The organism is Novosphingobium profundi (genome assembly GCF_018491765.1).
Lineage (GTDB): Bacteria > Pseudomonadota > Alphaproteobacteria > Sphingomonadales > Sphingomonadaceae > Novosphingobium > Novosphingobium profundi.
The window spans coordinates 57,008-113,295 of record NZ_JABWCU010000004.1 but is presented as its reverse complement, the minus strand read 5'-3'; the positions used below and the strand labels follow the sequence as shown (position 1 = coordinate 113,295).

The 56,288-nt window shown below is 67.0% G+C and carries 52 protein-coding genes and 1 tRNA gene (1 of these 53 cut by a window edge); 21 read left to right on the top strand and 32 right to left on the bottom strand.

Annotation, left to right across the window (positions count from 1 at the left end):
* Nucleotides 1–7: 7 nt before the first annotated feature.
* From HT136_RS05170 to hisN, 13 genes are all read right to left on the bottom strand, one after another.
* Entirely contained in the window at nt 8–346 is a 339-nt protein-coding gene (locus HT136_RS05170; RefSeq protein WP_214198503.1) for a P-II family nitrogen regulator, read from the bottom strand.
* Between the two features lie 148 nt (nt 347–494).
* Nucleotides 495–1,214, bottom strand: a complete 720-nt coding sequence (locus HT136_RS05165; RefSeq protein WP_214198502.1) for an endonuclease/exonuclease/phosphatase family protein — start codon at nt 1,212–1,214, stop codon at nt 495–497.
* Nucleotides 1,215–1,321: 107 nt separating this feature from the next.
* A complete protein-coding gene (locus HT136_RS05160) occupies nt 1,322–2,860 on the bottom strand; it encodes a peptide chain release factor 3 (RefSeq protein ID WP_214198501.1) in 1,539 nt (512 codons plus the stop codon).
* A gap of 186 nt (nt 2,861–3,046) precedes the next feature.
* Entirely contained in the window at nt 3,047–3,796 is a 750-nt protein-coding gene (locus HT136_RS05155) for an SDR family NAD(P)-dependent oxidoreductase (RefSeq protein WP_214198500.1), read from the bottom strand.
* A 47-nt stretch (nt 3,797–3,843) separates the two neighbouring features.
* Entirely contained in the window at nt 3,844–4,734 is an 891-nt protein-coding gene (locus HT136_RS05150) for an aldose 1-epimerase family protein (RefSeq protein WP_214198499.1), read from the bottom strand.
* A 36-nt stretch (nt 4,735–4,770) separates the two neighbouring features.
* Nucleotides 4,771–7,182 carry a phenylalanine--tRNA ligase subunit beta gene (pheT, locus tag HT136_RS05145; protein ID WP_214198498.1) on the bottom strand — a complete coding sequence of 804 codons (2,412 nt, stop codon included), beginning with the start codon at nt 7,180–7,182 and terminating at the stop codon, nt 4,771–4,773.
* 23 nt (nt 7,183–7,205) lie between these two features.
* Nucleotides 7,206–8,303, bottom strand: a complete 1,098-nt coding sequence (gene pheS, locus HT136_RS05140; protein ID WP_214198497.1) for a phenylalanine--tRNA ligase subunit alpha — start codon at nt 8,301–8,303, stop codon at nt 7,206–7,208.
* A 102-nt stretch (nt 8,304–8,405) separates the two neighbouring features.
* Nucleotides 8,406–9,170, bottom strand: coding sequence for a helix-turn-helix domain-containing protein (locus HT136_RS05135; RefSeq protein ID WP_246543379.1), 765 nt, complete (start codon nt 9,168–9,170; stop codon nt 8,406–8,408).
* Between the two features lie 266 nt (nt 9,171–9,436).
* Nucleotides 9,437–9,796: a 50S ribosomal protein L20 gene (gene rplT, locus HT136_RS05130; protein WP_214198495.1), complete on the bottom strand. Its 360-nt coding sequence runs from the start codon at nt 9,794–9,796 to the stop codon at nt 9,437–9,439.
* Nucleotides 9,797–9,809: 13 nt separating this feature from the next.
* The gene (rpmI, locus tag HT136_RS05125) at nt 9,810–10,013 is read right to left on the bottom strand and encodes a 50S ribosomal protein L35 (RefSeq protein WP_007012839.1); all 204 of its coding nucleotides are present in this window, start codon (nt 10,011–10,013) and stop codon (nt 9,810–9,812) included.
* 196 nt (nt 10,014–10,209) lie between these two features.
* Nucleotides 10,210–13,170 (bottom strand): CHAT domain-containing tetratricopeptide repeat protein, encoded by a 2,961-nt coding sequence (locus tag HT136_RS05120; protein WP_214198494.1) that lies wholly within the window; start codon nt 13,168–13,170, stop codon nt 10,210–10,212.
* 22 nt (nt 13,171–13,192) lie between these two features.
* Nucleotides 13,193–13,627, bottom strand: a complete 435-nt coding sequence (locus HT136_RS05115; RefSeq protein WP_214198493.1) for a gamma-glutamylcyclotransferase family protein — start codon at nt 13,625–13,627, stop codon at nt 13,193–13,195.
* Nucleotides 13,628–13,649: 22 nt separating this feature from the next.
* The gene (hisN, locus tag HT136_RS05110; protein WP_214198492.1) at nt 13,650–14,435 is read right to left on the bottom strand and encodes a histidinol-phosphatase; all 786 of its coding nucleotides are present in this window, start codon (nt 14,433–14,435) and stop codon (nt 13,650–13,652) included.
* A 130-nt stretch (nt 14,436–14,565) separates the two neighbouring features.
* Between hisN and HT136_RS05105 the strand changes: the two genes are divergently transcribed.
* Nucleotides 14,566–15,522 (top strand): helix-turn-helix domain-containing protein, encoded by a 957-nt coding sequence (locus HT136_RS05105; RefSeq protein WP_214198491.1) that lies wholly within the window; start codon nt 14,566–14,568, stop codon nt 15,520–15,522.
* Nucleotides 15,523–15,589: 67 nt separating this feature from the next.
* On the opposite strand, the gene HT136_RS05100 is transcribed toward HT136_RS05105, so the two are convergent.
* Together HT136_RS05100 and glpX are read right to left on the bottom strand one after the other, a co-directional pair.
* A complete protein-coding gene (locus HT136_RS05100; RefSeq protein ID WP_214198490.1) occupies nt 15,590–16,525 on the bottom strand; it encodes a ribose-phosphate pyrophosphokinase in 936 nt (311 codons plus the stop codon).
* A gap of 193 nt (nt 16,526–16,718) precedes the next feature.
* Nucleotides 16,719–17,696 carry a class II fructose-bisphosphatase gene (gene glpX, locus HT136_RS05095; RefSeq protein WP_214198489.1) on the bottom strand — a complete coding sequence of 326 codons (978 nt, stop codon included), beginning with the start codon at nt 17,694–17,696 and terminating at the stop codon, nt 16,719–16,721.
* A gap of 78 nt (nt 17,697–17,774) precedes the next feature.
* On the opposite strand from glpX, the gene HT136_RS05090 reads away from it, so the two are divergent.
* Nucleotides 17,775–18,233, top strand: coding sequence for a hypothetical protein (locus tag HT136_RS05090; RefSeq protein ID WP_246543378.1), 459 nt, complete (start codon nt 17,775–17,777; stop codon nt 18,231–18,233).
* A 99-nt stretch (nt 18,234–18,332) separates the two neighbouring features.
* On the opposite strand, the gene HT136_RS05085 is transcribed toward HT136_RS05090, so the two are convergent.
* Nucleotides 18,333–19,640 carry a homoserine dehydrogenase gene (locus HT136_RS05085; protein WP_214198488.1) on the bottom strand — a complete coding sequence of 436 codons (1,308 nt, stop codon included), beginning with the start codon at nt 19,638–19,640 and terminating at the stop codon, nt 18,333–18,335.
* Between the two features lie 104 nt (nt 19,641–19,744).
* Nucleotides 19,745–20,590 carry a hypothetical protein gene (locus tag HT136_RS05080; protein ID WP_214198487.1) on the bottom strand — a complete coding sequence of 282 codons (846 nt, stop codon included), beginning with the start codon at nt 20,588–20,590 and terminating at the stop codon, nt 19,745–19,747.
* A gap of 360 nt (nt 20,591–20,950) precedes the next feature.
* Between HT136_RS05080 and HT136_RS05075 the strand changes: the two genes are divergently transcribed.
* The 4 genes from HT136_RS05075 (at nt 20,951) to HT136_RS05060 (ending at nt 23,584) form a co-directional block, all read left to right on the top strand.
* Nucleotides 20,951–21,622 (top strand): energy transducer TonB, encoded by a 672-nt coding sequence (locus tag HT136_RS05075; RefSeq protein ID WP_214198486.1) that lies wholly within the window; start codon nt 20,951–20,953, stop codon nt 21,620–21,622.
* Between the two features lie 75 nt (nt 21,623–21,697).
* Complete coding sequence (locus tag HT136_RS05070; protein WP_214198485.1) at nt 21,698–22,462, top strand: MotA/TolQ/ExbB proton channel family protein; 765 nt, start codon at nt 21,698–21,700, stop codon at nt 22,460–22,462.
* 123 nt (nt 22,463–22,585) lie between these two features.
* A complete protein-coding gene (locus tag HT136_RS05065; RefSeq protein WP_214198484.1) occupies nt 22,586–23,119 on the top strand; it encodes an ExbD/TolR family protein in 534 nt (177 codons plus the stop codon).
* A 30-nt stretch (nt 23,120–23,149) separates the two neighbouring features.
* Nucleotides 23,150–23,584 (top strand): ExbD/TolR family protein, encoded by a 435-nt coding sequence (locus HT136_RS05060; RefSeq protein WP_214198483.1) that lies wholly within the window; start codon nt 23,150–23,152, stop codon nt 23,582–23,584.
* A gap of 108 nt (nt 23,585–23,692) precedes the next feature.
* On the opposite strand, the gene HT136_RS05055 is transcribed toward HT136_RS05060, so the two are convergent.
* From HT136_RS05055 to HT136_RS05040, 4 genes are all read right to left on the bottom strand, one after another.
* Nucleotides 23,693–26,152, bottom strand: coding sequence for a ligase-associated DNA damage response DEXH box helicase (locus tag HT136_RS05055; RefSeq protein ID WP_214198482.1), 2,460 nt, complete (start codon nt 26,150–26,152; stop codon nt 23,693–23,695).
* 115 nt (nt 26,153–26,267) lie between these two features.
* Nucleotides 26,268–27,860: a phosphomannomutase/phosphoglucomutase gene (locus HT136_RS05050; protein ID WP_246543377.1), complete on the bottom strand. Its 1,593-nt coding sequence runs from the start codon at nt 27,858–27,860 to the stop codon at nt 26,268–26,270.
* A 2-nt stretch (nt 27,861–27,862) separates the two neighbouring features.
* Nucleotides 27,863–28,183 (bottom strand): J domain-containing protein, encoded by a 321-nt coding sequence (locus HT136_RS05045; RefSeq protein ID WP_214198481.1) that lies wholly within the window; start codon nt 28,181–28,183, stop codon nt 27,863–27,865.
* Nucleotides 28,180–28,992, bottom strand: coding sequence for a division plane positioning ATPase MipZ (locus tag HT136_RS05040; RefSeq protein WP_214198480.1), 813 nt, complete (start codon nt 28,990–28,992; stop codon nt 28,180–28,182). The genes HT136_RS05045 and HT136_RS05040 overlap by 4 nt, the downstream gene beginning before the upstream one ends.
* Before the next feature lie 162 nt (nt 28,993–29,154).
* Here HT136_RS05040 and panC point away from each other — a divergent pair, with 162 nt between their 5' ends.
* The 5 genes from panC to HT136_RS05015 all read left to right on the top strand — a co-directional run bounded on the left by panC (nt 29,155) and on the right by HT136_RS05015 (nt 33,577).
* Nucleotides 29,155–30,009 carry a pantoate--beta-alanine ligase gene (gene panC, locus HT136_RS05035; RefSeq protein ID WP_214198479.1) on the top strand — a complete coding sequence of 285 codons (855 nt, stop codon included), beginning with the start codon at nt 29,155–29,157 and terminating at the stop codon, nt 30,007–30,009.
* 200 nt (nt 30,010–30,209) lie between these two features.
* A complete protein-coding gene (locus tag HT136_RS05030) occupies nt 30,210–30,896 on the top strand; it encodes a response regulator transcription factor (protein WP_214198478.1) in 687 nt (228 codons plus the stop codon).
* Nucleotides 30,893–32,254 carry a sensor histidine kinase gene (locus HT136_RS05025; protein WP_214198477.1) on the top strand — a complete coding sequence of 454 codons (1,362 nt, stop codon included), beginning with the start codon at nt 30,893–30,895 and terminating at the stop codon, nt 32,252–32,254. The genes HT136_RS05030 and HT136_RS05025 overlap by 4 nt, the downstream gene beginning before the upstream one ends.
* Nucleotides 32,251–32,880 (top strand): hypothetical protein, encoded by a 630-nt coding sequence (locus tag HT136_RS05020; RefSeq protein ID WP_214198476.1) that lies wholly within the window; start codon nt 32,251–32,253, stop codon nt 32,878–32,880. The genes HT136_RS05025 and HT136_RS05020 overlap by 4 nt, the downstream gene beginning before the upstream one ends.
* Nucleotides 32,881–33,049: 169 nt before the next feature.
* Nucleotides 33,050–33,577 (top strand): TetR/AcrR family transcriptional regulator, encoded by a 528-nt coding sequence (locus HT136_RS05015; RefSeq protein WP_425516879.1) that lies wholly within the window; start codon nt 33,050–33,052, stop codon nt 33,575–33,577.
* A gap of 50 nt (nt 33,578–33,627) precedes the next feature.
* On the opposite strand, the gene HT136_RS05010 is transcribed toward HT136_RS05015, so the two are convergent.
* The 7 genes from HT136_RS05010 to pepN form a co-directional block, all read right to left on the bottom strand.
* Nucleotides 33,628–33,701 (bottom strand) — tRNA-Gly (locus HT136_RS05010).
* 109 nt (nt 33,702–33,810) lie between these two features.
* Complete coding sequence (locus HT136_RS05005) at nt 33,811–34,347, bottom strand: adenine phosphoribosyltransferase (RefSeq protein WP_214198474.1); 537 nt, start codon at nt 34,345–34,347, stop codon at nt 33,811–33,813.
* 110 nt (nt 34,348–34,457) lie between these two features.
* Nucleotides 34,458–35,267 carry a cytochrome c1 gene (locus HT136_RS05000; RefSeq protein WP_214198473.1) on the bottom strand — a complete coding sequence of 270 codons (810 nt, stop codon included), beginning with the start codon at nt 35,265–35,267 and terminating at the stop codon, nt 34,458–34,460.
* A 30-nt stretch (nt 35,268–35,297) separates the two neighbouring features.
* Complete coding sequence (locus HT136_RS04995) at nt 35,298–36,578, bottom strand: cytochrome b (RefSeq protein WP_214198472.1); 1,281 nt, start codon at nt 36,576–36,578, stop codon at nt 35,298–35,300.
* Between the two features lie 23 nt (nt 36,579–36,601).
* Complete coding sequence (gene petA, locus HT136_RS04990) at nt 36,602–37,135, bottom strand: ubiquinol-cytochrome c reductase iron-sulfur subunit (protein ID WP_214198471.1); 534 nt, start codon at nt 37,133–37,135, stop codon at nt 36,602–36,604.
* A gap of 261 nt (nt 37,136–37,396) precedes the next feature.
* Complete coding sequence (pgeF, locus tag HT136_RS04985) at nt 37,397–38,185, bottom strand: peptidoglycan editing factor PgeF (protein ID WP_214198470.1); 789 nt, start codon at nt 38,183–38,185, stop codon at nt 37,397–37,399.
* Between the two features lie 10 nt (nt 38,186–38,195).
* Nucleotides 38,196–40,850 (bottom strand): aminopeptidase N, encoded by a 2,655-nt coding sequence (pepN, locus tag HT136_RS04980; RefSeq protein ID WP_214198469.1) that lies wholly within the window; start codon nt 40,848–40,850, stop codon nt 38,196–38,198.
* Between the two features lie 107 nt (nt 40,851–40,957).
* Here pepN and HT136_RS04975 point away from each other — a divergent pair, with 107 nt between their 5' ends.
* Complete coding sequence (locus HT136_RS04975) at nt 40,958–41,803, top strand: Rossmann-fold NAD(P)-binding domain-containing protein (RefSeq protein ID WP_214198468.1); 846 nt, start codon at nt 40,958–40,960, stop codon at nt 41,801–41,803.
* On the opposite strand, the gene HT136_RS04970 is transcribed toward HT136_RS04975, so the two are convergent.
* A complete protein-coding gene (locus tag HT136_RS04970; protein ID WP_214198467.1) occupies nt 41,713–42,618 on the bottom strand; it encodes a DMT family transporter in 906 nt (301 codons plus the stop codon). The genes HT136_RS04975 and HT136_RS04970 overlap by 91 nt on opposite strands.
* A gap of 11 nt (nt 42,619–42,629) precedes the next feature.
* Nucleotides 42,630–43,625: a threonine aldolase family protein gene (locus HT136_RS04965; protein ID WP_214198466.1), complete on the bottom strand. Its 996-nt coding sequence runs from the start codon at nt 43,623–43,625 to the stop codon at nt 42,630–42,632.
* A 63-nt stretch (nt 43,626–43,688) separates the two neighbouring features.
* Here HT136_RS04965 and HT136_RS04960 point away from each other — a divergent pair, with 63 nt between their 5' ends.
* From HT136_RS04960 to HT136_RS04950, 3 genes are all read left to right on the top strand, one after another.
* A complete protein-coding gene (locus HT136_RS04960) occupies nt 43,689–43,979 on the top strand; it encodes a GNAT family N-acetyltransferase (RefSeq protein WP_214198465.1) in 291 nt (96 codons plus the stop codon).
* A gap of 187 nt (nt 43,980–44,166) precedes the next feature.
* Nucleotides 44,167–45,618 carry an NAD-dependent succinate-semialdehyde dehydrogenase gene (locus tag HT136_RS04955; protein ID WP_214198464.1) on the top strand — a complete coding sequence of 484 codons (1,452 nt, stop codon included), beginning with the start codon at nt 44,167–44,169 and terminating at the stop codon, nt 45,616–45,618.
* Nucleotides 45,619–45,769: 151 nt separating this feature from the next.
* Nucleotides 45,770–46,096 carry a WYL domain-containing protein gene (locus HT136_RS04950; protein WP_214198463.1) on the top strand — a complete coding sequence of 109 codons (327 nt, stop codon included), beginning with the start codon at nt 45,770–45,772 and terminating at the stop codon, nt 46,094–46,096.
* A gap of 178 nt (nt 46,097–46,274) precedes the next feature.
* Here the strand turns inward: HT136_RS04950 and ppa are convergent, their stop codons facing one another.
* Entirely contained in the window at nt 46,275–46,814 is a 540-nt protein-coding gene (gene ppa / locus HT136_RS04945; protein ID WP_214198462.1) for an inorganic diphosphatase, read from the bottom strand.
* A gap of 197 nt (nt 46,815–47,011) precedes the next feature.
* A complete protein-coding gene (locus HT136_RS04940; protein ID WP_214198461.1) occupies nt 47,012–48,964 on the bottom strand; it encodes a M61 family metallopeptidase in 1,953 nt (650 codons plus the stop codon).
* A 100-nt stretch (nt 48,965–49,064) separates the two neighbouring features.
* Here HT136_RS04940 and hisS point away from each other — a divergent pair, with 100 nt between their 5' ends.
* From hisS to metK, 6 genes are all read left to right on the top strand, one after another.
* A complete protein-coding gene (gene hisS / locus HT136_RS04935; RefSeq protein ID WP_214198460.1) occupies nt 49,065–50,309 on the top strand; it encodes a histidine--tRNA ligase in 1,245 nt (414 codons plus the stop codon).
* A 22-nt stretch (nt 50,310–50,331) separates the two neighbouring features.
* Nucleotides 50,332–51,402, top strand: a complete 1,071-nt coding sequence (gene prfA / locus HT136_RS04930; RefSeq protein ID WP_214198459.1) for a peptide chain release factor 1 — start codon at nt 50,332–50,334, stop codon at nt 51,400–51,402.
* The gene (prmC, locus tag HT136_RS04925; RefSeq protein ID WP_214198458.1) at nt 51,399–52,259 is read left to right on the top strand and encodes a peptide chain release factor N(5)-glutamine methyltransferase; all 861 of its coding nucleotides are present in this window, start codon (nt 51,399–51,401) and stop codon (nt 52,257–52,259) included. Before prfA ends, prmC begins: the two co-directional genes overlap by 4 nt.
* Nucleotides 52,260–52,504: 245 nt before the next feature.
* Complete coding sequence (locus HT136_RS04920) at nt 52,505–53,359, top strand: DUF4167 domain-containing protein (protein ID WP_214198457.1); 855 nt, start codon at nt 52,505–52,507, stop codon at nt 53,357–53,359.
* A gap of 96 nt (nt 53,360–53,455) precedes the next feature.
* Nucleotides 53,456–55,138 carry an apolipoprotein N-acyltransferase gene (gene lnt, locus HT136_RS04915; protein WP_214198456.1) on the top strand — a complete coding sequence of 561 codons (1,683 nt, stop codon included), beginning with the start codon at nt 53,456–53,458 and terminating at the stop codon, nt 55,136–55,138.
* 44 nt (nt 55,139–55,182) lie between these two features.
* Nucleotides 55,183–56,288, top strand: partial view of a methionine adenosyltransferase gene (metK, locus tag HT136_RS04910; RefSeq protein WP_214198455.1) — the 5' portion only. Its footprint extends 127 nt past the window's final position; only the first 1,106 of its 1,233 coding nucleotides appear in the window; its start codon is at nt 55,183–55,185; the stop codon falls past the right edge of the window.

The window sequence follows — 56,288 nt, the reverse complement described above, 5'->3', positions numbered from 1 at the left end:
AGCCTCCTCAAAGCGCCGTATCGCCGGACTCGCCGGTGCGGATGCGCACGGCGGACGCGAGGTCGAGAACGAAGATCTTGCCGTCACCGATCGCCTCGGTGCTGGCGACCTGCTGAATGGTTTCCACGATCTTGGGCGCCAACTCGTCGGGCGCCGCTACCTCGATCTTCACCTTCGGCAGCATGTTGGTGGAATATTCGGCACCACGGTAGATTTCCGTCTGCCCCTTCTGGCGCCCGAAACCCTTCACTTCGGAAACGGTCATGCCCGCGACCCCGATCGCGCCAAGCGCCTCTCGAACTTCGTCGAGTTTGAAGGGCTTGATGATGGCTATGATGAACTTCATGCCTGTCCCCTGTTTGTTACCGGCCCCACGCCGGCTGCACAGGAGCTAGCACGAACTATGCCAGATTACCTAATCGGGGATTTGGGCGGCTTAACGGTTCAGAAAGGTTGCTCTCCCCTCCAAAACCGCTCGTTTTCTGAGCAGTCGCCTAATTTTTAGGCAGCTGCAGCGCAGCAAAAACGGGCAGATGATCGGATCCTATCGCAGAAAGCGCACTTCGATGGACATTTGTTCCAAGAACTTTCCATTCTTCGGATATAATGATGCGATCGAGCTTCGCCATCGGCCGGCGCGAGGGGAAACTCTTGCCCGGCGATAACACCCGCCACCGTGCATTAAATTCTCGAAAGCACCCTTGCGCGGACCACTCGTTGAAATCGCCCATCAGAACGGTCGGGACCCGCGCTCCGCAATCGTCGAGGTGATCGAGCACGCGGCGCACCTGCTGGCGGCGGCGCAGACCCGAGAGATCGAGGTGCATGCCCACCACCCGCAGTCGGCGCCCTCCCGCCTCGAGATCGGCGCGCACCGCGCCGCGCGGCTCGAGCACGGGCAAGTCGACGGGCTCGGCCGCAATCAGGTCGATCCCCTTGCGCACCAGCAGCGCATTGCCGTGCCAGCCCAGGCTATCGGGCTTCATCGAGAGCGGCACGGGGGTGTAGTCGGTCGCGGCATGGATCGCATCGAGCGGCAACGCGGCCATACGTCGCCCGAAACGGCGATCGACTTCCTGCAGCGCGACGACGTCTGCATCGACTTCCAGCAGCACGCGCAGGATCCGCTCGTGATCGCGCCGCCGGTCGAGCCCGACGGCCTTGTGGATGTTGTAGCTGGCGAACGTGAGCGACGAGGACGACGTAGGCGACAAGGAACTAACTCTCCGAAGCAGGCGGACCCAATCCAGGCTAGGCCGCGAAGGGCCCGCTTGCCAAGTCCGCCTTCGAGCAAGCCCCGAAAGCCCTCGCGGTTCCGCCCTCAGCGTTCCTTGGTGGCGCTGAAGGTCAGCTCGGGATTGCGTTCCTGCTGGTAACCCACGTCCCAGGCCGAGCGCGCCATGAACACCGGATCGCCGTCCCGGTCGCGCGCGAGGTTCATCTTGTTGAACTCGGCGAAGTCGTCGATCGCCTTGTCGGTACCCTTGAGCCAGCGCGCGGTGTCGAAGGGCGAGCTCTCGAGTACCGCCTCGACCTTGTACTCGGCCTCGAGGCGCGAAATCAGCACCTCGAGCTGGAGCTGGCCGACCACGCCCACGATCCACTGCGCGCCGATCTCGGGGTAGAAGACCTGGATCACGCCTTCCTCGGAAAGGTCGTCGAGCGCCTTTCGCAGCTGCTTGGTCTTGGTCGGGTCCTTGAGCGCGACGCGGCGCAGGATTTCCGGCGCGAAGTTGGGCAGGCCGGTGAAGCGGATCTTGTTCTTCTCCGACAGCGTGTCACCCACCCGAAGCGTGCCGTGGTTGGGAATGCCAATGATGTCGCCGGGCTCGGCGGTGTCGGCGATCTCGCGGTCCTGCGCGAAGAACATGATCGGCGAGTGGATCGCGATCGGCTTGCCGAGGCCCGAAGGTGTCAGCTTCATGCCGCGCTTGAAAGTGCCCGAGGCCAGCCGCATGAAGGCGATCCGGTCGCGGTGCATCGGGTCCATGTTGGCCTGGACCTTGAAGATGAAACCCGAGACTTCCTTGTCCTCGGGCGCCACCGGACCATCATCGGTCGGCTGCGGGCGCGGCGGGGGGGCGTACTGCGAGATCGCCTCGATCAGCTCGGCAACGCCGAAGTTCTTGAGCGCGGAGCCGAAGTAGACCGGGGTCAGGTCGCCCGCGCGGTAGGCCTCGATGTCGAAGTCGGGATAGCCGGCCTGCGCCAGCTCCATTTCTTCGGCGACCTCTTCGGGCAAGGTCACGTTCTCCTCGATCGTGCCGAGGAATTCCTTGCTCGGCCCTTCGGGGCGGCTGACCTTGCCGGTCTCGATGTCATAGATGCCCTGGAACAGGCCGCCCATACCGACCGGCCAGGACATCGGGCACACGTCGAGCGCAAGCATGTCCGCCACTTCGTCGAGCAAGTCGAAGCAGGCCCGGCCCTCGCGGTCGACCTTGTTGATGAAGGTGATGATCGGCACCGAACGCAGGCGGCAGACCTCGAAGAGCTTGCGCGTCTGCGGCTCGATGCCCTTGGCCGCGTCGATCACCATGATCGCCGAATCGACCGCCGTCAGCGTACGGTAGGTGTCTTCCGAAAAGTCCTCGTGGCCCGGCGTGTCGAGCAGGTTGAAGGTCACCGTCTCGCCATTGGCGTCGGTGCGCTCGAAGGTCATGACCGAACTGGTCACCGAGATGCCGCGCTGCTGCTCGATCTTCATCCAGTCCGAGCGCGCACGCCGAGCTTGCCCGCGCGCCTTGACCTCGCCCGCGAGGTGGATGGCGCCGCCCTGCAGCAGCAGCTTTTCGGTCAGCGTGGTCTTACCGGCGTCGGGGTGCGAGATGATCGCGAATGTGCGGCGTGAATTGCTCATGAGGGCGCCTTTACGGGCGCGAGGGCGTTATCGCAATGGCAGTAAGGGGGAAGGAGGATTCAAGGGGCCATTGCCCCTTGGACCCCAAAATCGGCCACATCGTGCCGAGCACGAACCCGTCGCTCTGTAACGGCCCTCGACGGTATTGGGAGCTCGAGGGGCCATGCCCCTCGGAACATTCCCTTTTCAGTCTTCGCGCGCAACCTTGAAGCCCGCGAAGGACTGGCTCACCGGCATCAGTTCGAGCGTGTTGATGTTGAGGTGCGGCGGCAGTTCAGCGACCCAGGCGATCGTGTTCGCGATGTCCTCGCCGGTCATCGGGTTGGCGCCCTTGTAAAGATCGTCGGAGGCCTGCTGGTTGCCACCCGTGCGCACGACGGTGAATTCGGTCTCGACCATGCCCGGCTCGATCGAGGTGACGCGCACGCCCGTGCCCGAAAGGTCCGAGCGCAGGCCCAGCGAGAACTGGCGCACGAAGGCCTTGGTCCCGCCGTAGACGTTGCCCCCGGTATAGGGATAGCTGGCCGCGACCGAGGCGAGGTTGACGATCAACCCCTTTCGCTCGATCAGCTGGGGCAGCAGCTTGTGGGTGAGCGAGACCAGCGCGGTGACGTTGGTGTCGATCATCGTCTTCCACTGGGCAAGATCGCTCTCCTGCGCAGGGCTGGTGCCGAGCGCGAGCCCGGCGTTGTTCACGAGGCAGTCGATTTGGGCGAACTCATGCGGCAGCGCGCCCAGCGCCGCATCGCGCGCAGCCTCGTCGCAGACATCGAAGACGCACGGGTGGACGTTGTCCGCGCCCAGTTCGCGCACGAGATCGGCCAGGCGCTCGGCGCGACGGCCGGTCGCGATCACCCGCCAGCCCCGGGCGACGAGCGCGCGGGCGGCCGCGGCGCCGATCCCCGAGGTGGCTCCGGTTACGAGGGCTGTCTTCATGGGAAATCTCCTGGAATTCTACGTGGGGTGAACGCGCCAGGCGCCCATCAGTTCGCGGGGAGGACCGCGATGTGCAGTTCGAAGAACTGAGTCTGGCCCGCAGGAACCGAGATCACGCCGGGCTTTTCCCGAAAATCGCCCTCGAAGCCGACCGGGTCGGCGATCCCCTGCCAGGGCTCGATGCACAGGAAGTCCGCGCCCGGCTTCTGCCAGATGCCGAGCATGGGCAGGACCGAGCTCTTGACCGCGATGCGCGTGCCGTTGGGCGGGCCGAAAGTGACCACCTTGCTATGCACCTTGTCCCAGATCAGCGCGTCGGCCTCGAACAGTTCGGCGCGCGGGGTGAAGGTGTTGCCCTTGACCGGGCCGTGCTTGCGATCAGGGAGGAGCAGGCCGGTCTTCGGATCGACCCGGCGCACCTGCTGCGGCTCGTTCTCGGAAAAGACGATCCGGTGGTCCTCCTTGGCCGCCCCCCCAGGCAGTGGCCAGGCAAAGCCGGGGTGGAAGCCGATGCTGAAGGGCATCGGAACTTCGCCGCAGTTCTGCACGCCCACGCCGATCGCCAGCTTGGTGCCGATCACCCGGTAGTTGACGTTGAGCTTGAACTCGAAGGGATAGACTTCGCGCGTCGCCGCGTTCGCCGCAAGGCTGAACATCACGCGCTCCTTCTCGGCGATCAGCACCTCGAAGGTGCTGTGGCGCGCGAAACCGTGGCGCGGCAGGGCATATTCCTTGCCGCCCAGGCGATAGCGTCCCTGGTTGAGAGCGCCCACGATCGGGAACAGGATCGGCGCGTGCCCGGACCAGACCTCGGGGTTGCCGTCGGTCATGAACTCACGCCCTTGCGCATCGACGAGGGACCACAGCTCGGCCCCGAAGGGGTTGATCCGGGCGGTCAGGTCCCCGGAGCCGATGCTGATCAATTCGCTGTCCGACACGCTGTGCGTCTCCTCATCGTTGCTCTTCGCCGCGCGTCAGCCGCGCAGCGTGGCCCCGAGCTTGGCGGCCGCTGCGGTCACCTTCTCGCTGATCGCCTTGAGATCGGCTTCCTTGTAGCTCGTCTCGAGCGGCTGGAGCGTGACTTCGAGCGCCAGCGACTTGTGCCCCTCGGGAACGCCCTGCCCCCGGAAATCATCGAAGAGGCGGGCAGCCACGATATTGGCCTTGTCCGCGCCCTGTACAACCCGCAGGAGGTCGCCCGCAGGCAGTTCTACCGGAACCAGGAAGGCAAAGTCGCGCGTGACCGCCTGCAGCGCGGGCGGGGTGTAGGAGGTGCGGGTGAAGCTCGCCGCGCCCTTCTTGGCCGGGATCGCGTCGAGGAAGATCTCGACCACGGCCACCGGCCCGGCGATGTCGAACTGCCGGGCAAGCGCGGGATGCAGCATGCCGAAGCGCGCGAGCACGTTCTTGGGCCCAAGGCGCAGCGTCGCCGACTGGCCAGGGTGGAACTGCCCACCCGCCTCGCCCATGACCTGGAGCTTGTCGACCGGCGCACCCGCCTCGGCGAGAAGCGCCAGCGCCTCGGCCTTGGCGTCGTAGGCGTCGAACGGCGCGGCCTTTCCGGTGGCCCAGCCGCGCGGAGTCTTCTCGCCCGCGAGCACGACCGCCAGCGTCATGCGCTCGTCGCTCGCCCCGCCCTTGCCGCGCAAGTAGCGACGGCCCAGTTCGAACAGGCGCAGCGCGCCCGCACCGCGATCAAGATTGCGCTTGGCCGCCGAAAGCAGGCCGGGCAGGAGCGAGGGGCGCATGGCCTTCATGTCCTCGCTGATCGGGTTGGCGAGGATCCACAGCGGGGTCTCGCCCGCGAAGGCTTCGGCCTCGGCGACCGGCAGGAACGACCAAGTCACCGCCTCGTTGAGCCCGCGCGCGGCGGCCGCACGGCGCACGCGGCGCTCGAGCGCCTGGGCCGGGGTCGCGGTCGGCTGGGCCACACCATCGGCGCGCGGCAGCGCCACGCTTTCGATGTTGTCGAGCCCGTGGATGCGCACGACTTCCTCGACGATGTCGGGCGCGCCGTCGACGTCGGGACGCCAGCCCGGCACAGTCACCGCCCAGGCCTTGTCGAACCCGGCCTCCTCGACCACGACAGAGAAGCCGAGGCTTTCCAGGATCGTCGTCTGCTGCTCGGGCGAAATCTCGACCCCGCCGAGCTGTCCGGTCAGTGCCGGATCGAAATGCACGATCTTGGGCGTTGCGGGCGCCGCGCCCACGCGCACGATCTCGGAAGCCTCGCCGCCGCACAGGATCTGGATGAGCCCGGTCAGTAGCGCCAGGCCATCGTCCAGGAACGCCGGATCGATGCCGCGCTCGAAACGCCCGCGCGCATCCGAGGTGAGGTTGAGCTTGCGGCCGGTCAGCGCGATGCGCTGCGGGTCGAAGTAGGCGATCTCGAGCAGGACGTCGGTCGTTCCGCCCTCGCAGCCCGAATGCTGGCCGCCCATGATGCCCGCGATATCGTGCACGCCCGCCTCGTCGGCGATGACGGTCATCGAGGAATCGAGGGTGTAGGCCTTTTCGTTGAGCGCGACGACGCTCTCGCCGTCCTTCGCACGGCGCGCGGTGACCGCCCCGTTCAGCTTGGCGAGGTCATAGGCGTGCGCCGGGCGCCCGAAGGCGAGCATAATGAAGTTGGTGGCATCGACCAGCGCCGAAATCGGGCGCTGACCGGCGGCCTTGAGGCAATCCTGAAGCCACTGCGGCGAGGGCCCGTTCTTCACGCCCTTGATCACGCGGCCGTAGAACGCGGGGCAGCCCTCGGCGTCCTCGATGCGGATCTCGACCGGGCACGCGAAAGTCCCCGCGATGGTCGGAACCTCCACGGGCTTGAGCGTGCCCAGGCCCGCGGCGGCAAGGTCGCGCGCAATGCCGAAGACACCCATGCAATCCGGGCGGTTGGGGGTGATCGAGACGTCGATCACCGGATCGGCCCCGTGGTACTGCGCGAAGGGCGTGCCGACCGGCGCGTCTTCGGGCAGCTCGATGATGCCTTCGTGCGCGTCGCCCAGTTCCAGTTCGCGCACCGAGCACATCATGCCGTTCGATTCGACGCCGCGAATGGCCGACTTCTTGAGCACCATGCCGTTGGCCGGAACGCTGGCGCCGGGAAGGCCGAGCACGCCGACCAGCCCAGCGCGCGCGTTGGGCGCGCCGCACACGACCTGCAAGGGATCGCCCTCGCCGGTGTCGACGGTCAGGACCTGGAGCTTGTCGGCATCCGGGTGACGCGCGGCGGTCAGGATCCTGGCGACGCGAAAGCCCGCGAGCTTCTCGGCCGGATCCTCGATGCCCTCGACCTCGATGCCGATGCGGTTGAGAGTGGCGGCCACCGCGTCGATGCCGGCGTCGGTCTCAAGGTACTGCTTGAGCCAGGAAAGCGAGAATTTCATCTGATCTGTGTCCTCTTATCCGCTCAGGCCGGGGTGCCGACGCCACCTGCGAGGGTCGGCACGTCGAGGGCGGAGAAGCCGTAATGCGAAAGCCAGCGCACGTCGCCGTCGAAGAAGGCGCGCAAATCGTCCATGCCATACTTGAGCATGGCGAGGCGGTCGACGCCGGTGCCGAAGGCAAAGCCCTGCCACTCGTCGGGGTCGAGCCCGGCGGCCGCGATGACGCGGCGGTTGACCATGCCCGAGCCGAGCACTTCCATCCAGGCATGGCCCGGCGCGTCGCCCGAGCCGCCGACCACCCGGCGCCCGTTTTCCTGGCTGTAGCCCACGTCCACCTCGACCGAGGGTTCGGTGAAGGGGAAGTAGCTGGGGCGAAGCCTCAGGACGATGTCGTCGCGCTCGAAATAGGCCTTGAGGAAGGTCTCGAGCGTCCACTTGAGGTGACCCAGGTGAATGCCCTTGTCGATGACCAGGCCCTCGACCTGGTGGAACATGGGCGTGTGCGTCGCGTCGCTGTCCGAACGGTAGACGCGGCCCGGCGCGATGATGCGGATGGGCGCACCCTTCGCGATCATCGCGCGGATCTGCACCGGCGAGGTGTGCGTGCGCAACAGCATGTCGCGGCCTTCGTCATCCTTGTCGGGGAAATAGAAGGTGTCGTGCATGGCGCGCGCGGGATGCGTCTCGGGCATGTTGAGCGCGGTGAAGTTGTGCCAGTCATCCTCGATCTCGGGACCGGTCGCGACGGCGAAGCCCATGTCGGCGAAGATCTCGGCGAGTTCGTCCATGACCTGCGAGATCGGGTGGACAGAGCCGCGCGGCGCCTCGGGCGCGGGGAGCGAGAGGTCAATCGTCTCGGCGGCGAGGCGGGCCTCCAGCGCCGCGCTTTCCAGCGCGTCCTTGCGTGCGGCCAGAGCCTCGCTCACGCTCTCGCGCAGACCGTGGATCTTGGGCCCTTCTTCCTTGCGCTCTTCCGGGCTCAGCTTGCCCAGCGTCTTGAGCAGGCCCGAAATCGATCCCTGCTTGCCCAGGAATTCCACCCGCAGGCCTTCCAGCGTCTCGAGATCGCATGCCCCTGCAATGCGCGAAAGGGCCTCCTGGCCGGTTGCTGCGTAGTCCACGTCGGGTTTCTGCCTGTTCCTGGTCAATGTTCTGAGCGCGGTCCTTAGGAGCCTCGCTCGCGAAGCGCAACGATGCAAGGCGGGGCCCCCGATCAGGTCCGATCAGGCGGGCAGGCGATCCTTGTCGCCCAGCGAATGCGTTTCCTCGCGCATATGCCGAGCCCTCTCGCACAGAACGGGCTCGACGACCGGCTTGGCGCGGTGGCCGTATTCGGTCGGCGTCATGCCCATGAACTCGTGGAAATCGCGCACGAACTGGGCCTGATCGTAGTAGCCTGCATCGAGCGCCCCGACCCACTTGAGCGAGGGATCGACGGTGAACTGCGCAAGACTGCGCAGAAAGCGCTGGCGGCGCAGGAGAAGCTTGGGCGGGAACCCGAAGGCCCGCTGGCAAAGCCGCTCGAGCGTGCGCCGGGTCACGCCGACCCGCTCCGCGAGTGCCTCGACGCTGTCGACCTCGGGATTTTGGATCGCGTCGTAGGCCAGCGCGATGGTCCGCGCCGAAGGGCTTTCGAGCGCAGACATCGCCATGAAGAATTCGGTCAGGCGCTGCAGCTCCGCCCGCGCATCGGGAACCTCGCCAAAGAGCGTATCGGCCAGCGGGCGAAACCGCACGAAGGCCGGGTCCATCATGCCGTTGACGAGCCGGTTGGCGTAGTCCTGTGCAGGAGCCCCCACGAGCAACGACCAGCCAAGAGGATGCAAAAGCACACCCCACTGGCGTAGACTTCCGGTCCGCAAGTAGACTTCCTGGGAACGCGGCCCCGAAACCACGAAACGCGAACTCTGCAATTGTTCGCCCGAACGCGTGTTGCCGGCGATCGAAGGATGCGCGTTGAAACGCAGCGTCGCCCAGTCGGGAAACATGAAATCTTCTACGACATCGCCGCCGACTACATCAATTTCGATTAAAAATACACTCGCAAAGTAGCGGCGCAGTTCAGGAACTGCACTCAAATAGTTTGCCGTAACTTTACAGTGTGCGGACATTTCCGCTCCATACAGAAAAACTTATTCTTTATTAAGGTGTTTTTCGAAGTTCTGCAAGACAAAGGGCACGAACATTGCTGTTCGTGCCCTTCCATTTGGCGCATCACCGGTTCGAAATCGGTGAAACCCTGTATCCGTGTGGCTCAGGCCGGAAGCGCGGCCTTGGCCTGCGCGATCACCGACGAGAACACGGCACCCTCGTTCATGGCGAGGTCGGCCATCGACTTGCGGTCGAGCTCGATGCCGGCGAGCTTAACGCCATGCATGAACTGCGAGTAGGTCAGGCCTTCGTTGCGCACGGCGGCGTTGATGCGCTGAATCCAGAGAGCGCGGAAGTTGCGCTTCTTGATCTTGCGGTCGCGGTAGGCGTACTGGCCGGCCTTTTCGACAGCCTGACGGGCAACGCGGATCGTGTTCTTGCGACGGCCGCGGTAACCCTTGGCCTGTTCGAGAAGACGCTTGTGCTTGGCACGGGTGGTAACACCACGCTTGATACGGCTCATTGGTCAGTACTCCTCAGTTGAGCCCGTAGGGCGCCCACTTCTTGATCGTCTTGGCATCGGCGTCGGAAATGACCTCGGTGCCGCGATTCTGGCGGATGTACTTGCCGTTGTGGCTGATCAGGCGGTGACGCTTGCCGGCAACGCCGTGCTTCACCTTGCCGGTGGCGGTGAGCTTGAAGCGCTTCTTGACGCCGCTCTTCGTCTTCAACTTGGGCATTTTCGTCTCCTTTGCAGGGACACGTCCGGTCGACCCTGGCAGCCCTTGTCGCCAGGCCGACCCGCGAATCTCTTCGTGAAAAGACTCAACCGTGTCGATTGAAGGGCGGCCCATTACCGTTCCATCGCCGCAAAAGCAAGTCCCGCGATACGCCACCTCCGCCGCCTCTCCACCCGCGCCGCAGCCGGGACCCGGCTCAGCCTTCGACCAGCACCATCGCCGCCCAGTTCCCGGGCTCCGCGCTGCCGGGCAGGGGATGCGCGTCGATGAGCTCGAGTTGCGCGCGCTGGAGGGCCTGCGCCGCGTCCATCCCTTCCGCCTGGAGACGTACCGATTCGGTCACCAACCGGGCGGCCACGTCGTCGCGTACCGGCCAGTGCGACACCAGCAGGGCCCGCGCCCCGGCGTGGAGGAAAGCGGAAGCGAGGCCACTCAGCAATGGGGCCCCGACACCCGCGCCGCCAGCCGTATCGCAGGCCGAGAGGATCACCCAGTCGGCATCGAGGTGCAGTTGCATGATCCGCGACGCGGTTAGCAGGCCGTCGTCGCCAGTTTCGGGCGACAACACGAGCGCAGGCTCGTCGAGCCCCACCCGCTCGCCCACACCCAGGCCATGCGTGGCGAAAGTCACGATCGCGTAGTCGGTGAGCGGCAGGGTAGCGAGCGCCCGGGCATTCGCCTGCGCGCCGAGCAGCAAGGTCGAGCGCGAAGCGCCGAAAACCTCGGCCAGCGCCGTCAGCTCACGGCGCGCACCCGGCAAGGCGGGCAGATCGGACAAGTCCGGATGGCCTTGCGCCGGGTCCCCGTCACGCGGGCCCACGCGCGGTGCGCCGACGCCCAGGAAGCGCATGGCCTGTCCGCTGCGCGCACGCGAAGGCGCAGGAGGCACCAGCGAGGGCGCGATCCGGACGCTGTGCGCACGCACCAGCCAGTCGACTCCCGCCGGATCGATACGGGCCGGATCGATGTTGGTCCCGGAAAGCCCGCGCGCGCTGGTGGGCAAGAGCGCGATCGGCAGTCCCGCGAGATGTCCAGTGGCAAAGTAGATGAGGTTTGCCTTCCCCACGATCGCCTTCGCGACCGGTACAGGAAACAGCGCCGAGTAGAGCGCGCGCGCCGCGTCATAGGCGAAGGCCGGCGGCTTGCCGACGATGGCCCGCACGGAATTGGGGTCGAGCGAAGCGCGCAACGAAACCAGCCAGCCACGCATCCGCGCGCGCGGAACGGGAGATTGCCCCCAGGTCAGCCCCTCGCGTGTCACCACCAGGGTAATGACCCGCTCGTCGAGCAACAAGGGCGCCACCAGCGCCTCGTCCTCCCCCAGCCGCGCCCGGTAGTCGGCCAGCGTCACCGGCACCGGCCGTCCCAGCGCGCGCAGGCGCGGCGCGATCCGGTCGAGCTGGCTCCCCAGCGCCGCGATATCGGCATCGTTCTGCGCGATCTGCGCGGCGAGCTGCGCCGCGCGGGCGCCATCGCCTGCCGCGAGCGCGAAGCTGCTTTCGCGTTCGAGCGCCTGTCGGCGTCGCACCCGATCCTGGAAATCGCGGATCGACGCCGCGGTCTGCGGATCCGCAGCCGCCGCACGGGCGGCCACTTCGTTAGTGACGACCACAATGTCGGACATGTTCGCCAGTTGCAGGTAGTGGAAGGCCTGCTCGTCGCGCCCGGTACGCAGCGCCAGCTCGGTCGCGGTCGAGAAACTGGCGGCGAAGGCGCTGCCATAGCGCACCAGATCGCCCCGGCTGGTCGCCGCGTCGAGCAGGCGCACCTCGAGACGCTGCGCGACTTCGCTGGCAAGAGCATAAGCCGCCTCGAGTTGCCCCGTCTCCGCCAGAATCCGGGCGTAGTCGATCTCGGCCGGCATGCGGCGCAAACTGGTTTCCTCGTAACCGCGCCGCAGGATCGCGATGGCCGGATCGGCCTCGCGCCGCGCCGCGCGCGCCTGCCCCAGCAACAGGCGTGCCGACGCACGCTCGAGGTGCGCCCGTGCGCGCTCGGGATCCTCGGCAGGGGCCACTTTGTCGAGCAGGCGCACCGCCTCCTCGCGCCGTGCGAGCGCGAGCCGCAGATCGCCGCGTTCGAGCGCCGCATCGGCCGCATTGCGCAACGGGAACGAGGCGCTGGACGGGTCGCGTCCGATCGAGGCCTTGCGGTGGAACCCGGCGGCGGCAAGCCACAGCGCCTCCGCCTCTTCGATCCGCCCGAGCCGGCGCAGCACGCCCGCGTAATTGGACAAGGAAACCGCGCGGTAATACCAGCTTTGCGGCTGGTAGGTCGCCTCGAGGTCGACCACTCGGCGCAAGGCGCGTTCGGCCTCCGCAAATCGCCCCGTGGTCAGCAGCAGGGCGCCGAGGTTGCCCAGCGCCAGAGTCTGCACCGGGCTGTCCTCGCTCACGTGCGCCGAAGCCCAGTTTGCCGCGCGCTGCGCCTCCTGAAGCGCCGCCTCGACCTCGCCGATCATGAACAGCGTACCCGCATGCGAGGCCAATTGGTTGACGATGGCGGGGTCCTGCGCTGGCTGGCAGGCGACTGCAAGTTCGACGGCCTGCGCATATTGGCGCTCGGCCTCGACATACTGCCCGCGGGCATAGGCTACGGTGCCCAGCGCGTTGTGCGCCAGGCTTGCCAGCGCAGAGCGCGCGCCCACGCTCGCCTGCGCCACCGCAAGCGCCCGCGTGGCCGCCTCTTGCGCCGGTGCGAGTTCGCGTCGGTCGGCGAGGATTGTCGCCATCACCACGTGCGCCTCGCCTTCGAGCGCGCTTCCCGTCAGTCCAGCCGCACCGATCATGTCGAGCGCCTTGCGGCCTTCGCCGAGCGCAGCCTCGGCCTGGTCGGAATACTCAAGCTCCCATGCGAGCCGCGTCTGGCCACGCACGCGCCAGAACGGCGCGACCGCCTGCCCATCGGCCGCCTGCGCCATCAGTTCGCGCCAGCGCTGCGCCTGTCCGGCCGCGTCGCGGTATTTGTCCTGGGAAAGAGCTTGGGCGAACGAGCGCTCGAGCGGCGAGGCGGCCTCAGGCTCCGCGAGCGCGGGCCCGCACTGCGCACGAGCCGGTGCGCCTGCAAGCGCGGCGCAGGTCAGAACCCACACCAGCAGCGATTTCGCCCCGTTCCCCATCCTGCCGGCAACGTACGGGGCGAGGGAGCGGGCTGACAAGCGGGGAATCGTGCCCTCTCCGTCAACCGGCGCGAAAGGGCCCGCGTCCGGTCTCGGTCAGCCAGCCCGAGAAATCGCCAGAGGCAATCGCTTGCGCGGCGCGCGGCGGTCGACGGCGGTAGAGATAGGCCTGCGCCGCCCGGGCCCGGCCCGCGCCATCGTGCGCCGGGACGATCGCGCGCCAGTACTCGCCCAGCGCGCAGCCTTCGTAGTGGTCGAGCGCGGCCAGTTCGTTGGCGCCGAAGCCCGGCAGCGCCGCGTAGAGCACGCCCGCGACACGTCCCTCGCCGCGCACGAGCGCCGGATACCAGCCCGCTGGATCCGGCAGGGCCACCAGCGCCCCCGGCACCCAGGCCCGTCCGATCGGGCGCAAATGGCGATGCGCGGCGCGGGCGATCGGATTGTCCGCCTCGTCGAGCAGGGTTCCGTAGAAGAAGAAGCGGCGCGGCGCGATCATGGTGCTGCGCCGGACCACCGGCTCAATGGTGGCAGACCATCGCCTCGACAACGTCCTCGAGCCGCGCAGGGTCGCCAATCGCCAGGACATGCCCTTCCGAGGCCGCGTGAAGCGGATCGCCGTTCCAGTCGCACATCGTGCCGCCCGCGCCTTCGACGATTGGCACCAGTGCGGCCCAGTCGTGCAGCTTGAGACCCGCTTCGCAAACGAGGTCGATATGGCCCGCGGCGAGCAAGCCGTAGTTGTAGCAATCGCCGCCCATGACCATGCGCTTGTGATCGGTCTTGGCGGCCAGCCCCATGAAGTGCTCGCCCTGGTGGTCGTCGAAATAGTGCGGCCCGGTCGTCGCCAGCACCGCTTGCGCCAGTTCACGGCAGTGGCGCGTGCGCACCGGCTTGCCGTTGAACGTCGTCTCACGCCCGCTCGCGCCGACCCAACGTTCACCCAGGATCGGCTGGTCGATCACGCCCAGCACCGGCCAGCCATCGACCAGCAGCGCGATGAGCGTTCCGAAGATCGGACGCCCGACGACGAAGGAAACCGTGCCGTCGATCGGATCGAGCACCCATTCGCGCCGCGAAGTGCCCTTCTCGGTGCCGAATTCCTCGCCGATGATGCCGTCCTGGGGCATTTCGGCCTTGAGAATGCGGCGCATCGCCTCTTCCGCGGCCCGATCGGCGGCGGTGACAGGCGAGGCATCGCCCTTGCGCTCGGTATCGAGGTCGGGAGCCCGGAAATAAGGGCGGATGGCCTCCCCGGCCGCATCGGCAAGGCGCATGGCAAGCGCGAGGTCCTGTTCAATCGACATGGCCGCCCTGTTCTCCCAGCCGACCGCCGAGGTCAAGGCCGCACGAGACTGCAATCGTCGCCAATCTTTCTTGTCGATTGTAAAATAAGGATATATGCCAAGTAACGGGCAAAGCGGATCAGGGGTATACATGCAATTCAGGAAGGCACCGGCTTTCGACCCCCTGATTATTCCCGAACAAGGCGTAACACCTCACGGACAACCGCTCTCCTTCAACCGCGCTCCAGCTGCCGATCTCGCCCCCTGGGTGGGACGGATCTATGTCAGCAAAATTACCGCACCGGCCGGCCACGTGATTTGCTGCGGGCAGTTCAACGACCTGGCGAGCCTGCGCGTCCAGTTGTCGGGAAATTGGGAAGCCGAGACTCTCGACGGCCCGCGGAGCGCTCTGCGCAACGCCTGCCTGACAGGCCCTCAGTCGCGCCGCATGCCGGTGCGCGTGACCGGAAGCTTCATCAGCCTGGGCGTCGCGGTCCGGCCTGGCGCCTATACCGCGCTCAAGGGGCCCTCCGTGGCCGCGCTGGTCGACCGGATCGTTCCGACCGAAGTCTATGGCCTCTCGCAAGAGGACCTGCTCAACCGCTTCGATCCCGATGACGACGTAAGGGGCTGGGCTCTTTCGCTCGAGGACCTCTTTCGCGACTGGATTGCCCTAAACGGCTCGTTGTCGCCAGATCCCGTCACGGCGCAGTTCGAGCAGATCGCCTATGCCACGCCCTCGATCACGGTGGCTGAAGCCGCACGGGCCTGCAGGGTGGACCGGCGCCGCCTTGAGCGGATCGTGCTGCGCGACTTCGGGCTTGCGCCCAAGCAGGTCCTGCGCCGCGCCCGCGCGCTCGACATGGCGAGCCAGCTACGCGGCGTGGCCGATAGCGCCGAGGCCAACGACATCATCCTGCGCTACTACGACGAAAGTCACCTGATCCATGAGTTCACCGAACTGTTCGGCATGTCGCCGGGGCAGTTCGTGGCTAGCCCTCAGCCCCTGCTGACGCTCTCGCTGGAATCGCGCCAGGCACGGCGACTGGAAGACCTCGCCCGGATCGCGCCGGGCGGGCAACGCCCCTGGCTGACCGCGCCGAACTAGGCGCGCGCCATGCTCGCGCCCCATGCTCGGGAGCGGTCCGCGACAGAGAGCGGACCGCCCGAGATGATCAATCGAACAGGCTGGAGACCGAGCTTTCGTCGGCAATGCGACGGATCGCTTCACCCAGGAGCGGCGCGATCGTCAGGATGCGGATGCGGTCCGACTGCTGCGCGGCTTCGGTGGCCTGGATCGAATCGGTGATCACCAGTTCCTTGAGCGCCGAATTGTTGACGCGCGAGACCGCCGCGCCCGAAAGCACGCCGTGGGTGATGTAGGCCGTCACGCTTGCCGCGCCCTGGTCCATGAGCGCCTGCGCCGCGTTGCACAGCGTGCCGCCCGAATCGATGATGTCGTCGATCAGGATGCAGGCGCGGCCCTTGACGTCGCCGATGATGTTCATGACTTCCGACTGGCCCGGACGATCGCGGCGCTTGTCGACGATCGCGAGCGGGGCGTTGTCGAGGCGCTTGGCGAGCGCGCGCGCGCGCACCACGCCGCCCACGTCGGGCGAGACAACCATCAGCGATTCCTCGCCGTAGCGCGCCTGGATGTCGGCCGCCATGACCGGCGCGGCGAACAGGTTGTCGGTCGGGATGTCGAAGAAGCCCTGGATCTGACCGGCGTGCAGGTCGACCGAAAGCACGCGGTCGGCGCCCGCTTCGGTCATCAGGTTGGCGACCAGCTTGGCCGAGATCGGCGTGCGCGGACCGGGCTTGCGGTCCTGGCGGGCATAGCCGAAGTAGGGAACGACCGCAGTGATGCGGCGTGCCGAGGCCCGGCGCAGCGCGTCGATGCAGATCAGCAGTTCCATCAGGTTGTCGTTGGCCGGGTAGCTCGTCGGCTGGACCACGAAGACGTCCTCGCCGCGCACGTTTTCGTGGATCTCGACGAAGATTTCCTCGTCGGCGAAGCGGCGTACGCTCGCATCGGTGAGCGGCAGTTCCAGATAGGCGGCAACCGCGCGCGCGAGCGGAAGGTTGCTGTTACCCGACATGATCTTCATTGCGAATCCCCGAAAAAAGCCACTTGTGAGCTTCGAACGCGCCCGCCCTTAGTGATGCGTCATGCAAATGCAATAGAGCCGGGCAGGTTTTTCGAAATTGGGGTTGTCCCCTAGGCCTCTCGATTGCGTCCACGAAAAAGGCCGGACACCGCAGCGTGAAACCGGCCTTTTCGTTGTCGATCAGCGACCTTGCTCAGAAGCGGTGTTCACCCTTGATCCAGCGTACCGTGCCCGAGCTCGCGCGCATCACCACGCTTTCGGTGGTCCGCTTGCCGTTCTTGAAGTGCTTGACGCCTGCCAGCAACGATCCGTCGGTCACCCCCGTCGCGGCGAAGATGCAGTCGCCCTTGGCGAGGTCTTCGAGCTTGTAGATCCGGTTGAGGTCCTCGATCCCCCATTTGCGGGCCCGCGCGCGCTCGTCGTCGTTGCGGAACAGCAGGCGTCCGTTGAACTGCCCGCCCACGCAGCGCAGCGCAGCGGCCGCGAGCACGCCCTCGGGCGCTCCGCCCGAACCCATGTAAAGATCGATGTTGGTGTTTTCGTCGGTGGTGGCGATCACACCCGCGACGTCGCCGTCGCCGATCAGCACCACCCCGCAGCCGAGCCCGCGCAGTTCCTCGATCAACTCGCCGTGGCGCGGCCGGTCGAGCACGCACACGATGATGTCTTCAGGACGCACGCCCTTGGCTTCGGCCACCGCGGTCACGTTTTCCGTGACGCTCTTGTCGAGGCTGATCACGTCCTTGGGATAGCCTGGGCCCACCGCGATCTTGTCCATGTAGACGTCGGGCGCATTGAGCAGCCCGCCCTCTTCGGCGGCCGCCAGCACCGCGAGCGCGTTGGGCCCCGCCTTGGCGGTGATCGTGGTGCCTTCCAGCGGATCGAGCGCGATGTCGATCCGGGGCCCCTTGTCCGGCGCCCCGCCGACCTTCTCACCGATGAAGAGCATCGGCGCCTCGTCGCGCTCGCCCTCGCCGATGACGACCGTTCCGTCCATGTAGAGTTCGTCGAAGGCCCGGCGCATGGCCTCGACGGCCGCGGCGTCGGCCGCCTTCTCGTCCCCTCGCCCGACGAGCCGGGACGCCGCGATCGCGGCGGCCTCGGTCACGCGTACCATTTCGAGAACGAGCACCCGATCGAGAACTTTACTGGCAGGGGTATGGTCAGACATATTCACTCCAGATTAAGGCGTGGAGGAAAGGTATGCCTGCCTTAGACAGAGGAATATAAGTTGTCGAGAAGAGGTACAATGCTTTTGGCGCTTGCCGCACTCCTCCCGTCAGGGGCCTTCGCCCAGGAGGGAAATAGCGCCGAGGATGCCGGCGTTTCCAACGCGGATCGCGCCATCGCCGAGAACATGCTCGGCGAAAATGGACGCGTGACGCGCGACCGTTCGCGCCGCACTTGCCTTCGCACGATCCGCCAGGGCGAGATCGTCGTATGCGCCCCCGACGAGGAGGAATTCCGCGTCGAGTCCTCTTCCGACCTCGACCCCACCGGCAAGAATGCCACCGACGATGGCGCCTTGCATACACCCGACGTCGCGGGTGGCGGCATCTTCAAGGGCAAGTCGACCATGGGCGGCATGTGCTTTCTTGGTCCGTGCCCGCCTGCGCAGCCGCTGATCATCGACCTTTCCAGCATCCCCGAGGCCCCCGTCGGCTCGGACGCCGACAAGATCGCCAAGGGCGAGATGCGCGCCCACTGAACCTTCCGGATCCGGCCCGCCAAACCGAAAAAGGGGCGCACCGTCCTGCGACGGCGCGCCCCTTTTCGGCCTCAGGCCCGCAGGTCCGGTCGGCGGGGCTCAGTTGCCCAGAATCTGCATGACCAGCGGCGGCGCGGTCAGGCTGGACGAGCCCTCAAGAATGCGCATCGCCTCGACCACGCCCGATTCCGGGCCCTGGTGGGTGACGATGGCGAGGATCACTTCGCCATCCTGGTCGGGATCGCCCTTCTGGATCATGCTCTCGATCGAGACCCCGGCATCGCGCATCGCCGCCGTGATCTCGGCAAGGACGCCCGGACGGTCGGGGACCGTGAAGCGGATGTACGAGCTCGAGACGCGGTGGCCCGAGGCGGCCGGCGCCATCGCCTCGAGTTCATCGACCGGCATGGCGAAAGCCGGGCCCTTCTCGCCGCGCGCGACCTCGATGATGTCGGCAACGACCGCGCTCGCGGTCGGGCCGTCCCCGGCACCCGCGCCCTGGAACAGCAGGCGCCCGACGAAATTGCCCTCGGTGACGACCGCATTGGTCGGACCGTCCACGTTGGCGAGCGGGTGGCCGACCGGCACCAGATAAGGACGCACGCGCTGGAACAGGCGCGGGGCGCCGCCCTGCGTGTCGACCTCGGCCACGCCGATCAGGCGGATGACGAAGCCCAGTCCGCGCGCCTGCTCGATGTCGGCGGCCTTGACGTGGCTGATGCCGATGGTCTCCACCGCATCGAAATCGAGGCGCGCACCGAACGCGATGGCCGCGAGAATCGCCAGCTTGTGCGAGGCATCGATGCCTTCGACGTCGAAGGTCGGATCGGCCTCCGCATAGCCCAGGCGCTGCGCCTCGGCGAGCACGTCGCCAAAGTCCGCGCCGGTGTCCTCCATGGTCGAGAGGATGTAGTTGCAGGTCCCGTTGAGGATCCCGTAGACGCGCTCGACCTGGTTGGCCGCAGCCCCGTCGATCAGTCCGTTGATGACCGGGATGCCGCCGGCCACCGCCGCCTCGAACTTGAGCGCGGCGCCGCCGTCTTCGGCGGCCTTGGCCAGTTCCAGGCCATGGTGCGCGATCATCGCCTTGTTCGCGGTCACGAAGCTCTTGCCGTGCGCCAGCGCGGTGCGCGCCAGCGCCAGCGCCGGTCCGTCCGAGCCGCCGACCATCTCCACGACGACGTCGACGTCGTCGCGCAGCGCCAGTTCGGCCGGATCGTCGACCCAGGCGTAGGACGAAAGGTCCACGCCGCGGTCCTTGGTGCGATCGCGCGCGCTGACGGCCGTAATCTGCACCGGACGCCGGGCACGGCGGGCAATGAGCTCGGCATTCGTTTCAATCAGACGGACAACGCCCGTCCCAACGGTTCCAAGTCCAGCAAGTGCGATCTTGAGCGGTTCAGTCATCGGGTCCCCTTTCGGCTCGGGCCCCCTAGGACAGCTGCGCGCAATTTTCCAGCGCCTTGAGCGCCCTTGCCCGCAACAATCCGGGCAAGGGCCGTTTTTCCCGGTTAGCTGCGGTTGCGTTCGCACACGCCCAGTTCACCCACCACCGTGCGGTAGTCGGCCTGGGCCTGGGCCTTGGCGTCATAGCCTTCCGAAACGTTGGCACCGTCCGGCGGCAGATTGGGGAGCGAACAGGCAAGGCGATACCATTCCAGGCTGTCCTGTGCCGGCGGACGGGTCACGTCGGCGACCAGCTCGGAGAACGAGGCTCCCCACGAAACCGGCCGGCCCGGCTGGTGGCGCACCGTGATCGAGGCTGCCGAACCGTCGGCGGTCCTGAGAAAGATCTGCGTCTCGCCCTGCCCCGCAAGCGTGCCCGGCACATAAAGCAATTCGCGTACCCCGGTAATGTGCGCAGGTGCATCGGGCGCAACCAGTTGGCGCAGCAATCCGCGTGTCTGCGCGTCAAGCTCGGGCGACCACAGGAGCTGCGCATCGGGGGACGTCAGCTGGATCTCCCCCGGACGTCCGGGTACCGAACGCGCGAACAGCAGCACTTCGCGCTTCCTGAGGTCGGCCGGCTTTCCGCGCGCATCAAGCGGCAGGTCGACGAGGTAGCGCAGCGATTCGCCGATCGGCGCCGTGCCGGTCAGCAGCGCCAGGGTGTCGGCCTCCATATAGTAGCGTCCGGTCCCCGGCAGGCGCCCCGGCGCGCGCTCGTCGGCCACGCGGGTCATCCGCGCGACGCGCGCCTGGATCACGAGTGGCGCCGAATCGGCGAGATCTGCAAGGTCGGCAAAGGTCGGCTGGGCAGCGATGGCCGGCACGCCCGCGGCATGGCCGGGAACCGCCAGCACGAGGAAACTCAGGGTGGCCAAACCCGCGAGCAAGGGGCGCCGCACGACAGACATAAATGGGGACTCCGCAACAAAAACGTTATCTTATGGGACTCGAAAGGCCTTGCGGCAATGCGCATGGCAATGCACCATGCGGCAATCGCGGCTTAATTGAAGGTTAACCCGGCGCTCTGCGATTGGGCGTTGCGCAGGGGGACCTTCAACGCTAAGAAAACTGCAAAACGGGGCGAAAAAACAAAAAAGCCCCGCGGTAAGCCTCGCTGTTGCGTGACAACCTCGGGGCCGACTGTCAGCCGTCAGGGTGGGTAATTTCGAGTTTCGTCATGGGCTTCGCGTTCAGCGAAGGCCATCGGCGCCCTTGGACTTGTGGTTTTTGCACGTGTCCGGGGCTTGGTAATGGAGTGATGCGTCTGAATGGCTTACGCTGACCAGCAAATGAGTGGTGCGAAAATCACCACTATTGTCATCGTTGCCTTGATCCACGTCTTCATCGGCTATGCGCTAGTCACGGGCCTCGCCTACAAGGCTGCGCAGCAGGTCATCAAAAAAGTGACGACCGTGGACATCAAGGAAGAAAAACCGAAGGAGGAGCCGCCGCCGCCGCCTCCCGAACCGCCCAAGGATACGCCGCCGCCGCCCATCGTGGCGCCGCCGCCGCCGATCAACATCGCCCCGGCCCCGCCGCCGGTGCAGACGGTGATCAACGCGCCGCCGGCTCCCCCGGTCGTGGTTCCGACCGTTTCGGCACCACCCGCTCCGCCTGCTCCTCCGGCTCCGCCTGCGCCTTCGAAGGCTCGTGGCGCATCGCCCAAGGGTCAGGGCCGCTGGGCCGCTGCGATTCAGCGCAACTATCCGAGCCGTGCGGCTCGCGAAGGTCGTGAAGGTCGCGTGGGCGTTCGGGTGAACATCGACACCGAAGGTCGCGTCTCGGCGTGCCAGGTCTCCAACTCGAGCGGCAGCCCGGATCTCGATGAAGCAGCATGTGACGGCATGACCCGTTACGCCCGCTTCGATCCGGCTCTCAATGCCGCGGGTGACCCGATCTCGAGCAGCTATTCGACCACCATCGTCTACCAGCTCAACTAAGCCCATTGATACAGGGCAACGGCCACCTCGTGAGCCGGCCCTTTAATCCTGCATTCTTCTTGAGAGGTAATTCGCATGCTTATCGTTGACATCCTTGCCGCCGCCGGCGAAGCCGCGCCGCAGAACAAGTTCGGCTTTGCCGAAGCCCTCGAGCAGGGCGGTTTCATCGCCTATGCCACCGTCGTCATTCTCGGCATCATGTCGTTCGGCTCGTTCTACATCCTGTTCACCAAGTGGTTCGAACAGTCGAAGATCTTCCGCCAGTACAAGGCCGTCGGCGCTTCCTTCTGGAAGGCTCCGACCATCAAGGACGGCGCTGCCAAGCTCGAGAAGAACAGCGCATGGCGCCAGCTCGTCGACGACGGCATCGTTGCTGAAGAGCAGCACGCCAAGATGACCGACGAACTCGAAGCCCACGACTGGCTGCACGCTTCGCTCGCGCGTTCGGAAGCTTCGATCAACGCCCGCCTCGCCGGTGGCCTTCCCTTCCTCGCCACCGTCGGCGCGACCGCACCGTTCATCGGTCTGTTCGGTACCGTCGTCGGCATCTACCGCGCCCTGATCGCGATCGGCCTCGCCGGTTCGGCTTCGATCGACAAGGTCGCGGGCCCCGTCGGTGAAGCTCTCATCATGACCGCGCTCGGCCTGCTCGTCGCCGTTCCGGCCGTGCTTGCCTACAACTACCTCCAGGCCCGCAACAAGCGCATCGCCGAGCTGCTCACCGGCTTCTCGAGCGACGTTCTCGCCTACATCACCTCGAAGGGCACCGTGAAGCCGGTTTCGGCCATCGTCGCTCCGAAGGCGGCTGCTCCGGCCAAGCCGGTTCCGGCCAAGTCGTAATCAGTCCGGGCTTTCGGAACCGGGTTTCCCGGTTCCGCATCCTCCGGGGATGCAAAGGCGACGGAACGATGCATGCGCTGACCGTCGCCTTCCCCAAGGCAACGCAAGGATTAGGATAAGACTATGGCGATATCTTCGGGCGGAGGCGGTGCAGAAACACCGATGTCCGACATCAACACGACGCCGCTCGTCGACGTCATGCTGGTGCTTCTGATCATCTTCCTGATCGCGGTTCCGGTCGCGATCCAGACGATCGAAAAGCTGCGCATCCCGGTCATCGTGGCCGTCGAATCGAAGAACAAGGTCGAAAACCTTCTTCTCACCGTATCGACCACCGACGATGCGGGTCGCAGTGCGGGTGAACCCGGCTACCAGGGCGCTTCGCGCAATGGCGAATGCCGCGTTTACTTCAACAACATCACCCCGGTTTCTTCCGAGGAGCTGCGTGACAAGGCCTTCAAGCGTCTCGACGGCATCGTCAAGCGCGCGGGCGGCCCCCAGGCGCTCATCGACAACCCGGATCTCATCCCGCAGGTTCATATCCGTGGTGACGTGAACGCTCCGTGGCGCTGTGTGGCCGGCACGATCTACAACGTGCAGATTTCGGGTTACCCGACGGTTGGTTTCATCACCAACCCGACCGACCCGAACGGCTAAGCCCCTCGGCAGGAACAGGAGAAACACCTCATGGCAATGTCAGGCGGCAAGGAAGATGGCTCGCCGATGATGGAGATGAACACGACGCCGTTGATCGACGTCATGCTCTGCCTCCTCATCATGTTCATCATGTCCATCCCGGTTGCTACCCACGCGATCAACATCGACCTCCCGGTGGCGTCGCCTCCGACGAACACGCCCCCGCCGGTCGATCCGATCAAGAACAAGGTCGTGCTCACCGCAGATGACAAGATTCTGTGGAACGGCACGATCGTGGACGGCCCGGGCCTCATGAACCTCCTGCAGCAGTCGCTGCAGTACAAGGTCGAGCCAGAACTGCAGTACCAGCCCGAGCCGAGCGCCAGCTACGAGCTCTCGGCCCAGGTCCTGCAGATCATCAAGGCGTCGAACGTCTCGAAGTTCGGCTTCGTCGGCAACGAGCAGTTCGCCGAATTCGGCAAGTAAGCCGAAACCGACACACGGTTTCCTTCGGGAAGACGGACGAAGGGGCGGAGCGATCCGCCCCTTTTTTCGTGCCCTCCGGCATTCCCGAGCACGCCTTGGGGCGGTGGTTCAGTCGCCCTCGGCCGCCTCCTCCTGCGGGTCCACCCGCATCGCCATCGCCGCCAGGCTCTCCGCCTCGTGCAGGAGGTCCTCGTCCGCCGCCCCGCTCGGCAAGCTCTCGCGCCCGATCATCGAGAGTGCGGGCACCGCCAGCGGGCTGATCCGTTCGAGCCGGACATGGTCGATCTCGCGCGCGGCGCGCTCGAGCACATCCGCCACGCGGGCGACGTCGGTCATGCGCGCGCGGGCATCGGCCCAAGCTGCCTCGATCAGCAGGTGATCGGGCTCGTACTTGCACAAGACGTCGTAGATGAGATCGGTCGAGAAGGTGACCTGCCGCCCCGACTTGCGCTTGCCGGGCTGCTGGCGCTCGACCAGTCCCGAAATCACCGCGACCTCGCGAAACGCGCGGCGGAGCAGGTAGCTTTGCTCGACCCATTCGACGAATTCGTGGGTGAGGATGTCGGGCGAGAGCAGTCCCGCCGGTTCCTCCACCGGCTTCAGGCTCCACACGATCAGCGTGTAGTCGGTGGCAACGAAGCCCAGCGGCGAAAGCCCGCGGTCCTCCATGCGCCGCGTGATCAACATGCCCAGCGACTGGTTCGCGTTCCAGCCCTCGAAGGTGTAGAAGGCTGCGTACTCCAGGTCGCGGTGCGGGAAGCTCTCGACCAGCAGCCGTCCCGGACCGGGCAGGTGCGAGCGCCAGTCCTGCACTTCGAGCCACTCGCGCACGTCGTCGGGAAAGCGTGCCCAGCCTGCCCGGTCAGCCAGCATCGCGCGCACCCGCCCCGCGAGATGGGTCGAGATCGGCATGCGCTGGCCCATGTAGCTGGGGATCGTCGCCGAACGTTTCGCCGCGCGGACCACGAGGTCGAGGTCCTTGAGCGATTCGACCTCGAGGTCGAGCCCGGCGAAGCGGAAGGTATCGCCCGGCTCGAGGCTCGCCCCGAAACCTTCCTCGACCTTGCCCAGCGAACGCCCGTTGCGAAAGCGCACTTCGAGCATCTCAGAATCGACGATGATCCCCGCGTTGAGGCGGTGGCGCGCGGCATGTTCGGGATGCGTCAGGCGCCAGTGGCCGTCACGCTCGCGCACGATGCGTCGGAACCGGTCGTAGGAACGCAGCGCATAGCCCCCCGTCGCCACGAATTCGAGCACCCGCCCAAGCACCGTAGCATCGACCCAGGCATAGGCCGAACAGGAGCGCACTTCAGCCAGGATGTCGCCTTCCAGGAAGGGCCCCGCGCAAGCCAGACCCATGACGTGCTGGGCAAGCACGTCGAGCCCGCCGGGTCGAAAGCCCTCGCCGTCGCGCTGCCCGGCATCGACCGCCTCCTGCGCCGCGAAGGCCTCCAGGAACTCGAAGCGGTTGCCCGGCACCAGCAAGGCCTCGCTCGGGCAGTCGAGGCGATGGTTGGCCCGCCCGATCCGCTGGAGCAATCGCGAGGAGCCCTTGGGCGCCCCCATCTGCACGACGAGATCGATGTCCCCCCAGTCGATGCCGAGATCGAGGCTGGCGGTGCACACCAGCGCGCGCAACTCGCCGCGCGCCATCGCCCCTTCCACCTTGCGCCGCGCCTCCTTCGAGAGCGAGCCGTGGTGAATGCCGATGGGCAGCGTGTCCTCGTTCGCGTTCCACAGCTCCTGAAAGATGTATTCGGCGAGAAAACGCGTGTTGGTGAAGACGAGCGTGGTGCGGTGCGCGGCGATCTTCTCGATCAGCTGGGGTATTGCCCAGGTCGCCGCATGGCCGCTCCAGGGGATGCGCTCCTCGCGCGGCAACAGGATGTCGACGTGCGGCGCGGCGCCTTTCTCGCCCTCCACCAGCGCGACCGAGTCAATATCCCCCCAGGGCGCCAGCCAGCCGCGATAGCCGTCCGGATCGGCCAGCGTCGCCGAAAGCGCCGCGCGCTTCATCTGCGGCGCCAGCGCCTGCAACCGGGCAAGCGAGAGCGCCAGCAGGTCGCCGCGCTTGCCCGCCGCGAAGGCGTGGACCTCGTCGATCACCACGCGCCGCAGCGTGGCGAAGAGGCCCACCGATTCGGGATAGGTCAGCAGGAGCGAAAGCGATTCGGGGGTCGTCAGCAGCACATGCGGTGGCCGCGCGCGCTGGCGCGCCTTGCGGTCGGACGGCGTATCGCCGCTGCGCGTCTCGACCCGGATCGGCAGGCCCATCTCCTCGATCGGCGCGACGAGGTTGCGCTGCACGTCGTGCGCGAGCGCCTTCAGCGGCGAGATGTAGAGCGTGTGCAGGCCCTCGGGCGCTTCGCTTCCGGCGAGCCGCGAGGGCGTGAAATCGGCGAGCGTGGGCAGGAAGCCGGCCAGCGTCTTGCCCGCGCCCGTATCGGCGACAAGCAGCGCATGCGCGCCCGCGTCGCTCGCGTCGAGCATCGCCTCCTGGTGGCGCCGCACGCGCCAGCCGCGCGCGGCGAACCAGGCGGCGATCTCGGGTGGCAGGCCAGGCTTCATCGTTGCGACACTCCATGGTGCCCGGAGCGGGCGAGGCCGCTCCGGGCACAAGGGCAATACACGGCCGTCCCGCCCGGTTCCCGCCTTCGGGCCCCGGCGCGATCCGCGTGCGCGATCAGCCCTCCCCTCGCGTCAGGCCCGAGGCGGCGAGCTGCGCATCGATTTCGGCGACCAGCCGCGCCAGTCCCTCGCGCGTCGGGCTCTCGGCGCGGGCGGTGAGCATGTCCTGCGTGTTCGAGGCGCGCAGCAGCCACCAGCCGTCCGTCTCGCGCACGCGCACACCGTCGATCGCCACCAGATCGGCCCCCCGCGCGCGCAGCCGCCCGGTCACTTCCGCCACCGCGGCAAGGCGGCGATCGGCGGGCACGGCAAAGCGCAATTCGGGCGTAGCGAAGGTCTCGGGCCATTGCGCCGTCAGCCGCACCAGCGCCTGACCGTCCCCGGCCACCAGCGCCATCAACCGCAGCGCCGCGTAGAGTCCGTCATCAAAGCCGTAGTAGCGGTCGGCGAAGAACAGGTGCCCGCTCATCTCCCCGCCCAGGAGCGCGCCGATTTCCTTCATTTTCGACTTGATATGCGAGTGGCCGCTCGGGGCCATCACCGCGGTGCCGCCCGCCTCGGCAATCGCGTCGAAAGTCCCCTGCGCCATCTTCACATCGCCCACGACAGCCGGGGCCGCGCCGGGTGCGGTGGGGGCATGCTCGAGAATCTCGCGCGCGAAGAGCGCCAGCAGGCGATCCCCCCAGACGATCGTGCCATGCGCATCGACAACACCGATCCGATCGCCGTCCCCATCGAAAGCGACTCCGAAATCGAGGCTCTTCGCGGCGACGAGCGCACGCAAGTCTGCCAGGTTTTCCGGGAGGGTGGGATCGGGATGGTGGTTGGGAAACCGTCCGTCGACCTGGGAGAACAGCGTATGGTGGAAGCCAGGAAGTGCCGCGACGAGCCTCTCGACGAGGGGGCCGGTGGCACCATTGCCCGCATCCCAACCGACCCGCAGGCGCGCGAACGCATCCGCATCCGGCTGATCGATCCGCCCGCCTGCGTCGAGCGCGCCGAGCAGCGCTGCGAGGTAGGCGCCGGAAACGTCGTGGATCTCGATCCGTCCCGTACCGTGCGACCAGTCACCCGCTCCCGCCAATTCCCCGAGCGCCGCCAGCTCCCGGCCGAAAAACGGGTTTCCGCCAAGTACCATCTTGAAGCCGTTGTGATCGGCGGGATTGTGGCTGCCAGTTACCTGAATGCCGCCTTCCACCTGTTCGAGTGACCGTTCGGCGAAGTAGAGCATCGGACTTGGCCCCAGCCCGATCCGGACCACGTCCACTCCGCCCTCGGCAAGCCCTTCGACCAGCGCCTGCTCGAGCGCAGGCGAACTGAGCCGACCGTCGCGGCCGACGACCACGCGCGGAGCACGGCGTGCCGGTCCATCGGCGGGCGCGACTTGACTGGATGCACCTTCGGACGTTGGAACTGCGGTCGTCGATATTTCAGAGGCCGAAACGTCGGAAGGCAAGGTCCCGGCCATGGAAGCATGCGTAAAGCGACGTAGCACCACGGTCGCGAAGCAACGGCCAAGAGCATAGGCATCGCTCTCGTCAAGCGTCGCCCCGTAGATCCCGCGCGCATCGTATTCGCGCAAAAGCGATGAATGGAAGCGATGGCGCGCCGGCCGCGCGGTCACATCGGTCGGCGGCGCCGCGGTCATCGTCAGGCGCCCCGGTCTGCGAGCGCCCCCAGCAAGGTATCGCGCGCGGCGTTGGCGGCGTGGACCTGTTCGCTCGAACCGCCCCGGTCGGGGTGCACGCTGGCCAGGTGCCGCTTATGGGCCTCGAGGATTTCCTTGCGCCCGGCCCCGGCCTCGAGGCCGAGCAGGGCAAGTGCCTCGATCTCGGCGAAAGAACGACGCGCGGACGGCTTGGCGGACGGCTTGTCGGGCCATGAGCTGAGCCCCAGTGACTGCCAGGGCCAACGCCCGAAGCCCATGCGCCAGGCGATCGCCGCCAGCACCAGGATCCAGAGCAGTTTCATTGGCCCGCGGCGAGCGCCAGCCCCTCCTCGCGGCGTTGCGGGCGCGGCAGGTTGAGACCCTTGACCAGGCCACGCAGTTCCTGGCGCGCGACCAGGTGGCTGGTGCCCAGCTCACCCAGGTGCCCCTTGTCGAGCAGGGTCAGTCCCGAGGGGAACAGCTCGCGGAAGATCACGCGCTCGGACAGGCCACCCGAGATGCGAAAGCCCACGCGGCGCGAAAGCTCCTGCAACGCTCCGTCCATGCGGCGCATGTTGCGCGCCTCGACGTGCTGCATGCGGTTGCGCACGACAACCCAGTCAAGCTCGCGCGCACCTTGCTCGATCGACTTGATCCCGCGCTTCTTGCGCGCTTCCCAGATCACCTCGGCATAGAACGAGAGCTTCTTGACCTTGAAGGTATCGGTCTCGACCTGGCCGATGAGGTCGAAGTCGATGAAGCTGTCGTTGAGCGGGGTCACCAGCGTGTCGGCCGTCGAGGCAACGTGACGCGCGAAGGCATCGTCGCGCCCGGGGGTGTCGAAGATCAGGAAATCGTAGCCGTCCGCGATCTGCTCAGCGAGCTCGTCGAGCTCGTGGAAATCGTCCCCGTCATAGACCGCGAAGCGCGCGCCGGGCAGCGCGATGCCGCGCTTCTGCTCGGTCTCCACCCGGTTCTCCAGGTAGCGGTAAAGCGTACGTTGGCGCGGATCGAGGTCGATCGCGGCGACGCGGGCACCCTGGTAGGCCAGGGCGATGGCGACATGAACGGCGGTGGTGGACTTGCCCGTTCCACCCTTTTCGTTTGCAAAGACGATACGATGCGCTGTCACGGATGCTGATTTCGCTTCTTCTAGGAGTGCACGGCGGCCTCGGCCCCCGCACACCCGTCCCCTGCACTCAAATCCGTTGCCGCCCGCCCCTTAGCGCCGCTATGAGGCGCCGAGCGAAGGGCCGACATCGAATGGCCCATCTTACCGGAGCAGCCCCTGCCAATGCAAACCGTCAACGCCCTTGATCCACTGCGCAGTGCTCTCAGTGCCTTGCGGGCGAAGGGCACGATCGCCCTCGTCCCCACGATGGGCGCGCTTCATGACGGCCATCTGACGCTCGTGCGCAAAGCGCGTGCACGCGCCGACGCCGTCGTCGTCTCGATCTTCGTCAACCCGCTCCAGTTCGGGGTGAACGAGGACCTCGACGCCTATCCGCGCGTGCTCGCGCGCGACAGCGAGCTGCTCGCGGCCGAAGGCGTCGACGTGCTCTGGGCCCCGCACGTCTCGGCGATGTACCCCGAGGGCTTCGCCACCTCGATCCGCGTGAGCGGCGTCAGCGAAGGCCTGTGCGGTGCGGCCCGCCCCGGCCACTTCGACGGCGTGGCGACGGTGGTGTGCAAACTGTTCAACCAGGTCGCCCCCGACATGGCCTTGTTCGGCGAGAAGGACTGGCAACAGCTCGCGGTGATCCGCCGCATGGCGCGTGATCTTGACCTCACCTCTCCCCACGTCGCGCGCATCTTCGGCGTGCCGATCGTGCGCGAGGAGGACGGCCTCGCGATGTCCTCGCGCAACGCCTACCTCACCGCCGACGAACGCGCGCGCGCGGTGGCGCTGCCCGAGGCCATGCGCACGGCCATCGCGCGCATCGAGGCGGGCGAAAAGCTCGCCGAAACGCTCGCCGCGCTCGTTCAGGAGCTGATGCAGGCGGGCTTCGCCTCGATCGACTATGCCCAGCTTTGCGATGCCGAGAGTCTCGACGTGCTGGCCGCCCCGATCGATCGCGCGATGCGCCTGCTTGTCGCAGCGCGGCTGGGCACCACCCGCCTCATCGACAACATGGCCGTGGGCCGCTGATCACCAGGTTCGGGGGCGCTGCCACCCGAAACCTGCGAAAATCTCACAGCCATCGTCATTTGCCTGCACGCCCGCGCCGTCTAAACTGGCAGGACAGCGTGAGCCCATCGCCGGATGGTCAGTCCGGGCTTGAAGCCGCCCCGCCATGGGCACATGCTTCGGCCCGGCCAGGCGCGAGCGGGCCGCTGCGGGGGAATGCGATGGCCGGGCTCAACATCCTCTATGTCGAAGACGATGCCCGCGCGGCGCGGCAGGTCTGCGAGCTCGCCGCGAAGACCGGCGACACGGTGCACTGGGCCGCCACCGGCAGCGACGGTCTCAAGCGCGCCGGAGTGGAACCCTTCGACGTCATCATCCTCGATCGCATGCTTCCCGATCTCGACGGATTGACGATCCTTGCGCGCCTGCGCGAAAGCGGGATCGGCACGCCGGTGCTGATGCTGTCCGCGCTCGGGCGCACCACCGATCGCGCCGAGGGCCTCGACGGCGGCGCCGACGACTACCTCGCCAAGCCCTTCGAGGCCGAGGAACTGCTCGCCCGCCTGCGCGCGCTGCATCGCCGCGCCTCGGGCAGCACCCATAGCGCGGTGATCCTCTACGGCGCCTTCGAATGCCACGTGAAGGCGCGCACCGCCTTTCGCGCCAACCGCCATCTCGCGCTAAGCCCCCGCGAATTCGAGCTGTTCCGCTATTTCATGGAGAACGCGGGCGAGATCCTCACCCGCGAGATGCTGCTGCGCGATGTGTGGAAGATGAACTTCGACCCCCAGACCAACGTCGTCGACGTCAACATCGGTCGTCTGCGCCGCAAGCTCGAGGAAGGGTTCGACAGCCCCGCGCTCGAGACGATCTGGGGTTCGGGCTACCGGCTGCTGGAGGGCCGGTGACGCAGACCTCGCCCCTACGCCATTCGATCTACTCGCGCATCGTCCTGCTGGCGATCCTGAGCGCGGCCAGCATCACCTTCGCGCTCTGGGTGCTCGCCGACGCGACGATCGCGCGCTCCAACCGCCTCGCCCAACAACGCGCGGTCGATGTCGACCTCGCCGGGCTCGTCGACATCTACGCCAGCAACGGGCTGCCCGAGCTGGTCGAGCGCATCGAGGACCGGGCCGCACTCGAGCCGCGCAGCGGCGGGTCCTCGCATTACCTGCTGACCGGGCGGCAAGGCCGCCACCTGGCAGGAGACCTCACCCGCTGGCCCCGATTGCGCGCCGAGCTCTCCGAGGCCGGGGACATCGAAATCGCGCCGCACCACAGCGCCTTTGCTCGGGCAACCCAGCTCGGACCGCAACTGCGCCTGCTGGTGGCGCACGAGACCCCCGCCCTCGACGCGCTGCGCCGCCAGGTCAGCCTGGTGTTCCTCGCCGGGGGCATTCTCGCGGTGGCCGCGGTCGCGCTGGCCGGGTGGCTCGCCGCGCGCCGGCTGGCGACCCGTATCGAGCGCCTCAACATCGCCTTTCGCAATCCCGACGACCGCGCGCTCGACGCGCTGACCCGCCAATCCGGCCACGAGGACGAGATCGGCGAGCTGACCCGCCACTCGGCCAACGCGCTCGCCCGCCTGCGCCGCCTCGCCGCCGCGCACCGCGAGACCAGCGACCACGTCGCGCACGAGATCCGCACCCCGCTGATGCATCTCGACAACCGGCTGGTGAAGACGCTGGCGGCCTCGCCCGATCCCGAGATGGCCCGGGGCATCGCCAGCGCCCGCGACGAGATCCGCGCGATCATCCGCATGCTCGAATCGCTGCTCGACATCGCGGCCAGCGAGGCCCGACGCGGCGATCGCCACGGGCTCGCCCCGGTCGACCTCTCCGCCCTCGTCTGCCGACTCGGCGAACTCTATGCTGACAGCGCCGAGGAGACCGGCCATCGCCTTGTGGTCCAGATCGCGCCCAGGGTCATCGTCAACGGCGAAGAGATGGCGCTGACCCGGCTCGTCACGAACCTGCTCGACAATGCCTTCAAATTCGTGCCGCCCGGAGGTACAATCACGCTTGCCCTGAGTCCGGGCCCCCGGCTGATCGTCCGCGACGACGGGCCGGGCGTGCCCAAGGGGCAGAGAGAGCATATTTTCGAGAAGTTCGCCCGGGCCGGGCACAGTCCGCACGGAGATGGTGGCGGAGCTGGTCTGGGCCTCGCGTTGTGCCGTGCCATCGCCCAGCGCCATCATCTCGAGATCACGCTCGTGGACACCCCCCGCGGGGCCTGTTTCGCGGTGACGCCGGAGACGAAGCCATGACCCGACCGAATGATTCGCCTTGCAAGAGACGCGCCCCGACCCGACGCGCGCTGCCACAAGCCCTGCTCGCCGCGCTGGTGATGGTCACGGCCGCCGGCGTTCCCGCCTCGGCCCAAAGCGGCCCCGGCGAGGATCCGCCGGGCGCTCTCGAGGGCACCGTCGCGCTCGCGCTTGCCGATGCCAGCACGGCTGCCAAGCGCGCCGACACCGCAGGTCTCGAGCGCGCACTCAGGATCATCGAGCGCTCGGGGGCCCGCCCCTTGCCCGACTGGACCGGCGAAGACCCGGTGGTGCGCTGGCGGGCCGCCGCAGCGCCGGACGTACGGGCCGACGACCCGGTCTACCGGGGCAGTCCGGTCGGACCAGGCTACCGCGCGGGCCGGGTCATCGCCGGAGCGAGCGAGCATTTCGAACAGGTCTTTCTTTCGGGCCGGAAGGCCAGCGTCGCGCTGTCGACACCGGGCAAGGCGGCGCTGTCGCTGCGCGTCGTCGACCGGGACCGGCGCGCGGTTTGCGAAGGGCATGGCGGCGCCTGCCAGTGGGTCCCCCTCTTCACGCAGCGCTACGCGATCGAAATCCGCAATCGCGGCGAAAATCCAGCGGAGTATTTCCTCGTCGTGCAATGACGTCGGCGGGACCGACTTCGCGGGGAGGCCCACTTTACGCTTGCACCCGCAGCCTTGCGTCTGCACCCACGGGATCATGGCAAACACGCCCCCTTCCCGACCCGCGAAGGCGCGATCCGCGCCCACCGATGACACCGCGACGCCGCCGCGCGACGCCACGCGCGAGGAAATGATCCTGGCCGCCGCCGCCGCGCTCTTCGCCGAGCGGGGCTACGCCGCCACCTCGATCCGCGACATCGGCGAGAAAGTCGGGCTGCTTGGCGGCTCGCTCTACCACTACATCAAGAGCAAGGACGCGCTGTTCATCCGCGTCCACGACCATGCCCTGCACACGGCCGAGACCGCCATCCGCGCCGCGATCGCGGAGATCGGGGAGCCGGCCGAGCAGCTCGCGTGCGCCTGCCGCGTGCTGCTCGCGATCCAGCTCGATCCCGATTCGCTGACGATGCCGCTGATGAACGACTTTCGCGCCGTACCCGACGCCGTCCGCGCCAAGTTGATCGAGCGGCGCGACGCCTTTGAAGCGCTCTTCGCCGATCTGGTCGGGAAAGTGCGGCTTCCCGCCGGGACTGACCCCCAGCTCTACCGCATTCTCCTGCTCTCCACGATCAACTCGGCGGGCAACTGGTTCCGCCCCGGCCGCCTCAGCCTCGACGAGGTGGCGCGCCAGATCCTCAAGATCTATGCGGTGCAGTAAGCACGGAATACCGATCCGCGCCTTCGAAAACCAGCGAATGGAGGGAAAGTTGGAGCGGGTAAGGGGAATCGAACCCCTCTAGCTAGCTTGGAAGGCTAGAGCATTACCACTATGCTATACCCGCTCTGGGATCCGGCGGCGGGACGTGCCTCGCTGCCAAGGCGAGCCGCTTGCCACGACACTTGCCCCCTCGTCAATATCTCATTTACAACCCGGGTGCATTGCGCGCCGGATCAGTGCCCCGGGTAGTCGAGCAGTGCCTCGACGGCGAGACCGGCTGCGCGCAGGCGCTCGCCCCCGCCAAGGTCGGGCAGATCGACGAGGAACAGCGCCTCGGCAACCACGCCCCCGGCCCGGCGCAGCAGTTCGGTCGCCGCCAGCGCGGTTCCACCGGTAGCGAGGAGATCGTCGACGAGGACAATCCGCGCGCCATCCTCCACCGCGTCGGGATCGACTTCCAGCGTGTCGGTGCCGTATTCGAGCGCGTAGTCGATCGCGAGCACCGGCACGGGAAGCTTGCCCGGCTTGCGCACCGGCACGAAGCCAAGGCCGAGCCGCGCCGCAATCGCCGCGCCGAAAATGAACCCGCGTGCCTCGATCCCGGCAATGGCCTGCCCCCCGCAGGCCTCCACCTTCTGTGCCATCAGCTCGACCGCGGCGGCAAAGCCCGGCCCGTGCCCCATGAGCGTAGTGACGTCGCGGAACAGGATGCCTGGCTTGGGGAAGTCGGGGATCGTGCGGACCAGCGATTTGAGGTCTTCGGGCGTCACGGGCGGGGTACTCCGTCGGATGTGGCAGAGGTCAGGGCGACCCATAAGGAAAGAGCCTCCCCATCGCGCGATGGGGAGGCTCTGTCAAAGGTTCGCGTGGGGCGGAAAGCTCAGTGCTTCTTGTTCGCCCAGATGTTGCGATAGGACATGTAGCCCAGGATCGTGGCGAAGAGCAGGAAGCCCAGGATCGGCCAGCCGGTCTGCTTGCGCTTGTCCATGGTCGGCTCGGAAGCCCAGATCAGGAAGGCCGAAACGTCCTTGGCTTCCTGGTCGAGCGTGGCCCTGGTGCCGTCCGAATAGGTCACCGCATCGTCCACCAGCGGGGCCGGCATCGCGAGGTTGAGGTTCGCGAAATACGGGTTGTAGTAAAGCCCGTCCGGCGTCTTGGAGTCCGGGAAGTGCTTGAGCAGTTCCGCGGGCTGATCCTGGTAGCCGGTCAGCAGCGAGTAGACGTAAGCGCCGCCGCCGTGACGCGCCTTGGCGATCAGTGAGAGATCGGGCGGGCTGCCCTGGCCACCATAGGCAACCGGCGGGAAGTAATCCGTCGCCATGCCCGGGTTGGACGCGACCTCGCCGGTGGCGGTGTCATACTTGGGCACCGTGAACTGCGCCGCGATCGCCTTCACTTCGGCGTCGTTGTAGCCCAGCTGCTCCAGGTCGCGGAACGCCACGTGGCGCAGCGAGTGGCAGGCCGAGCAGACCTGCTGGTAGACCTGGAAGCCGCGCTGGAGCTGCTGGCGGTCGAACTTGCCGAACGGACCGTCGCTCGCGAAGCTGACGTGCTTGGGGGCAAGGTGGAACTCGTGCTCGGCCGTCGGTGCCTCTGGCTCGGTCGCCGCCGTGTAGGCGCCGACCGCGAATGTGTAAGCCAGGGACAGCGTGAAGAACAGCCCGACGAGGATCGAGAGAATGCGTGCCATGTCTTTCGTCTCTTTCGTGTCTGCTGTCGATCAGGCCGAGGGCGCAAGCACGGCGTCTTCATCCTTGCCGAGCACGGACTCGGTGATGGAGAAGGGCAGCGGCTTGGGCTTCTCGATGGCCGAAACGATCGGAAGGATGATCAGGAAGTGCGCGAAGTAGTAGAGCGCCGCGATCTGGCTGATCATCACGTAAGGTTCCTTGGCCTCCGCGCCGCCGCAGTAGAACAGCACCAGCATGTCGAGGCACAGGACCACGAAGAACCACTTGTAGACCGGACGGTACGAAGCCGAACGGATCGGCGAACGGTCGAGCCAGGGCAGGAAGAACCACACCAGGATCGCCCCGAACATCGCCAGCACGCCCATCAGCTTGGCCGGGATGAAGAAGATGTTCGCGGTGAAGGCGCGCAGGATCGCGTAGAACGGCCAGAAGTACCATTCGGGCACGATGTGCGCAGGTGTGCTCATCGGGTTGGCCGGAATGTAGTTGTCCGGGTGACCCAGGTAGTTCGGCGCGAAGAACACCATCGCGCAGTAGAGGATCGCAAAGACGCCGATCGCCCAGCCGTCCTTGGCGACGTAATAGGGATAGAAAGGAACCGTGTCGCTCTCGCTCTTGACCTCGACGCCGGTCGGGTTCGACGAGCCCGGGATGTGCAGCGCCCAGATGTGCAGGATCACCACGCCCAGGATCACGAAGGGCAGGAGGTAGTGCAGCGAGAAGAAGCGGTTGAGCGCGGCGTTGTCGGGCGCGAAGCCGCCGAGCAGCCACTGCTGGAGCGGTTCGCCCACGAGCGGGATCGCGCTGAACAGGCCGGTGATGACCTTGGCGCCCCAGAAGCTCATCTGGCCCCAGGGAAGCACGTAGCCCATGAAGGCGGTCGCCATCATCAGCAGGAAGATCACGACGCCCAGCAGCCACACCATCTCGCGCGGGGCCTTGTACGAGCCGTAGAAGAAGCCGCGGAAGATGTGGATGTAGATGACCACGAAGAAGGCCGAGGCGCCGTTGGCGTGCGCATAGCGCATCAGCCAGCCCCAGTTCACGTCGCGCACGGTCATCTCGATGCTGTCGAAGGCAACGCCGGTGTTCGCCGCATAGTGCATCGCCATGACGATGCCGGTGACGATCTGGATCACGAGGCAGAGCCCCGCGAGGAACCCGAAGTTCCAGAAATAGTTGAGATTGCGCGGAACCTCGTAGCCGCCACCGACGGCGTTGTAGACGAGGCGCGGGAGCGGCAGCCGTTCGTCCATCCACTTCATGAAGGGATGTTCGGGAGTATATACCTTGGCCCAGGGAAAGCTCATGTTCTTGATCCTCTCTCTTGGCCTCAGCCGATCGTGACGACGGTGTCGGACGTGAAGGTGTAATCCGGAACCTGCAGGTTCAGGGGCGCAGGGCCCTTACGGATTCGGGCGGCGGTGTCGTAGGACGAACCGTGGCAGGGGCAGAAATACCCGCCGAATTCCCCGCGCGGCTCACCTTCGCCGGCGCCGAGCGGCACGCACCCCAGATGCGTGCACACGCCCATGGTGATCAGCCAGTTGGTCTTGCCTTCCTTGGTCCGCTCTTCCAGCGTCTGCGGGTCGCGCAGGCTCGAGACGTCGACGGCGTTCGCCTCGTCGATCTCGCGCTGGGTCAGATTGCGGATGAAGACCGGCTGCTTGCGAAAGATCGCCTTGATCGCCTGCCCGGTCTGAACAGAAGAAATATCGACCTCGGTCGTGGAAGCCGCGAGGACATCGGCCGATGCCGACATCTGACTTACCAGCGGAATGACTACCCCTATTCCGGCGACCCCTGCCGCGCTTACCGCCGCGACGTTGATGAAATCGCGCCTCCGCACGCCATCTTCTTCTGCCATGTTTGCCCTTGCCTTGTTTAGACAACCCCCGGCCGAACCCGACAAGAGCCGGAACCGACAAGAGGCCAGGATGCGCACCTACGGTTCGCTTGGATCCCCCCAACGTACGGTACCAAAACAGGTTAATCCTGTTCTCAATACCGACCTGGCACGGCTGATATACACGAAAATCAGCCGTGCCAACCGTGTTTTTGGTCAAGCGGACCGCCCATGGGCGCCCTTGGCGGGCTTCTAAACTCTGAAGGGAGAGGCTGTCTTGACCTAGGTCAAGCCGATCACCGATATCTGTCTGCCATAATTGGCTTCTTTGCGATGGGTCGCGCGACGGTAGGAGAAATAGCGTTCAGGGGCGCTGTAGGTGTCGAGCCCCAGCGCCTCGATGCGGCGCAGGCCCGAGGCGGCGAGACGCGCGGCCACATAGGATTCGAGGTCGAACTGGTGATGGCACTCGCGCCCGGCGCCGAAGAACACCGCATTGCCCTCGTCCTGTTCAAGGAAACGGCGGAAAAAGGCCTCGTCGACCTCGTAGCTGCGCCGCGCGATGCACGGGCCGATGGCCGCGGCGATGCGCTCGCGCCGCGCGCCGAGCGCCTCCATCGCCTGGACGGTGCTTTCGGTGACACCCGCGAAGGCGCCCTTCCAGCCGGCGTGCGCCGCCCCCACCACCCCGGCTTCATGATCGGCAAACAGGACCGGCGCGCAATCGGCGGTGAGAATGCCCAGGAGCACGCCGGGACGGTTCGTCACCAAGGCGTCGGCATGGGGCCGCTCCGCATCGCTCCAGACCGGATCGGAAAGTGTCACGCAATCGGCCGAATGCACCTGGTAGAGCGTCACCAGCCGGCCGCCGGGAAGAACGGCCTCGACCACCCGCGCCCGGTTGGCGTCGATCTTCGCGTGGTCATCGCCCGAACCATAGCCGACGTTGAGCCCGGCGACCTCGCCTTCGCTCACCCCGCCGCGCCGACCGAGAAAGCCGTGGGCGATCCCCTCGAGCCCCTCGAGCGACGCCGCGCGCGCAACGTCGACCGCTTCGTTCGCGATGGTCATGGCCGCGTCCTCAGCCCAGGCTCTTGGTGACCTGCTCGCGCACGTCGCGCGAGAGATTCGCCTCGGCCGCGATCCGCTCGAGCTCGGCGCGCATGAGCGCGGCGCGCTGCGGCTCGACCCGGCGCCAGCGTCCGAGCGAGGGCACGAAACGCGCCGCCGTCTGCGGGTTGATCGGGTCGAGGCGGCGGATGAGGTCGCCGATCATGCGATAGCCCTCGCCGCCCGGATCGTGGAACGCGACCGGGTTCATCGCTGCGGCCATGTAGAGCGCGCGCACGCGATTGGGGTTCGACATGCGGAACTCGGGATGCGCGCTCAAGGTCTTGATATGCGCCAGGACGCGCGGGTGGAGCGAGCCGGCCTGGAGCGAGAACCACTTGTCGATGACCAAGGCATTACCCTCGTAACGCGCAAGGAAATCGGCCAGCGCCTCCTCGCGCTCGGGGCAATCGAGGCTCGCCAGCACCATCAACGCGCCCTGCCGGTCGGTCATGCTCTGGGCCCCCTGGTATTGCGCGAGGCCGCGCCGCGCGCCCTCGGCCGGGTTACCCGCCGCGATGTAGACGAGCGCCTGCGTCTTGACCTTGCGCGCGCCGCGTGCGGCGGCCTCGCGGCCATAGGGCACCGCCGAGACGCGGTCATGGAGCGCTTCGAGATCGGCCGCGAGCGCCTTGCCGAGCCAGGCCTTGAGGCCCTCGCGCTCGGCGTGGATCGCGCCCGGATCGGACACCAGCAACTGCTCGGCAAGATAGCTCTCGGCCGGAAGCAGCATCAGTTCCCCGCGCATGAGGTCGTCGAGCGCGGGGTCGGTTACGATCGCCCCGAACGCCGCACCGATGGCTTCGCGGCCCTGCGCGCGCGCACCTTCGTCAAGCCCGCCGCCGACCGCCGCGACGAGGTGCTGGACGACGAGACTCTGCATCGCCTCGTAGCGCGCGAAGGGGTCATCGTCGTGCGCGGCGAGGAACACGAGGTCGGCATCGGGGCGCAGCATCTCGATCGCGACCGGCGCGGAGAAGCCACGGTTGATCGAAAGCACCGGATCGGCGGGCGCGTTCTCGAAGACGAAGCGGTCCTCGGCCTTGGTCAGCACGATCAGCGTTTCGCCGCCGTGCGTACCTGTGGCGCGGTCGAACAGCGCGACGCGCAAGGGGATCGGCATGGGCTGCTTCTCGGGCTGGCCCGGCGTGGTCGGAACTGCCTGCCGCAGCGTCAGCACCAGCCGCGCCCCTTCCTGCTGGAGCGCGACCGAGACTTGCGGGGTGCCCGCCTGCGAATACCACAGGCGGAACTGCGACAGGTCGAGCCCGGCGCCATCCTCGATCGCGGTCACGAAGTCCTCGCAGGTCGCGGCGGTGCCGTCGTGGCGCTCGAAGTAGAGGTCGGTACCTTTGCGGAACCGCTCCTCGCCCGCCATGGTGCGCATCATGCGGATCACCTCGGCGCCCTTGTTGTAGACGGTCGCGGTGTAGAAGTTACTGATTTCCTGATAGGAATCCGGACGGATCGGGTGCGCCAGCGGCCCCGAATCCTCGGGGAACTGGGCAATGCGCAGGATCCGCACGTCCTCGATGCGCTTGACCGGCTCGGAGCCCATGTCGGCGCTGAAGAGCTGGTCGCGCAGGACCGTGAAGCCTTCCTTCAGGGAAAGCTGGAACCAGTCGCGGCAGGTAATGCGGTTGCCCGACCAGTTGTGGAAGTACTCATGCCCGATCACGCCCTCGACCGCGTCGTAGTCGGCGTCGGTCGCGGTGTCGGGGTCGGCCAGCACATAGCGCGTGTTGAAGACGTTGAGCCCCTTGTTCTCCATCGCGCCCATGTTGAAGTCGGACACGGCGACGATGTTGAAGAGGTCGAGGTCGTACTCGCGCCCGAAGGTCTCCTCGTCCCACTTCATCGAGGCGATCAGCGAATCGACCGCGTGCTGCGTGCGCCCTTCGTCGCCCGGGCGCACCCAGACGTTGAGGTCGACCTTGCGCCCGCTCATTGTGGTGAAAGTGGCGTGGTTGGCGATCAGTTCACCCGCGACGAGCGCGAAGAGGTAGCTCGGCTTGGGCCAGGGGTCGTGCCACTCGGCCCAGTGCGTGCCGTCCTCGCTCTCCCCTTGCGCGGTGCAGTTGCCGTTGGCGAGCAGGATCGGAAAAACCGCCCTGTCGCCCGCCATGCGCACCGAATAAGTCGAAAGCACGTCGGGGCGGTCGGGGAAGAAGGTGATGCGGCGGAAGCCCTCGGCCTCGCACTGGGTGCAGAGCATGCCGTTCGAGGCATAGAGGCCCATGAGCTGGCTGTTGCCCGAGGGTACGAGCGCGGTTTCCACCGAGACCTCGTGCGCCTCGCCCGCAAGCTCGATCAGGAGGTCGGGCCCGTCCATGCGCCAGTCGTTGACCGCCTCGCCATCGACGTGGACCGCTACGGGAGCAAGCTGGTCGCCGTTGAGGCGCAGCGTCGGCGTGCCGTTGCCATCGGGGTTGCGCCGGACCGAGAGCTTCGAGACGACCGTGGTCGCATCGAGGCCAAGCGCGAAGTCGAGCGCGATCTCGGGCACCAGCCAGGCCGGGGGCAGATAGTCCTCGCGCCGGATTACCGGCGGGGCCTGCGGCGCAGGCGCGGCATCGGCCGTCTGGAGGTTCTGTTCGGGCTCGGCGGGTCTGCTGGCGATATCCATGGGGCATATCTAGCCCTTCGCGGCGCGAATGCCAGAGAGGCCCACACGATTTGCAGGGTGCCAGCGCCACTTTGTCGAATGCGTGCAGGGATGCTAGGTCCGACGCCATGCCCCGCCTGTTCATCTTCGGCCTCGGCTATACCGCCAAGGTCATCGCCCGCACGTTCGAAGCCTTTGGCTGGGAGGTCGTCTCCACCGGCCGCGACGGCACCTTGTCCTTCGACGATGCGGGCTCGGTCCGCCTCGCACTTGCCGACGCCGATCACGTGCTTTCCTCGGTTCCGCCGGGGCGCGAGGCGCGCGGCGAACCGCTCGATCCGGTGCTGGAAGCCTATGGCGATGCGCTCGGGGGCAAGGCGCTGAGCTACCTCTCCTCGACCGGGGTCTACGGCGATGCGGGCGGCGCCTGGGTCGACGAGGCCTCGCCCATCGGCACCGGGCGACGCACCGCGCGCGCCGAGGCGGACCGCGCCTGGCAGGCGCTGGGCGCACGGGTCTATCGCCTTCCCGGCATCTATGGGCCGGGGCGCTCGATCTTCGAGCGGGTGCAGGAAGGCCGCGCCCACCGCATCGACCTGCCGGGCCAGGTGTTCAGCCGGGTCCACGTCGAGGATATCGCCAGTGGCGTCCTCGCCGGGCTGGACAAGCCCGTCGGGGTCTACAACCTTGCCGACGACCTGCCCTGCCACCAGAACCGACTGGTCGAGCACGCCTGCGCGTTGCTGGGCCTGCCCCTGCCGGCGCTCCAGACGCTCGACGAGGCGGGCCTTTCCCCGATGGCGCGCGGCTTCTACGCCGAGAACCGGCGCGTCGCGAACGGCAAGGCCAGGCGCGTGCTCGGCTGGCGGCCGCGCTACCCCGACTACGCGGCGGGCTTGCGCGCGCTGAGCGCCACGATCAGCCCCAGCGTCGCCAGCGCTGCGCCGGCGCCGGCGAGCAGCGACCAGCGGTAGCCCTCGAACAGCGTCGAGAGCAGCATCGCGATGACCACCACCGCCACCCCGTTGTAAGCCGCGCGGCCGGCACCCAGCGTGCGGATCAGCGTGTAGTAGAGCGGGAAGGTGACGACCGAGCCGAAGAAGGCGAGATAGGCCGTGCCCAGCCAGTAACGCGGGCTGGCCGGGAAGACCGGCGGCCCGTCGCGCAGCCAGGCGACAAGGATGTCGGCGAGCGTACCATAGAGCATCGCCCAGGCGAGCAGGCTGACCATCGCCAGCTTGCGCCCGGTCTCGTTGGCCTGCACCACGTTCGAGAACGAGGCGCAGAGCATCGCGGCGAGCGCCAGCGCGACACCCAGCCAGACCGAGCCCGCCAGCGGCGCTTCGTGCGCCTCGTGAAGCAGAAGCAGAGCGATGCCCGCGATGGCGATGACGCTGCCGACCAGGAAGCGCCGGGTAATCGGCTGGCCCAGCATGGCGCGGGCCAGCAGCGCGTTGGGCACCAGCATCAAGGCGATCATCACCGCGACGATGCCCGAAGTTAGGTACATCTCGGCGCTGTAGACGAAGTTGTAGTTGCCGCAGAACTGCGCGAGGCCCACCAGCACCGCAAGGCCATGGCCCGCGCGCCCGATGCCCAGCGGGCGCTTCATCGCCGCGGCCACTGCAAACATCGCGGGCGTGGCGAGCGCAAAGCGCCAGGCGACCGACCAGCCGGCCGGAGCCACGCCGATCTGTCCGGTGATGACCCACCAGGTCGATCCCCAGATCAGGCAGACCAGCAGAAAGGGCAGCGCCACTTTCGGGCGCAGCAGAAAATCCTCGTTCATGGGGCTCGCGCCTAGAGCGCGGCCAGCGCGCGCGCAAGCGCGGCCACGTGGTCGGGCGCGGCGTCCCAGGCGGTGACAAGGCGCGCCGCGTCCTCGCCCCAGTCGTAAAAGCCGAAACCCTGCGCGCGCAGCGCCGCGCGCTCGGCCGGGGTGCAGGCGAGGAACACCTCGTTCGCCTCGACCGGGTGGAGCAGGCGATCGCCCGCCGCCCCGGCGATCTCGGCGGCGGCCGCGTTGGACGCGCGGGCGTTGGCCAGCCACAGGTCGCCCTCGAGCATGGCCAGGATCTGCGCGGCCAGGAAGCGGCCCTTGGATTGCAGGTGGCCGGCGCGCTTGCGCCGATAGCGCAGCAGCGCGGCCTGTTCGGGGTCGAACAGCACGATCGCCTCGGCGCTCATCGCCCCGTTCTTGATGAAGCCGAAGCTGAGCGCGTCGACGCCCGCGACCACCTCGCCCGGCGCGCAGCCCAGGAACGCGACGGCGTTGGCGAAGCGTGCCCCGTCCATGTGCAGGCCGAGCCCGCGCGCCTTGGCGAAAGCGGCGATCGCGGCCACTTCATCCGGGCGATAAACGCAGCCGTACTCGCTCGCCTGGGTGATTGAGACCGCGTGGGGCTGGACCTGGTGGACGTCGTCGCGGATGCCCGCGCTGGCACGTGCCAGCGTCGCAGGCGTGACCTTCGCGCTTTCGCCTTCGACGAGCATCAACTTGGCGCCATGAAGGAAGAAACCCGGCGCCCCGCCCTCGTCCATTTCGATATGCGCCTCACGGTGGCACAGCACGGCGCCGTGTGGCGGGACCATCGAAGCCAGCGCCAGGCAGTTCGCCGCCGTGCCGCTGGCCACCCAGAGCGCCGCGCACTCGCGCCCGAACAGCGTGGAAAAGGCCGCGTCGAGCGCGCGGCTCGGCGCATCGTTGTCATAGGGCGCATCGGCGCGATCGACGGCCTGCATGGCCTTCCAGACCTGGGGGTGAACGGCGGCGGCATTGTCGGAGAGGAACTGCATGACCATATGCCAGACCAGCCCGGCATAGCCGCGTCAAGCATCTCATGAGCAAGGAAGTATCGCATGGTCGGCCTCACCATCACCCGGCATGACACCCGCGAAGGGGGCGAGTACCGCGCCCATCCCGCCGACAGCGAGGCCTTGGGGCGCCTCACCTGGACCGCGCGCGAGGGCATCCATTATGCCGAGCACACGCTGGTCCCGCCCGAGATCGGCGGGCGCGGCATCGCCGGGCGGCTGGTCGAGGCGATGGTCGCCGACGCGCGTGAAAACCAGTTCCGAATCGCGCCGGTGTGCAGCTACGTCGTGGCCGCCTTTGCCCGCCATCCCGAGTGGGACGACGTGAAGGCCTGAACGGCATTTTGATGGCGGCACCGGCCCACGCCGCTTTCCGCGCTGCGAATAGTCTCGACGCGCCACGCGCCAGACGCGCCGTGCAGGTCCACGGGAACCGGCAAGGCAGGTCGCGCGGTTGTTGTTCTTCCGGATCGCGCCGCCTCGCGCGCGACGAACTCAAGATGACCAAGAGGATGCTACCCCCATGGCCTACACCGATTTCCTGAAGACGCAGTGCTACATCGACGGCCAGTGGTGCGACGCGGCATCGGGCGCGACGCTCGACGTCACCAACCCGGGCACCGGCGAAGTCATGGGCACCGTACCCAAGATGGGCGCCGAGGAAACGCTGCGTGCGATCGACGCCGCCGAGGCGGCGCTGCCCGCCTGGCGCGCGAAAACCGCGGGCGAGCGCTCGAAATTGCTGCGCAAGCTCTATGAGTTGATGATGGAGCACCAGGCCGACCTCGGCGAACTGCTCAGCCGCGAGCAGGGCAAGCCGCTGGCCGAAGGCAAGGGCGAGATCGCCTATGGCGCGAGCTTCATCGAGTGGTTCGGCGAGGAAGCAAAGCGCGCCTATGGCGACACCATTCCCGGCCACGCAGCCGACCGCCGCATCGTCGTGATCAAGCAGCCGGTCGGCGTGGTCGGCGCGATCACACCCTGGAACTTCCCCAATGCGATGATCACCCGCAAGCTCGGACCCGCGCTCGCGGCCGGCTGCACGATGGTGATCAAGCCCGCCTCGGCCACCCCCTACTCCGCGCTCGCGATCGCCGCGCTGTGCGAGATGGCGGGCATTCCGGCGGGCGTCGTCAACGTGGTGACGGGCAGCGCGGGCCAGATCGGCTCGACGCTGACCGGGAGCCCCAAGGTCGCCAAGATCACCTTCACCGGCTCGACCGAGATCGGCCGCCAGCTCCTTCGCGAATCGGCCGAGACGGTCAAGAAGTGCTCGATGGAACTGGGCGGCAACGCACCGTTCCTGGTCTTCGACGACGCCGACGTCGACGCCGCGATCGAGGGGGCGATGATCTCCAAGTTCCGCAACGGCGGGCAGACCTGCGTGTGCACCAACCGATTCTACGTCCAGGACGGGGTCTACGACGAATTCGTCACCAAGCTCGCCGCGCGGGTCAAGGCGATGAAGGTGGGCTACGCGCTCGACGAAGGCACCGAGATCGGCCCGCTCGTCGACGAGAAGGCGGTCGAGAAAGTCGAGGAGCACCTCAAGGACGCGCTCGAGGGCGGCGCGACGCTGCTTGCGGGCGGCTCGCGCAACGAACGCGGCGGCTCCTACTTCAACCCCACCGTCGTCGCGGGGGTGAAGCCCGACATGCTGCTCGCGCGCGAAGAAACCTTCGGCCCGCTCGCGGGTGTCATCCGCTTCACCGATGAGGCCGAGGCGATCGCGATGGCCAACGACACCGAATTCGGCCTCGCCAGCTATTTCTACGCCTCGGACATGAGCCGGGTGTGGCGCGTGGCCGAAGCGCTCGAGGCGGGCATGGTGGGCATCAACACCGGCCTCATCTCGACCGAAGTCGCGCCGTTCGGCGGGGTCAAGCAATCGGGCCTGGGCCGCGAGGGCTCGCACTACGGGCTCGATGACTTCATGGAACTGAAGTACCTGTGCATGGGCGTGAAGCCCGCCTGATCGGATCACGGCGAAGGCCAAGCCGCCGTCCCCTGTGCATCGCGCGATGCGGCGGGGGACGGCGCGCGACGGGAAACGCCACGACGATTGCACGCTTCGCAGCCGCATTCGCGCTTGTCACGAGCCCTCGCGCAGACCATTATCCCGCCCCATGCCCACCGCCATCCAGACCGACGCTACCAACGAACGCAAGCTGATCGAGGCCATCGCGCTCAAGCGGCACATCCGCGCCGAATACAACGGCACCGAGATGCTGCTCGCCCCGCACCGCCTGTTCAGCCGCCACGACGAGCTTTTCGTGAGCGCCTTCAACCCGAACAAGAACTGGAGAAGCGACGAGGAGCGTCGCCTCGGCCACTTCAAGCTCGACGGCCTCTCGAACCTGCAGGTGACTGAGGAGCAGTTCGAACCGCTGCCCGATTTCGACCCGGCCCCGCCGCGCGACAGCGACCAGGAAGTCTTCGCCGTCACCGCCTGAGCCGGATGGCCGCGCGTCATCCGGCCGTCTTACGGTCTCCGCCCCCCGCGCCAATCGGTTCGGGGGGTTTTATTTTACCCGCGTCAAACTGCGCACGGTGCGCACATGCAAAGGGCCGACGGCTTGCGCCGCCGGCCCTCGTTCCACATGGGGGAGTGGACCTCGTGCTAAGAGCGAATCAGGATTTCTTTTGCTCGTTATAGCGTTCAATCGCCTCCAGCACGATCTGGCGCGCATCGTCTGCGCCGCCCCAGGTGCCCACGCGCACCCACTTTTCCTTTTCCAGATCCTTGTAGTGCGTGAAGAAGTGCTCGATCTGGGCCAGCACGATCTCCGGAAGGTCCGCCTTCTCCTTTACGTCGACATAGTAAGGAAAAGTTGAATCGACGGGCACGCAGAGCAGCTTTTCGTCGCCGCCATGTTCGTCTTCGAGGTTGAGCACCGCGATCGGACGCGCGCGCACCACGCAGCCCGGAATGAACGGCGAACGCGCGATCACCAGCGCGTCGAGCGGGTCACCGTCGGGCGAGAGCGTGTGCGGCACGAAACCGTAGTTGGCGGGGTAACGCATCGGGGTGTGCAGGATACGATCGACGAAAAGAGCACCCGACTCCTTGTCGAACTCGTACTTGACCGGCTCTCCTCCAACCGGAACCTCGATGACGACGTTGAGACTTTCCGGCGGATTGTCGCCAACGGGAATCATGTCGATGCGCATGGTCATCCTTCTTTGTAGACACTGTGCGAAGTGCGGATAATGACTGTAGTGGCACGCGGCTTAGCCGCGCTCTTGGTGCGCCGCAACAGGCTTCTTGGCCCATGAACGGGCAGAGCGGAGCCCTTGCGGACCCCGCTCCTACCCTCGCCTTCGCAAGATGCGCAGCCCGACTTTGGTCGAGCCTGCGCCACAGGCGATTACTTCGTGCGTGCGTCAAGCAGGCGATCGAAACCGTTCGCCTTGCCCGGCGTCGTGCTTTCCAGCCAGGGCCAGCGCAGGCCCTGGTGGTAGTCGACCTTCACCGTCTCGAAGCGATCGCCGCGCTTGACGAGCAGTTCGATCGGCTTGCCGGCATCGGCATTGCCGGTCTTGGCCGCGGTGATCGCGTCCTTGATCGTGTCGGTGCTGTAGGCAGTGCCGTTGACCGCAACGATCTGGCAGCCGTTGACGAGCCCTGCGTTGAAGCCGACCGAATCCCAAAGCGAGGAGGTCACCGTGCCGTCCTTGCCGAGCCCGACGCCGAGCGAATACGTCAGGTTGAGACCGCCACGGTAGCTCTCGATGCCCTTTTCGTAGGAGTTGGGCTCGTCCTTCCAGACCAGCTTGTAGCCGGCCTTCGCGATCCCGTTCATCGGCGCGGGCTGGTTGGTGCCGTAGATGCGCGTCTTGAGGAAAGTCGCCCAGTCGTAGGGATAGATGCCGTTGAGCGTCTTGACGACTTCGTCGAAATCGTAGGTCAGCTCACCCCAGTCGCCGTCGCGCACGCCGAAGAAGGCCTTGGCGAAATCGTCGAGGCCCTTCTTGCCCTTGGTGCCCTCGCGGATGATCTGGTCCGCCTCGAGCCAGGTCAGCGCGCCCTCGACGTAGTAGTCCTCCGAGCGGGTGAGCGAGACGTAGGGCAGAGGGCGACGGCGCGCGAGCTGCGGCGCGGCGGTGGTGTCCTCGACCGAACGCCAGCTGCGCCCGGGCGTGCCTTCCGCGTACTTGGCCGCCGCCGAGGCGAACATGTCGAGCACGGTCTGCTTGGTCTGGACGCCCGAACGCGCCGCGAGGACATAGCCCCAGAACTGGGTCTGCCCCTCGTAGACCCACAGCAACGTGTTCTGCATCGGCTGCTGGTAGTCGGGCGTCCACAGGTCGGCCGGGCGGCGGTACTTGCCGTTCCAGCTATGCGTGAACTCGTGCGGGATCACGTTGTGGTCCCAGTCCATCTTGGCCCACTCGGTCCAGGCGGTAGGCTCGTACTGGTTCTCGCTCGAACGGTGATGCTCGAGGCCGATGCCGCCCATGCGGTCGGTCAGCGCGAGGAGGAAGTCGTAGTGGTCGAAGTGGCGCGCCCCGAAGGTGGCGAGCGCCTCGTTCACCAGCTTGCGGTAGTGCTCCATGTTCTCGGGCGCGATCTTGAGCAGCTCGGGCTTGTCGGCCACCACGTCCATCGCGACGCCGTGCCCCAGTTCCCAGCGCTGCGCATACTTGCCCGCGAAGATCGGCGCATCGACGAGGCGCTCGTAGTCGGTCACGTCCCAGGTCAGCGTGTCGCCCTGGCGTGCCTGGCCGTCGAGCGAGGTGTAGACGCTCCAGCCCGCGGGCACCTTGACGGTGGTCTTATAGGGGATGCGGCGGGTGTAGTAGCCGGCCGGGTAGAGGCTCATCTTCTCCCACTGCAGATTGAGCATTTCGCGCGTCATGGTGATGCGTCCCTCACTGCCGGTCAGCGGCGAGGTGTGGACGAACGAAGCCGTCACCGCCTTGGTGCCCTCGGGCAGCGCGAGGTGGAAGGCGTTCACCGCGACGGTGTCGCGCACCCAGGGGATCTCCTTGCCATCGGCAAAGAAGTGGAAGTTGGCGAGCAGCGAATAGGGCCCGGTTTCCGAGTGGTTGCCCGGCAGCCAGCCCGGCTGCATCAGGATCAGGTCCTTGGTGCCCGCCGCAACCGGGAACACCTGCTTGACGCGGTAGACACCGTGCTCGACATCGCTGGCGTCGATGTCAAGCGCGACGGTGCCGGGATAGGCGACGTCCTGGGCTGCGGGCATGGCGGCCGGCAGCGCCGGGGCCATCGGCGTGGTTCGGGAGGAGTCCTGGGCGATCAGAGCAGAGGATGCGGACAGGAGAGCGGAGAGCGAGACGAGCGCGACATGATACTTCATTACACGCATCCTTGCGTCTGTTGCGCGGTTTGGCAACCATCTATTGCCGCTTTCCAACACGGTCTTTATCCTTTTCCCCATTCAGGCTAAGCGCGCGCGGATGAGCAAGACACCACAGGCCATTCGCGGAACCCAGGACATCTTCGGTGCAGACGCCGAGGCCTTCGCCCACGTCGTCGAGACCTTCGAGCGCGTGCGCCGGCTCTACCGCTTCCAGCGCGTGGAAATGCCCGTCTTCGAGAAGACCCCGGTGTTCTCGCGCTCGCTGGGCGAGACGACCGACGTCGTCTCCAAGGAGATGTACTCGTTCGAGGATCGCGGCGGCGAATCGCTGACCCTGCGCCCCGAGTTCACCGCCGGCCTTGCCCGCGCCTACCTCACCAACGGCTGGAAGCAGTTCGCTCCGCTCAAGGTGGCGACGCACGGGCCGCTGTTCCGCTACGAGCGCCCGCAGAAGGGCCGCTACCGCCAGTTCCACCAGATCGACGCCGAAGTGATCGGCGCGCCCGAGCCGACCGTCGACGTCGAGCTGCTCGTCATGGCCGACCAGCTGCTCAAGGAACTGGGCATTTCCGACGGGGTGACGCTCCAGCTCAACACGCTGGGCGATGGCGAAAGCCGCGAGGCCTGGCGCGCCGCGCTCATCGAGTACTTCCGCGACCACCGCGCCGAGCTGTCCGAGGATTCGCAGGACCGCCTCGAGCGCAACCCGCTGCGCATCCTCGATTCCAAGGACCCGCGCGACAAGCCCTTCACCGCCGATGCGCCCCGGATCGACCAGTTTCTCTCCGGCGAGGCGCAGGACTTCTTCGGCAAGGTCACCGAAGGTCTCGCCGCCGCCTCGGTTGCGTTCGTACGCACCCCCTCGCTGGTGCGCGGGCTCGACTACTACCGCCACACCGCTTTCGAATTCGTCACCGACCGCCTCGGCGCGCAAGGCACGGTGCTGGGCGGCGGACGCTACGATGGCCTGCTCGAGGCACTCGGCGGCCCGGCCACCCCGGCGGTCGGCTGGGCGGCGGGCATCGAACGTCTCGCCATGCTCGTCGCCGATGCCGGGCTGGTACCACAGAGCCAACTCACCTGCGTGCTCGCGGTCGAGGACGACGCCGCGCTGACTTTCGCGCAAAAAGCGATCACCGCGCTGCGCTTCCAGGGCATCGATGCCGAAATGATCGCCAGCGGGAGCCCGCGCAAGCGCTACGACAAGGCGGTCAAGGCCGGCGCCAGGGTCATCGTCTCGTTCACCTGCGTCGAAGGCGTGCCGACCGCCAATCTCAAGGCGGCCGAACCCAGCGCCGAATCGCTCGCGGTCGACCAGGTCCTCCAGCAGATCCACCCGTGAGCCGCATTCGGATAGCCGCCCAGTGAGTCTCAGCGACGACCGCCTGCGCCAGATCGCGCACCGTTTCGGCGAACTCGAGGCCCGCCTCGCCTCGGGCACGCTCGAAGGGGACGCCTTCGTCGCCGCCAGCCGCGACTATGCCGAGCTCGAACCGGTGGCGCGGCTCGCCGCCGACGTCGCGGACCTGCGCGGCGAACTGGCCGAGCTGGTCGCGATGGATGACAGCGACCCCGAGATGCGCGCCCTTGCCGCGGAGGAAGTCGCGCGCATCAAGGCCGAACTGCCCGAGCGCGAACGCGCGCTGTCCATCGCGATGCTGCCCCGCGACTCGGCCGACCAGCGCCCGGCCATGCTCGAGATCCGCGCCGGGACCGGGGGCGACGAGGCCGCGCTCTTCGCCGCCGACCTCTACCGCATGTACGAGCGCTACGCCGCCGAACAGGGCTGGCGCGTCGAGATGGTGAGCGCAAACGCCAGCGACGTCGGCGGTTTCAAGGAAGTCGTCGCGAACGTGACGGGCACCGGGGTCTTCGCCAAGCTCAAGTTCGAGAGCGGGGTGCACCGCGTGCAGCGCGTTCCCGTAACCGAATCGGGCGGCCGCATCCACACTTCGGCGGCGACCGTCGCGGTCCTGCCCGAGCCGACCGAGGTCGACGTCCAGATCGAGGACAAGGACCTCAAGATCGACATCTACCGCGCGTCGGGCGCGGGCGGGCAGCACGTCAACACGACCGATTCGGCGGTGCGCATCACCCACTTGCCCAGCGACATCGTGGTCACCTGCCAGGACGAGCGCTCGCAGCACAAGAACAAGGCCAAGGCGATGCAGGTCCTGCGCGCGCGGCTTTACGAGAAGATGCGCGACGAGGCGCAGGGCGCCGAGGCCGAGGCGCGCCGCGCCATGGTCGGCTCGGGCGACCGTTCCGAGCGCATCCGCACCTACAACTTCCCGCAAGGACGCGTGACCGACCACCGCATCAACCTGACGCTCCACCGCCTCACCGAAGTGCTCGAGGGGACCGGCCTTGGCGAACTGGTCGACGCGCTGATTGCCGAGGACGAAGCCAAGCGGCTCGCGGCGATGGACGCGTGAGCGCAACTGTCGGCGAACGCCTGCGCCGCGCGAGCGAGGCCTACGCCGAGCGGCTGACGGGCGAGGCGGGCGGCGCGCGCTTCGACGTCGAGCTGCTCATGGCCGCCGCGCTCGGCACCGACCGCTCGGGGCTGCTGCTGCGCCACATGCGCGATCCCGCGCCCGAGGCCTTCGAGCCATTGTTCGCCCGGCTGATGCGCGACGAGCCGGTCGCCTACATCCTGGGCTCGGCCGAATTCTACGGGCTTTTTTTCGAGGTAAGTCCCTCGGTGCTGATCCCGCGCGCCGATTCCGAAACCGCGATCGAGGCCGCGCGTATCGCCTTCGCCAAGGCGCCGCCGACCCGCGTGCTCGACTGTGGCACCGGCTCGGGTGCCTTGATCCTGACCGCACTTCACCTGTTTCCCGCGGCCACCGGCGTTGCCATCGACCGCAGCGAGGCCGCGCTCGCCGTGGCCGCGCGCAACGCCGAACGCCTCGGCCTCGCGACGCGTGCCCGGTTCCACCACCGCGACTGGGAACAGCCCGAGTGGTCCCACGACCTCGGCGGCCCCTTCGACCTGATCCTCGCCAACCCGCCGTACATCGAGGACGAGACCGAGCTCGACGCCTCGGTACGCGAACACGAGCCGCACGGCGCGCTTTTCGCCGGTGCCGACGGGCTCGACGCCTACCGCATTCTGGTCCCGCAACTGCCCGGATTGCTCGCGCCCGAGGGCCTCGCCCTCGTCGAGATCGGCCATCGCCAGGCCGAGGCAGTCATGGCGCTGGGCGCGCTCTGGAATCTTGACGCTCACCTGCATCGCGATCTCGCGGACAGGCCCCGCATCATCGCGTTTTCTCGAATTCTCCACTGATTCGGGCAAGATTTCACTTGGAATCGCTCTATGGAGTGCCTAAGGATTGCAGCGAACCGGTTGATGGATGAATTTTACCCATAACCCGGTTTGCTCCCAGCATTTGCGGGTAGTGTCCTGAAATTCGGGCAACAAAGATGCAAATGTATAAGTCTCGGCAGCCGGGGGGCCCGCCGTGTCATGCGACATTCGGTAATCCAGCTCTTGGGTTGAGTGGATACCAGGGGTTTTGAGGAAAGTTATCCTTGAATAACAATCGTGGTAACAACCGCAGGCGTGGCCGCGGTAACAATCGCCAACAAAATGGCCAGCAGACCAACCGAATCGACAGCCGGGCCCGCGGCAACGCGCCCCAGATGCTCGAGAAGTACAAGAAGCTGGCGCACGACGCGATGCTCAACGGTGATCGCGTTCAGGAGGAATATTACCTCCAATTCGCCGACCACTACTTCCGAGTGATTGCCGACCAGAAGCAGCGTCAGGAAGAATCGCGCCAGCCGCGCCGCGACGATCGTGGCCAGGACAACGACGATCCTTACGCGGACACGTATCCCGAGGTCGTGCGCGACCGTCCTCGCGAGGCCCCGCGCCGCGCCGAGGCCCCGGTCGAAATGCGCGATCCCGTCGATGAGGCCGACGAGCCCGCCGAGGAGCGCCCTCGGTCGGTCTACGAGCCGGCCGAGAACCCCTTCGTGCGCGACAACCGCTCGGCCCCCAAGGCGCGCAAGCCGCGTCGCGGGCGTGACGAGAACCGTGACGAAAGTGGCGAGCACGCGGGCGGCTTCGACGCCAGCACCCTGCCCCCCTCGATCGCCACCAGCGGCGCCGAGGATGGCGGCGAGGACGGGGCTCCGACCTCCGAAAAGCCTGCCCGGCGCACCCGTGCCAAGGCTCCGGCGGAAAAGACCGCCGACAAGCCCGCCGAGAAGCTCAAGGCTGCCCGCCCCCGCAAGGCGGCCACCAAGAGCGAGCCCGAGGCCGCTCCGGCCAGTGTCGGTGACGAGGATGGCGAGGCCAAGCCCCGCCCCCGCCGCCGCGCCCCGCGCAAGACTGCCTCGAGCGACGACGCGGCCGCCAGTGCCGCCGAAGCCGACGCCTGAATTTTTGTGCGGACCGCTCGGGCGGTCCGTGTCACGCCGGGCCGGAGACGCATGATCGCTTGCGTCCCCGGCCTGCGTCACTAAAACCCCTCGCCGATGGCACCCCCTCGGCATTCCGCGCCCCTTGCCCGGCGTCTTGGCGCAGCTTTGCGCTCCCCCCGAACCCTGGCTCTGGCCGCTGGCGCTCTGGCCGCCTGCGGCTTCCAGCCGCTGGCGCTCTGGCCACTCACCCTGGCTGGGATCGCGCTCCTGCTCGAACTCCTTGCACGCACGAGCCGCACGCGCAGCGCCTTCGCGCTCGGCTGGTTCTTCGGAGTCGGCCATTTCACGCTCGGCAACAACTGGATCGCGACCGCCTTCACCTACCAGGCCAACATGCCCGCCTGGCTGGGTGCGATCGCGGTGTTCCTGCTCGCGCTCTACCTTGCGATCTACCCGGCGCTCGCCTGCGCGCTGGCCCACACCGCCATCACCCGCGCGCAGGCGCAATGGACCCCGCAGACGGCGAGCGACCCACGCCGCGCCGCGCCCTTTGCCGCGCTGCTGCTCGCCTTTGCCGCAAGCTGGATCGTCACCGAATGGCTGCGCGGCTGGCTCTTCACCGGCTTTGCCTGGAACCCGCTCGGCGTCGCGCTTCTCGGCAGCTTCCAGAGCCAGGGCCTTGCCGCGCTTTCCCCCTGGATCGGCACCTATGGCCTTTCGGGGGCGCTGGTCCTGGTCGCCGGACTGACCGGCCTGTTCCTGCGCCTGGGACAAGGCGCGGACCACGTCCTGCGCGCGGCCTTTGCCCTCGTCCCGCTGGCCGCGCTCGCCGCGCTCGCCGCGCTCATGATCCTGCCCGACCGCGGGTCCGACCGCAGGCAGGGCAGCATACGCTACACGCTGATCCAGCCCGACATTCGCCAGGAATACATCGACGATCCGCGCCAGTTCGAGACCAGCTTCGTCAAGCTCGCAGAGCTCTCTCTGCCTGAAGTGCCCGGACGCAAGCGCGTGGTATTCTGGCCCGAGTCGGGCCTGGGCGACTACTTGCGCGACGGCTACCCGAGCTACTTCTACAGAATGTATACATATGGCGGTGACCCCGAGATCGCGCGCCAGCGGATCGGCCGTGTGATCGGACCCTACAGCCTGCTCCTGACCGGCGCGGTCGACCTGGTAATTCACGACGGCGACGATGTCGCCGCGCGCAATTCGGTGACCGTGTTCGATGGCCTGGGCGACATTCTCGCGAGCTATTCCAAGGCGCATCTGGTGCCTTATGGCGAATACCTGCCGATGCGCAGCCTGCTTGAGCCGATCGGCCTCTCGCGACTCGTACCCGGCACGCTCGACTTCTGGCCCGGCCCGGGGCCCCGCACGATCGACCTTGGCGCCTATGGCAAGGCCGGCGTCCAGATCTGCTACGAGATCGTGTTCTCCGGCGAAGTCGTCGATCCGCGCAACCGGCCGGACTATATTTTCAACCCTTCGAACGACGGCTGGTTCGGCGCCTGGGGCCCGCCCCAGCATCTGGCCCAGGCGCGCCTGCGCGCGCTCGAGGAAGGACTGCCGGTGCTGCGCTCGACCACCACCGGCATCAGCGCGGTGATCGACGCGGACGGCCTGGTGCGCGCCTTCGTGCCGCGCCACCAGCCCGGACGACTCGACGGCTACATTCCGCCGCCCCACCGGGCGACCTTCTTCGCGCGCCACGGAAACACCGTACCACTGGCGCTCGCGGCGGTTCTTTTGCTGCTGGCCCTTTCCATGGTTGCACTTCGAGGGCTTCGCAGGTAGATAAACAGCGCACTTAAAGATTTCTTTATATCCCAGGTGACCCTATGCGCAGCGAATATGTCTTCACCTCCGAGAGCGTCTCGGAAGGCCATCCCGACAAGGTCTCGGACCAGATTTCGGACGCGATCGTCGACCTTTTCCTGTCCAAGGACCCGGAGGCGCGCATCGCCTGCGAGACCCTGACGACGACCCAGAAGGTTGTCCTTGCGGGTGAAATCCGCTGCAAGGGCGTCTACGAGAACGGCGCCTGGGCCGAGGGCGCGCTCGCGGAGATCGAGAAGGTCGTGCGCGATACGGTCAAGACGATCGGCTACGAGCAGGACGGCTTCCACTGGGAGACCTTCGACTTCGAGAACTACCTGCACGGCCAGTCGGCCCACATCGCGCAGGGCGTCGATTCGAACGGCAACAAGGACGAAGGTGCCGGCGACCAGGGCATCATGTTCGGCTACGCCTCGATCGAGACCGAGGACCTGATGCCGGCCACGCTCGACTTCAGCCACAAGATCCTCCACCTCATGGCGCAGGACCGCAAGAGCGGGGCCGCCCCCTTCCTCGAGCCCGATGCCAAGAGTCAGGTCACGCTGCGCTACAAGGACGGCGTGCCCACCGCCTGCACCGCGATCGTGGTCTCGACCCAGCACGCGCCGGGCTACGACACGGGTGACAAGGAAGCTGAACTCAAGGCCTATGTGAAGGGCGTCGTCGCCAAGATCATCCCGGCCCAGCTGCTTTCGGACGAGACCGTCTACCACATCAACCCGACCGGCTCGTTCGAGATCGGCGGCCCCGACGGCGACGCCGGCCTCACCGGCCGCAAGATCATCGTCGACACCTATGGCGGCGCGGCTCCGCACGGCGGCGGCGCGTTCTCGGGCAAGGACCCGACCAAGGTCGACCGTTCGGCGGCCTACGTGACGCGCTACCTCGCCAAGAACGTCGTGGCCGCGGGTCTCGCCAAGATGTGCACGATCCAGATTTCCTACGCGATCGGCGTCGCCCAGCCGCTCTCGCTCTACGTCGACACCAGCGGCACCGGCACCGTCTCCGACGAGGCGATCGAGGCCGCGATCGCCAAGGTCGCCGCCGAGAAGCTCGGTGGCCTGACCCCGCGCGGCATCCGCCTGGGTCTCGGCCTCAACAAGCCGAT

What these genes read in the sequence shown, in the direction of transcription:
- HT136_RS05085 (WP_214198488.1), bottom strand. Translation starts at nt 19,640, where the DNA reads ATGACTGAACCGCTCAAGATCGCACTTGCTGGACTTGGAACCGTTGGG.
- HT136_RS05020 (WP_214198476.1), top strand. Translation starts at nt 32,251, where the DNA reads ATGACCCGACCGAATGATTCGCCTTGCAAGAGACGCGCCCCGACCCGA.
- petA (WP_214198471.1), bottom strand. Translation starts at nt 37,135, where the DNA reads ATGGCAGAAGAAGATGGCGTGCGGAGGCGCGATTTCATCAACGTCGCG.
- pgeF (WP_214198470.1), bottom strand. Translation starts at nt 38,185, where the DNA reads ATGACCATCGCGAACGAAGCGGTCGACGTTGCGCGCGCGGCGTCGCTC.
- HT136_RS05060 (WP_214198483.1), top strand. Translation starts at nt 23,150, where the DNA reads ATGGCAATGTCAGGCGGCAAGGAAGATGGCTCGCCGATGATGGAGATG.
- HT136_RS05080 (WP_214198487.1), bottom strand. Translation starts at nt 20,590, where the DNA reads ATGTCTGTCGTGCGGCGCCCCTTGCTCGCGGGTTTGGCCACCCTGAGT.
- HT136_RS05050 (WP_246543377.1), bottom strand. Translation starts at nt 27,860, where the DNA reads ATGACCGCGGCGCCGCCGACCGATGTGACCGCGCGGCCGGCGCGCCAT.
- pepN (WP_214198469.1), bottom strand. Translation starts at nt 40,850, where the DNA reads ATGGATATCGCCAGCAGACCCGCCGAGCCCGAACAGAACCTCCAGACG.
- HT136_RS05155 (WP_214198500.1), bottom strand. Translation starts at nt 3,796, where the DNA reads ATGAAGACAGCCCTCGTAACCGGAGCCACCTCGGGGATCGGCGCCGCG.
- HT136_RS05075 (WP_214198486.1), top strand. Translation starts at nt 20,951, where the DNA reads ATGGCTTACGCTGACCAGCAAATGAGTGGTGCGAAAATCACCACTATT.
- HT136_RS05045 (WP_214198481.1), bottom strand. Translation starts at nt 28,183, where the DNA reads ATGAAACTGCTCTGGATCCTGGTGCTGGCGGCGATCGCCTGGCGCATG.
- rpmI (WP_007012839.1), bottom strand. Translation starts at nt 10,013, where the DNA reads ATGCCCAAGTTGAAGACGAAGAGCGGCGTCAAGAAGCGCTTCAAGCTC.
- HT136_RS05090 (WP_246543378.1), top strand. Translation starts at nt 17,775, where the DNA reads ATGCTTTTGGCGCTTGCCGCACTCCTCCCGTCAGGGGCCTTCGCCCAG.
- HT136_RS05160 (WP_214198501.1), bottom strand. Translation starts at nt 2,860, where the DNA reads ATGAGCAATTCACGCCGCACATTCGCGATCATCTCGCACCCCGACGCC.
- HT136_RS05135 (WP_246543379.1), bottom strand. Translation starts at nt 9,170, where the DNA reads ATGTTTCCCGACTGGGCGACGCTGCGTTTCAACGCGCATCCTTCGATC.
- panC (WP_214198479.1), top strand. Translation starts at nt 29,155, where the DNA reads ATGCAAACCGTCAACGCCCTTGATCCACTGCGCAGTGCTCTCAGTGCC.
- ppa (WP_214198462.1), bottom strand. Translation starts at nt 46,814, where the DNA reads ATGCGCATCGACATGATTCCCGTTGGCGACAATCCGCCGGAAAGTCTC.
- hisN (WP_214198492.1), bottom strand. Translation starts at nt 14,435, where the DNA reads ATGTCGATTGAACAGGACCTCGCGCTTGCCATGCGCCTTGCCGATGCG.
- HT136_RS04965 (WP_214198466.1), bottom strand. Translation starts at nt 43,625, where the DNA reads ATGCAGTTCCTCTCCGACAATGCCGCCGCCGTTCACCCCCAGGTCTGG.
- hisS (WP_214198460.1), top strand. Translation starts at nt 49,065, where the DNA reads ATGAGCAAGACACCACAGGCCATTCGCGGAACCCAGGACATCTTCGGT.
- pheT (WP_214198498.1), bottom strand. Translation starts at nt 7,182, where the DNA reads ATGAAATTCTCGCTTTCCTGGCTCAAGCAGTACCTTGAGACCGACGCC.
- HT136_RS05100 (WP_214198490.1), bottom strand. Translation starts at nt 16,525, where the DNA reads ATGAAGATCATGTCGGGTAACAGCAACCTTCCGCTCGCGCGCGCGGTT.
- HT136_RS04975 (WP_214198468.1), top strand. Translation starts at nt 40,958, where the DNA reads ATGCCCCGCCTGTTCATCTTCGGCCTCGGCTATACCGCCAAGGTCATC.
- HT136_RS05170 (WP_214198503.1), bottom strand. Translation starts at nt 346, where the DNA reads ATGAAGTTCATCATAGCCATCATCAAGCCCTTCAAACTCGACGAAGTT.
- HT136_RS04955 (WP_214198464.1), top strand. Translation starts at nt 44,167, where the DNA reads ATGGCCTACACCGATTTCCTGAAGACGCAGTGCTACATCGACGGCCAG.
- HT136_RS05030 (WP_214198478.1), top strand. Translation starts at nt 30,210, where the DNA reads ATGGCCGGGCTCAACATCCTCTATGTCGAAGACGATGCCCGCGCGGCG.
- HT136_RS05065 (WP_214198484.1), top strand. Translation starts at nt 22,586, where the DNA reads ATGGCGATATCTTCGGGCGGAGGCGGTGCAGAAACACCGATGTCCGAC.
- HT136_RS05105 (WP_214198491.1), top strand. Translation starts at nt 14,566, where the DNA reads ATGCAATTCAGGAAGGCACCGGCTTTCGACCCCCTGATTATTCCCGAA.
- HT136_RS04950 (WP_214198463.1), top strand. Translation starts at nt 45,770, where the DNA reads ATGCCCACCGCCATCCAGACCGACGCTACCAACGAACGCAAGCTGATC.
- HT136_RS05070 (WP_214198485.1), top strand. Translation starts at nt 21,698, where the DNA reads ATGCTTATCGTTGACATCCTTGCCGCCGCCGGCGAAGCCGCGCCGCAG.
- rplT (WP_214198495.1), bottom strand. Translation starts at nt 9,796, where the DNA reads ATGAGCCGTATCAAGCGTGGTGTTACCACCCGTGCCAAGCACAAGCGT.
- lnt (WP_214198456.1), top strand. Translation starts at nt 53,456, where the DNA reads ATGGCACCCCCTCGGCATTCCGCGCCCCTTGCCCGGCGTCTTGGCGCA.
- HT136_RS05115 (WP_214198493.1), bottom strand. Translation starts at nt 13,627, where the DNA reads ATGATCGCGCCGCGCCGCTTCTTCTTCTACGGAACCCTGCTCGACGAG.
- HT136_RS04970 (WP_214198467.1), bottom strand. Translation starts at nt 42,618, where the DNA reads ATGAACGAGGATTTTCTGCTGCGCCCGAAAGTGGCGCTGCCCTTTCTG.
- HT136_RS04940 (WP_214198461.1), bottom strand. Translation starts at nt 48,964, where the DNA reads ATGAAGTATCATGTCGCGCTCGTCTCGCTCTCCGCTCTCCTGTCCGCA.
- glpX (WP_214198489.1), bottom strand. Translation starts at nt 17,696, where the DNA reads ATGTCTGACCATACCCCTGCCAGTAAAGTTCTCGATCGGGTGCTCGTT.
- HT136_RS04960 (WP_214198465.1), top strand. Translation starts at nt 43,689, where the DNA reads ATGGTCGGCCTCACCATCACCCGGCATGACACCCGCGAAGGGGGCGAG.
- HT136_RS04995 (WP_214198472.1), bottom strand. Translation starts at nt 36,578, where the DNA reads ATGAGCTTTCCCTGGGCCAAGGTATATACTCCCGAACATCCCTTCATG.
- HT136_RS05015 (WP_425516879.1), top strand. Translation starts at nt 33,050, where the DNA reads ATGATCCTGGCCGCCGCCGCCGCGCTCTTCGCCGAGCGGGGCTACGCC.
- HT136_RS05055 (WP_214198482.1), bottom strand. Translation starts at nt 26,152, where the DNA reads ATGAAGCCTGGCCTGCCACCCGAGATCGCCGCCTGGTTCGCCGCGCGC.
- HT136_RS05000 (WP_214198473.1), bottom strand. Translation starts at nt 35,267, where the DNA reads ATGGCACGCATTCTCTCGATCCTCGTCGGGCTGTTCTTCACGCTGTCC.